The organism is Streptosporangium sp. CA-135522, assembly GCF_050949235.1.
In the GTDB taxonomy this organism is placed as follows: domain Bacteria; phylum Actinomycetota; class Actinomycetes; order Streptosporangiales; family Streptosporangiaceae; genus Streptosporangium.
Genome location: NZ_CP192026.1, coordinates 1,862,369 through 1,920,039, shown reverse-complemented (window position 1 = coordinate 1,920,039; position 57,671 = coordinate 1,862,369). Strand labels below are relative to the sequence as shown.

At 70.0% G+C, this 57,671-nt stretch carries 52 protein-coding genes (2 of these 52 running past the window's edge); 16 read left to right on the top strand and 36 right to left on the bottom strand.

Annotated features, from left to right (window positions below):
* From ACQPYK_RS09255 to rpmE, 14 genes are all read right to left on the bottom strand, one after another.
* On the bottom strand, nt 1-261 hold the 5' end (the start) of the coding sequence (locus ACQPYK_RS09255; RefSeq protein WP_433253151.1) for a F0F1 ATP synthase subunit delta. Its footprint begins 552 nt before the window's first position; 261 of the gene's 813 nt are visible here — the first part of the coding sequence; the start codon lies at nt 259-261; its stop codon lies off the left edge, out of view.
* Nucleotides 261-809 carry a F0F1 ATP synthase subunit B gene (locus tag ACQPYK_RS09250; protein ID WP_433253150.1) on the bottom strand — a complete coding sequence of 183 codons (549 nt, stop codon included), beginning with the start codon at nt 807-809 and terminating at the stop codon, nt 261-263. Before ACQPYK_RS09250 ends, ACQPYK_RS09255 begins: the two co-directional genes overlap by 1 nt.
* A gap of 32 nt (nt 810-841) precedes the next feature.
* On the bottom strand, nt 842-1,078 hold the full coding sequence (gene atpE / locus ACQPYK_RS09245; RefSeq protein ID WP_184756049.1) for an ATP synthase F0 subunit C: 237 nt from the start codon (nt 1,076-1,078) through the stop codon (nt 842-844).
* A gap of 63 nt (nt 1,079-1,141) precedes the next feature.
* Nucleotides 1,142-1,933, bottom strand: a complete 792-nt coding sequence (atpB, locus tag ACQPYK_RS09240) for a F0F1 ATP synthase subunit A (protein ID WP_433253149.1) — start codon at nt 1,931-1,933, stop codon at nt 1,142-1,144.
* Between the two features lie 67 nt (nt 1,934-2,000).
* Complete coding sequence (locus ACQPYK_RS09235) at nt 2,001-2,216, bottom strand: AtpZ/AtpI family protein (RefSeq protein WP_433253148.1); 216 nt, start codon at nt 2,214-2,216, stop codon at nt 2,001-2,003.
* A 78-nt stretch (nt 2,217-2,294) separates the two neighbouring features.
* Nucleotides 2,295-2,720, bottom strand: a complete 426-nt coding sequence (locus ACQPYK_RS09230; RefSeq protein ID WP_433253147.1) for a hypothetical protein — start codon at nt 2,718-2,720, stop codon at nt 2,295-2,297.
* Nucleotides 2,721-2,872: 152 nt separating this feature from the next.
* Complete coding sequence (locus ACQPYK_RS09225; RefSeq protein ID WP_433253146.1) at nt 2,873-4,201, bottom strand: MraY family glycosyltransferase; 1,329 nt, start codon at nt 4,199-4,201, stop codon at nt 2,873-2,875.
* Between the two features lie 63 nt (nt 4,202-4,264).
* Nucleotides 4,265-5,524 carry a serine hydroxymethyltransferase gene (gene glyA, locus ACQPYK_RS09220; protein ID WP_433253145.1) on the bottom strand — a complete coding sequence of 420 codons (1,260 nt, stop codon included), beginning with the start codon at nt 5,522-5,524 and terminating at the stop codon, nt 4,265-4,267.
* Nucleotides 5,525-5,619: 95 nt separating this feature from the next.
* Nucleotides 5,620-6,000 (bottom strand): hypothetical protein, encoded by a 381-nt coding sequence (locus tag ACQPYK_RS09215; RefSeq protein ID WP_433253144.1) that lies wholly within the window; start codon nt 5,998-6,000, stop codon nt 5,620-5,622.
* Nucleotides 6,001-6,016: 16 nt separating this feature from the next.
* The gene (locus ACQPYK_RS09210; RefSeq protein WP_433253143.1) at nt 6,017-7,585 is read right to left on the bottom strand and encodes a hypothetical protein; all 1,569 of its coding nucleotides are present in this window, start codon (nt 7,583-7,585) and stop codon (nt 6,017-6,019) included.
* Nucleotides 7,586-7,693: 108 nt separating this feature from the next.
* Complete coding sequence (locus ACQPYK_RS09205) at nt 7,694-8,359, bottom strand: L-threonylcarbamoyladenylate synthase (RefSeq protein WP_433253142.1); 666 nt, start codon at nt 8,357-8,359, stop codon at nt 7,694-7,696.
* Nucleotides 8,360-8,370: 11 nt separating this feature from the next.
* Nucleotides 8,371-9,225, bottom strand: coding sequence for a peptide chain release factor N(5)-glutamine methyltransferase (prmC, locus tag ACQPYK_RS09200; RefSeq protein ID WP_433253141.1), 855 nt, complete (start codon nt 9,223-9,225; stop codon nt 8,371-8,373).
* A 9-nt stretch (nt 9,226-9,234) separates the two neighbouring features.
* A complete protein-coding gene (gene prfA / locus ACQPYK_RS09195; RefSeq protein WP_433253140.1) occupies nt 9,235-10,287 on the bottom strand; it encodes a peptide chain release factor 1 in 1,053 nt (350 codons plus the stop codon).
* A 113-nt stretch (nt 10,288-10,400) separates the two neighbouring features.
* Complete coding sequence (gene rpmE, locus ACQPYK_RS09190) at nt 10,401-10,619, bottom strand: 50S ribosomal protein L31 (protein WP_366286816.1); 219 nt, start codon at nt 10,617-10,619, stop codon at nt 10,401-10,403.
* Nucleotides 10,620-10,892: 273 nt separating this feature from the next.
* Between rpmE and ACQPYK_RS09185 the strand changes: the two genes are divergently transcribed.
* Nucleotides 10,893-12,017: a hypothetical protein gene (locus tag ACQPYK_RS09185; protein WP_433253139.1), complete on the top strand. Its 1,125-nt coding sequence runs from the start codon at nt 10,893-10,895 to the stop codon at nt 12,015-12,017.
* Nucleotides 12,018-12,200: 183 nt separating this feature from the next.
* On the opposite strand, the gene ACQPYK_RS09180 is transcribed toward ACQPYK_RS09185, so the two are convergent.
* The 5 genes from ACQPYK_RS09180 to thrC all read right to left on the bottom strand — a co-directional run bounded on the left by ACQPYK_RS09180 (nt 12,201) and on the right by thrC (nt 19,222).
* Entirely contained in the window at nt 12,201-12,845 is a 645-nt protein-coding gene (locus tag ACQPYK_RS09180; protein WP_433253138.1) for a response regulator transcription factor, read from the bottom strand.
* 12 nt (nt 12,846-12,857) lie between these two features.
* Nucleotides 12,858-14,219, bottom strand: coding sequence for a sensor histidine kinase (locus tag ACQPYK_RS09175; protein ID WP_433253137.1), 1,362 nt, complete (start codon nt 14,217-14,219; stop codon nt 12,858-12,860).
* 203 nt (nt 14,220-14,422) lie between these two features.
* On the bottom strand, nt 14,423-16,540 hold the full coding sequence (rho, locus tag ACQPYK_RS09170; RefSeq protein WP_433253136.1) for a transcription termination factor Rho: 2,118 nt from the start codon (nt 16,538-16,540) through the stop codon (nt 14,423-14,425).
* 440 nt (nt 16,541-16,980) lie between these two features.
* Nucleotides 16,981-17,997 (bottom strand): homoserine kinase, encoded by a 1,017-nt coding sequence (locus ACQPYK_RS09165; protein WP_433253135.1) that lies wholly within the window; start codon nt 17,995-17,997, stop codon nt 16,981-16,983.
* Nucleotides 17,998-18,163: 166 nt separating this feature from the next.
* Nucleotides 18,164-19,222 (bottom strand): threonine synthase, encoded by a 1,059-nt coding sequence (gene thrC / locus ACQPYK_RS09160; protein ID WP_433253134.1) that lies wholly within the window; start codon nt 19,220-19,222, stop codon nt 18,164-18,166.
* A 213-nt stretch (nt 19,223-19,435) separates the two neighbouring features.
* On the opposite strand from thrC, the gene ACQPYK_RS09155 reads away from it, so the two are divergent.
* Nucleotides 19,436-21,052, top strand: coding sequence for a glycosyltransferase (locus tag ACQPYK_RS09155; RefSeq protein WP_433253133.1), 1,617 nt, complete (start codon nt 19,436-19,438; stop codon nt 21,050-21,052).
* 6 nt (nt 21,053-21,058) lie between these two features.
* Here ACQPYK_RS09155 and ACQPYK_RS09150 read toward each other — a convergent pair whose 3' ends face one another.
* A complete protein-coding gene (locus tag ACQPYK_RS09150; RefSeq protein ID WP_433253132.1) occupies nt 21,059-22,384 on the bottom strand; it encodes an MFS transporter in 1,326 nt (441 codons plus the stop codon).
* 94 nt (nt 22,385-22,478) lie between these two features.
* Here ACQPYK_RS09150 and ACQPYK_RS09145 point away from each other — a divergent pair, with 94 nt between their 5' ends.
* Nucleotides 22,479-23,288 carry an SAM-dependent methyltransferase gene (locus ACQPYK_RS09145; protein WP_433253131.1) on the top strand — a complete coding sequence of 270 codons (810 nt, stop codon included), beginning with the start codon at nt 22,479-22,481 and terminating at the stop codon, nt 23,286-23,288.
* 120 nt (nt 23,289-23,408) lie between these two features.
* On the opposite strand, the gene ACQPYK_RS09140 is transcribed toward ACQPYK_RS09145, so the two are convergent.
* From ACQPYK_RS09140 to ACQPYK_RS09110, 7 genes are all read right to left on the bottom strand, one after another.
* Complete coding sequence (locus ACQPYK_RS09140; protein WP_433253130.1) at nt 23,409-25,232, bottom strand: glycosyltransferase; 1,824 nt, start codon at nt 25,230-25,232, stop codon at nt 23,409-23,411.
* Nucleotides 25,229-26,368, bottom strand: coding sequence for a glycosyltransferase family 2 protein (locus tag ACQPYK_RS09135; protein WP_433253129.1), 1,140 nt, complete (start codon nt 26,366-26,368; stop codon nt 25,229-25,231). Before ACQPYK_RS09135 ends, ACQPYK_RS09140 begins: the two co-directional genes overlap by 4 nt.
* Before the next feature lie 343 nt (nt 26,369-26,711).
* Nucleotides 26,712-27,521: a polysaccharide deacetylase family protein gene (locus ACQPYK_RS09130; RefSeq protein ID WP_433253128.1), complete on the bottom strand. Its 810-nt coding sequence runs from the start codon at nt 27,519-27,521 to the stop codon at nt 26,712-26,714.
* Between the two features lie 297 nt (nt 27,522-27,818).
* Entirely contained in the window at nt 27,819-29,111 is a 1,293-nt protein-coding gene (locus ACQPYK_RS09125) for a homoserine dehydrogenase (protein ID WP_433253127.1), read from the bottom strand.
* A gap of 97 nt (nt 29,112-29,208) precedes the next feature.
* Entirely contained in the window at nt 29,209-30,591 is a 1,383-nt protein-coding gene (gene lysA, locus ACQPYK_RS09120; RefSeq protein ID WP_433253125.1) for a diaminopimelate decarboxylase, read from the bottom strand.
* Nucleotides 30,592-30,757: 166 nt separating this feature from the next.
* On the bottom strand, nt 30,758-31,414 hold the full coding sequence (locus ACQPYK_RS09115; protein WP_433253123.1) for an anticodon-binding protein: 657 nt from the start codon (nt 31,412-31,414) through the stop codon (nt 30,758-30,760).
* A gap of 32 nt (nt 31,415-31,446) precedes the next feature.
* The gene (locus ACQPYK_RS09110; protein WP_433253121.1) at nt 31,447-33,417 is read right to left on the bottom strand and encodes a glycosyltransferase; all 1,971 of its coding nucleotides are present in this window, start codon (nt 33,415-33,417) and stop codon (nt 31,447-31,449) included.
* 71 nt (nt 33,418-33,488) lie between these two features.
* Here ACQPYK_RS09110 and ACQPYK_RS09105 point away from each other — a divergent pair, with 71 nt between their 5' ends.
* The 4 genes from ACQPYK_RS09105 (at nt 33,489) to treS (ending at nt 38,300) form a co-directional block, all read left to right on the top strand.
* Entirely contained in the window at nt 33,489-35,147 is a 1,659-nt protein-coding gene (locus tag ACQPYK_RS09105; RefSeq protein ID WP_433253119.1) for an asparagine synthetase B family protein, read from the top strand.
* Between the two features lie 121 nt (nt 35,148-35,268).
* A complete protein-coding gene (locus ACQPYK_RS09100; RefSeq protein WP_433253117.1) occupies nt 35,269-35,520 on the top strand; it encodes a hypothetical protein in 252 nt (83 codons plus the stop codon).
* Nucleotides 35,521-35,545: 25 nt separating this feature from the next.
* Entirely contained in the window at nt 35,546-35,947 is a 402-nt protein-coding gene (locus ACQPYK_RS09095) for a hypothetical protein (RefSeq protein ID WP_433253115.1), read from the top strand.
* Nucleotides 35,948-36,611: 664 nt separating this feature from the next.
* Nucleotides 36,612-38,300 (top strand): maltose alpha-D-glucosyltransferase, encoded by a 1,689-nt coding sequence (treS, locus tag ACQPYK_RS09090; RefSeq protein WP_433258738.1) that lies wholly within the window; start codon nt 36,612-36,614, stop codon nt 38,298-38,300.
* A gap of 135 nt (nt 38,301-38,435) precedes the next feature.
* Here treS and ACQPYK_RS09085 read toward each other — a convergent pair whose 3' ends face one another.
* The 3 genes from ACQPYK_RS09085 to ACQPYK_RS09075 all read right to left on the bottom strand — a co-directional run bounded on the left by ACQPYK_RS09085 (nt 38,436) and on the right by ACQPYK_RS09075 (nt 42,123).
* On the bottom strand, nt 38,436-40,715 hold the full coding sequence (locus ACQPYK_RS09085) for an FtsX-like permease family protein (protein WP_433253113.1): 2,280 nt from the start codon (nt 40,713-40,715) through the stop codon (nt 38,436-38,438).
* Between the two features lie 152 nt (nt 40,716-40,867).
* Nucleotides 40,868-41,587, bottom strand: coding sequence for an ABC transporter ATP-binding protein (locus tag ACQPYK_RS09080; RefSeq protein ID WP_433253111.1), 720 nt, complete (start codon nt 41,585-41,587; stop codon nt 40,868-40,870).
* 29 nt (nt 41,588-41,616) lie between these two features.
* A complete protein-coding gene (locus tag ACQPYK_RS09075; protein WP_433253109.1) occupies nt 41,617-42,123 on the bottom strand; it encodes a PadR family transcriptional regulator in 507 nt (168 codons plus the stop codon).
* A gap of 132 nt (nt 42,124-42,255) precedes the next feature.
* On the opposite strand from ACQPYK_RS09075, the gene ACQPYK_RS09070 reads away from it, so the two are divergent.
* The 6 genes from ACQPYK_RS09070 (at nt 42,256) to ACQPYK_RS09045 (ending at nt 48,640) form a co-directional block, all read left to right on the top strand.
* A complete protein-coding gene (locus tag ACQPYK_RS09070) occupies nt 42,256-43,512 on the top strand; it encodes an ABC transporter substrate-binding protein (protein ID WP_433253108.1) in 1,257 nt (418 codons plus the stop codon).
* Between the two features lie 175 nt (nt 43,513-43,687).
* Complete coding sequence (locus tag ACQPYK_RS09065; RefSeq protein ID WP_433253106.1) at nt 43,688-45,019, top strand: ABC transporter substrate-binding protein; 1,332 nt, start codon at nt 43,688-43,690, stop codon at nt 45,017-45,019.
* Between the two features lie 12 nt (nt 45,020-45,031).
* Nucleotides 45,032-46,603, top strand: a complete 1,572-nt coding sequence (locus ACQPYK_RS09060; RefSeq protein ID WP_433253104.1) for an ABC transporter permease subunit — start codon at nt 45,032-45,034, stop codon at nt 46,601-46,603.
* Nucleotides 46,600-47,475, top strand: a complete 876-nt coding sequence (locus tag ACQPYK_RS09055; protein ID WP_433253102.1) for a carbohydrate ABC transporter permease — start codon at nt 46,600-46,602, stop codon at nt 47,473-47,475. The genes ACQPYK_RS09060 and ACQPYK_RS09055 overlap by 4 nt, the downstream gene beginning before the upstream one ends.
* A 78-nt stretch (nt 47,476-47,553) precedes the next feature.
* Nucleotides 47,554-48,231, top strand: coding sequence for a uracil-DNA glycosylase (locus ACQPYK_RS09050; RefSeq protein ID WP_433253100.1), 678 nt, complete (start codon nt 47,554-47,556; stop codon nt 48,229-48,231).
* 37 nt (nt 48,232-48,268) lie between these two features.
* Nucleotides 48,269-48,640, top strand: a complete 372-nt coding sequence (locus ACQPYK_RS09045) for a hypothetical protein (protein WP_433253098.1) — start codon at nt 48,269-48,271, stop codon at nt 48,638-48,640.
* Nucleotides 48,641-48,642: 2 nt separating this feature from the next.
* Here the strand turns inward: ACQPYK_RS09045 and ACQPYK_RS09040 are convergent, their stop codons facing one another.
* From ACQPYK_RS09040 to ACQPYK_RS09025, 4 genes are all read right to left on the bottom strand, one after another.
* Nucleotides 48,643-49,044 carry a VOC family protein gene (locus ACQPYK_RS09040; RefSeq protein WP_433253096.1) on the bottom strand — a complete coding sequence of 134 codons (402 nt, stop codon included), beginning with the start codon at nt 49,042-49,044 and terminating at the stop codon, nt 48,643-48,645.
* 89 nt (nt 49,045-49,133) lie between these two features.
* Nucleotides 49,134-50,075 carry a hypothetical protein gene (locus tag ACQPYK_RS09035; protein WP_433253094.1) on the bottom strand — a complete coding sequence of 314 codons (942 nt, stop codon included), beginning with the start codon at nt 50,073-50,075 and terminating at the stop codon, nt 49,134-49,136.
* 66 nt (nt 50,076-50,141) lie between these two features.
* Nucleotides 50,142-50,768 carry a TetR/AcrR family transcriptional regulator gene (locus tag ACQPYK_RS09030; RefSeq protein WP_433253092.1) on the bottom strand — a complete coding sequence of 209 codons (627 nt, stop codon included), beginning with the start codon at nt 50,766-50,768 and terminating at the stop codon, nt 50,142-50,144.
* Between the two features lie 204 nt (nt 50,769-50,972).
* Entirely contained in the window at nt 50,973-52,250 is a 1,278-nt protein-coding gene (locus ACQPYK_RS09025; RefSeq protein WP_433253090.1) for a cryptochrome/photolyase family protein, read from the bottom strand.
* A gap of 222 nt (nt 52,251-52,472) precedes the next feature.
* Here ACQPYK_RS09025 and ACQPYK_RS09020 point away from each other — a divergent pair, with 222 nt between their 5' ends.
* The 3 genes from ACQPYK_RS09020 to ACQPYK_RS09010 all read left to right on the top strand — a co-directional run bounded on the left by ACQPYK_RS09020 (nt 52,473) and on the right by ACQPYK_RS09010 (nt 55,300).
* Complete coding sequence (locus ACQPYK_RS09020) at nt 52,473-53,492, top strand: MerR family transcriptional regulator (RefSeq protein ID WP_433253088.1); 1,020 nt, start codon at nt 52,473-52,475, stop codon at nt 53,490-53,492.
* Between the two features lie 333 nt (nt 53,493-53,825).
* Nucleotides 53,826-54,350: an RNA polymerase sigma factor gene (locus ACQPYK_RS09015; protein WP_433253086.1), complete on the top strand. Its 525-nt coding sequence runs from the start codon at nt 53,826-53,828 to the stop codon at nt 54,348-54,350.
* Entirely contained in the window at nt 54,347-55,300 is a 954-nt protein-coding gene (locus tag ACQPYK_RS09010; RefSeq protein WP_433253084.1) for a YbgA family protein, read from the top strand. Before ACQPYK_RS09015 ends, ACQPYK_RS09010 begins: the two co-directional genes overlap by 4 nt.
* 94 nt (nt 55,301-55,394) lie before the next feature.
* On the opposite strand, the gene treZ is transcribed toward ACQPYK_RS09010, so the two are convergent.
* Nucleotides 55,395-57,239, bottom strand: a complete 1,845-nt coding sequence (gene treZ, locus ACQPYK_RS09005; protein ID WP_433253082.1) for a malto-oligosyltrehalose trehalohydrolase — start codon at nt 57,237-57,239, stop codon at nt 55,395-55,397.
* Nucleotides 57,240-57,242: 3 nt separating this feature from the next.
* A protein-coding gene (gene treY, locus ACQPYK_RS09000; protein WP_433253080.1) for a malto-oligosyltrehalose synthase crosses the window boundary here: on the bottom strand, nt 57,243-57,671 show its 3' portion. Its footprint extends 1,827 nt past the window's final position; the window shows 429 of its 2,256 coding nt (coding positions 1,828-2,256); the start codon falls outside the window, past its right edge; it ends in the stop codon at nt 57,243-57,245.

The following is a 57,671-nucleotide window of genomic DNA, read 5'->3' as shown; positions in this document are numbered from 1 at the left end:
CTTCACGGACACGGCCGCGACGACCGTCTCCAGCGCGGCGTCGCTGACCTTGCCCTCCAGCAGGACCCGCGTGGTCTGCGCCTTCTGGGCCGCCGGACGGGCGGGGTCGGACAGGTTGCGGCGGAGCCCGTGCTCACGGTCGAACAGGTCGGCGACCGCGAAGAGCTCGTCGGCCAGCGAGCCGAGGTCCGCGCTTCCCGCAACGGCGTTGAAGCGCTCTTCGACCTCGGCCAGCGAAGCCCTGCTCAGACCTCTCAGCATCAGCGGACCGCCGCGCTGCTCGACTCGAGCTCCTCCAGGAACCGGTCGACGGTGCGGCGCTGACGCGCCTCGTCCTCAAGGGACTCACCGACGATGCGGCTGGCGAGGTCGGTCGACAGGCGGCCGATCTCGGTACGGAGCTGGGCGAACGCCTGCTGGCGGTCGGCCTCGATCTGGACGTGCGCGGCCTCGATGAGACGGCGGGCCTCGGCCTGCGCCTCCTCGCGGAGCTCGGCCTTGATCTGCGCGCCCTGCTCGCGAGCCTCTTCACGCAGGCGGGAAGCCTCGTGACGAGCCTCGGAGAGCTGGTCCTTGTACTGCTTGAGCAGCGCCTGGGCCTCGGCCTGCGCGTCCTGCGCCTTCTGGATCCCGCCTTCGATGGCCTCGGTCCGCTCGACCAGAGTCTTCTGGATGCGCGGGGTGAGGATCTTACCGACGACGACGAGGACGACGAGGAACGCGAAGACGCCGACGACCAGCTCGTAGGTGTGTGGGATGAGGGGGTTGCCCCCCTCCTCCGCTGCCAGGAGCGAAGCTGCCTGAATCATGTGTGCAGCCTTCCGTCAGGTTTTGATGCGTCTTAGCCGCGGAACATGAACGGCGCGACAAGGCCGATCAGGGCCAGCGCCTCGGTCAGAACGAAGCCGAGCAGCATGTTCTGGCGGATCAGGCCGTAGGCCTCCGGCTGACGGGCGATGGCCTGCACACCCTGACCGAAGATGATGCCGACGCCGATGCCGGGGCCGATCGCGGCGAGGCCGTAACCGATCGAGCCGAGGTTGGAGAGGGAGCCGGTGACCTCAGCGAGGACGCTCATTGTGTGTTCCTTTACGGATCGGCCGGTGGGTCGTCCACCGGTCTGGACTATTCGAGGTTGGTCTTAGTGCTCGGCGTGGAGCGAGTTGCCGATGTACATCGCGGCGAGCATTGCGAAGAGGAACGCCTGCAGGAACTGGATGAACATCTCGAAGCCGGTCATGGCGATCGTCATGATGACGCCGACCACGCCGAGCGGGGCGCCCAGCGGTGTGAGCTTCTCGAAGAGGAACCAGAAGCCGACCAGGCTGAAGAACGCGAGGATGATGTGACCGGCGAACATGTTGGCGAACAGTCGCACCGCGTGCGTGAAGGGCGCGATGATCATGTTCGAGAGGAACTCGATCGGGGCCAGCAGCACGTAGATCGGCTTGGGCAGACCCGGCGGGAACATCATGTTCTTGAAGTAGCCGATCGCGCCCTGGTGCTTGATGCCCAGGTAGACCTTGAGGAAGTAAATGCTGAGCGCCAGCACGACGGGGAAGGCGATGTGCGAGGCGACCGGGAACTGCAGGATGGGGACCACGCCCATCAGGTTCCAGATCCAGACCATGAAGAAGATGCTGAGCAGCAGGCCCATCCACCGGTCGGCGTCCTTGCCGAGGAACGGCCGGGCGACCTGGTCGCGGACGAACATGTAGCCCATCTCGGCGACGTTCTGGACGCCCCGGGGCACGATCTTCGGGTTGGCGAAGGCGGACCAGCAGAAGACCACGACGATGAGCGTGCTCAGGAGCGCCAGCAGCACCGGCTTCGTGAACCAGTCGACGCCGGCAATGATCGGGGGGGAGTCGAAGAGTTCGAGGCCCGGGGCCGTGAACTCGTCCCCGGAAGCGAGGAGCGTCAGCGTGCTCACGCGGCGTTCCCTTCAGCGTGGTAGTGGATCGAAATGGCTTCGTCAGCGAAGCGACCGCCGCCGAAGGCTAGCGACCGTACTTCCGGTAGACCAGGTAGATGGCGAGAGCGACTCCGAGGATCAATCCGATCGGGGTGAAGGCAACCACGCCAGTCCATTTGGACAGCAACCAGCCGCCGCCGCCGTACAGGATCATCCCGGAGAGGAGATAGCTGGGGATCGACCAAGCGGCGCTGGCGAAGTCGCGGCCGTCGTCCTCGGGCCTGATTTTCTTCTCGCTCATCGCGGGCATGACGATAGCAGCCGCGGTGAGGACTAGTCATATCGGGCCCGGTCACACCCGCGAGCGAGATCCTACGCCTCATCGGGAATCACCTCGACCCGGGGCCTTGCCGTCGGGGTCGACGTAGAGCATCTTGAGCTTCATGAAGCCCCGCATCTCGCCGATCGTCCAGGCGACGGTGCACACGACGGCACCCCAGCCGAACGCCTTGGGCTCGAACGCGGTGGCGTTCTCGAACGCCTTGAGCAGCGCCATGACTATGAGAATTTTCACCGCGTATCCCACGACCGCGGCCGTCATCATCGCCATGGGCGACACACGGCTGGCGTAGGAGATCGCGACGATGCCGAGGGTGAAGAAGACGCAGACGACCAGGGCCCCGATCGCCGCGCCCAGCGCCCCCTTGCCTCCGGCCACGAGGGCGGCGACGGCGACCACGACAAGGCCCACCAGCAGCGTGGGTATCGCGGCCCCTTTCAGGAGGCGCACGTCGTTGGCCTGCATCGGCACTCCAAGTAACGGTTATCAAGCGAGCGATTGCTACCTTGCAGGGCTCATTCTGTTGAGCCGTTGCTAGTGAAAGCTATCACAAGCTCACAGAAGAGCGCCTTTACCTGCCGTTTCAAGTAAACGATCAAGAGGTTGCCGGAAGGTGTTCAACGCAGCGTCTCAGGAGTTGAGAAACCCGGGCCGGGAGCGGTGAGTGACAGGTCAGGCAGCACGGACGGGATCGCGCCGTCGTCGTCGGCCGCGGCCGAGCGCGGGCCCGGCGTCTGCGGGGAGAGCGGGCGGGGCTGCTCCTGGATCGGCCAGACCTGGAGGCCGGGCTCGGTGGTGGGCCCCGTGTCGGGGGGCGTCTGCCCTGCGGCCACATGGGTCCCGCCGCCGCCACCGCCCCGGCGCGCGCGCCAGCGCGGCAGCGCCATCATCACCAGCGCGCCGACGGCCAGCAGCACGACGAGCGCGAACAGCAGGAGCGGGACACCCTCGACCGCCATCGCCACGACCGCGAAGGCGAAGGCGAAGGTCCACGCGTACATGATCAGCACGCTGCTCCGGTGCGAGTGGCCGATGTCCAGCAGCCGGTGGTGCAGATGCCCCCGGTCGGGAGCGAACGGCGACAGGCCGTTGGATGTGCGCCGGACCACCGCCATGATCAGGTCGAGCAGCGGCAGCACCAGGATGGCGACCGGCACCAGCATCGGCAGGATCACCGGGAAGCGGTTGATGCTGGTCGAGTCGAGCGGGGTGATGGTGATCATCGTGGACGCGAGGACCAGGCCGATCAGCATCGCCCCGGTGTCGCCCATGAAGATCTTGGCCGGGTGGAAGTTGTGCGGCAGGAAGCCCAGGCACATGCCGATGAGCACCGAGGCGATCGCCGCCGTGGCGTTGATGCTGGTATTGCCGTAGTCATTGGACAGGGCGATGGAGTAGGTCCACGTCGCCATGGCGGCGATGCCGACGATCCCGGCCGCCAACCCGTCCAGCCCGTCGACGAAGTTGACCGCGTTTATCATGACGACCACGATCATGATCGTGATCAGCGGGCTCAGCGTGGAGTCAAGGCTGGTCTGCCCGCCCAGCGCGGTGGGCAGCGGCAGCCACGGCAGGCTGACGTCGAAGGCGACGAGCACACCCGCCGCGCCGATCTGCCCGGCGAGCTTGATGAGGGCGTCCATCCCCCACCAGTCGTCCAGGAAGCCGGTCAGGGTGATCAGGCCGCCCGCCGCGATCAACGCGATCACGGTCTTGCCCTCGGCCAGCCTGACCCCGGCGTACGGCAGATGGCTCGCGATCAGCAGGCCCGCGACGAGCCCGCCGTACATGGCCAGACCACCGAGCCGGGGCGTCGGGATGGTGTGCACGTCACGGTCACGGACCTCTGGCATCGCACCGATGCGGATGGCGAACACGCGGACCAGCGGGACCAGGAGATAGGTCGCCGCCGCCGCCACCAGCGCCATGAGTAGATATTCGCGCACGGACCTAGTTTCGCGGATAGTCCGGCCAGCTGTGACCGGAAAACAACACAGAACAGCTCATAGTTAGCTGGGATATATTTGATGGATCTTGGACAGTGCCGCCGCCCGCTCCCTGATTTCTCCCGCCGCGTCCGGGTTACGGATGACCTGCGCGATCATCGAGGCCACCTCCTTCATCTGTTCCGGCCCCATCCCCTGCGTCGTGACGCAGGGGGTGCCCACCCGGATGCCGGAGGTCACCGTGGGCGGCTCTGGATCGTAGGGGATCGCGTTGCGGTTCAGGGTGATCCCGGCCGCGGTGCACCGCTGCTCGGCCACCGCGCCGGAGACACCGGCCTCGCGCAGGTCGATCAGGGCCAGATGGCTGTCGGTGCCGCCGGAGACCGGCCGCACGCCCTCGGCGGCCAGCGCGTCGGCCAGCACCCGGGCGTTGGCCACCACCTGGCGGGCGTAACCGGCGAACTCCGGCCGGAGCGCCTCGCCGAACGCCACCGCCTTGGCCGCCACCGCGTGCATGAGCGGACCACCCTGGATGAACGGGAAGACCGCCCGGTCGATCTTGGCGGCCAGTTCCCCCGTGCACATGACGCCCCCGCCTCTCGGACCGCGCAGCGCCTTGTGCGTGGTGAAGGTGACCACGTCGGCGTACGGCACGGCGGAGGGCAGGGCTCCCCCGGCCATCAGGCCGATGGTATGGGCGACGTCGGCGAGCAGCCAGGCGCCGACCTCGTCGGCGATCCCCCGGAAGACCGCGAAGTCGATCTCGCGGGGATAGGCCGTGGCGCCACAGATGATCATCTTGGGCTGGTGCCGCAGCGCCAGCTCCCTGACCTCGTCGTAGTCGATCAGCTCGGTGTCCCTGCGCACGCCGTAGGCGACGACGTCGAACCAGCGGCCGGAGAAGTTGACCCGGGAGCCGTGGGTGAGATGGCCGCCGTGTGACAGCTCCATGGCCAGCACCGTGTCGCCCGGCTGCAGCAGTGCCGCGTAGGCGGCCAGATTGGCCGAGGCGCCCGAGTGGGGCTGGACGTTGACGTGGTCGGCGCCGAACAGCCGCTTGGCCCGGTCGATCGCGAGCTGCTCGGCCCGGTCGACGACCTCGCAGCCGGCGTAGTAACGCCTGCCGGGATATCCCTCGGCGTACTTGTTGGTGAGCGTCGATCCGAGCGCGGCGAGCACCGCCGGCGAGGCGAAGTTCTCGCTGGCGATGAGCTGGATGCCGCCGCGGAGCCGGTCGAGCTCGTCGAGGAGCACGCGTGCGAGCTCTGGGTCCTGCCGGTGCAGGAGCCCGAAGTCCGGCCCGTAGTACGGCTCAGCGCCCATGGTGCACACCCCAGGGATGACGACTCACCCCACTGTAAGCCCGGCCGCCTCACTGTAAGCCCGGCCGCCCCGCTTTTCCGAAGTCAGGGACGCTGTCACGAGAACGCGTGTGGAGCGCCCGCGTTGGCGGGCACCCATCTGGGGGTGTCGGCCGCCTGGTCGCTGATCGACGTCAGGATCGCCTGCCGGTAGAGGCCGAGACGGGTGCGCCATTCGGCCATCTCCTCCACGTAGCGCCCCGAGACCGGGGCGTCCCAGACGTCCTTGCTTCGGGCGAGCTGGTAGGCCTTGTCCAGGCTGGCGGTCAGGGTGTCGAGCGTGGGGAGCACCTGCCGCCACATCGTGACCAGTCGCTGGTAGTCGGGATTGAACTCCCACGCCGTGGCCCGGTCCGGGGACGGCAGTGCGGGGCTCCCCGAGGCCGGCGGGGTCTCCCCCGGCTGCAGCGGCTGCGGTGCGGGCGGATCCACGAACATCACAGGCTCCTCACGCTCACTGCCCGCCCGACCGGCCGCCGGGAGGCGGGATCGGCCGCGACGGATCTCCCGGATCCACATCGCCCGCCGGACCGTCGGGCCCGACGTCCATGGGCGTCCACGCGCCCTCGCCCCACCTCTCCCCGTCGGGCACCCGCACGCTCGGCATGTCCATCGGCTCGATGTCGCGCACGTTGTCGGTGAGCGTCCTGAGCGCGTCCGCGCTCGGCCGGTCCACCTGGACCGAGACCACATCGGTGCCGTCGTGCGCCCACGGCGCGGCCGACTTCCCGGCGGCGACCTCCGCGGACGGCGTCTGGCCGCCCCCGGGCGGCGCCCCGGCGGAGTGGGCGCCCGCCTCCCCGCCCGTGCCCGGCGGCTGGATCGTCTGCCCCTCGGCGGGCTCGATCGTGTCGGGGATGGAGACGTCGGAGTAGTCGTTCCCCAGGGGCACCGGGATCGGGTCGACCTGGCCGGACGAAGCGCCGATCGTGTCGGAGACACCGTCGGTCGCGGGCATCTCCAGCGGCGGGATGTCCTCGATGTGCTTGAGCAGCTCGGAGACCTCCGCCGCCGTGGGCGAGTCGAGCGGGACCTGCAGCACCTGCACCCCGTCCACCGCCACGACCCTCGGCCTCATGTCGCCGGTCTGGTCGATGTCGTCGGGGTGGTCCTTGCGCGCGGTGTCCAGGATCTCGGCGCCGCCGTCCCTGGGCGAGCGCTCGTCACCCTTGGAGCCGGAGTCGTCCTTGACGTCGGGGTTACCGGTGGAATCGGCGTTCTGCCCGGGCTCGACGGTGTTGACGGAGATCTTCTCACCACGAGAACCGTCCCCGCCCGCGTCAGAGGAACCCCCCTCACGCGGAGAGGTCTCATCACCCTTGGACCCGGAGTCGTCCTTGGCGTCGGGGTCGCCGGTGGAATCGGCGTTCTGTCCGGGCTCGACGGTGTTGACGGAGATCTTCTCACCACGGGAACCGTCCCCGCCCGCGTCAGAGGAACCCCCCTCACGCGGAGAGGTCTCATCACCCTTGGACCCGGGACCGTCCTTGACGTCGGAGCCGGTGTCGTTCTTCACGTCCTGCCGGGAGTCGGAGCCGGTGTCGTCCCGGGGGTTGGAGTCCGTCTTGGAGTCGTGTGCGGAGTCCGGCTTCGGGTCGCTCTTGGCATGACCGTCCGACGGCTGGTCATGGGACGGTGGCCCCCCTTCGCCCTTGGGCACGGCGGGCTTCAGATCCTCGACCTTCGGCGTATGCTGCTTCGACTCCTGCTCGGAACCGGGTTTCGAGTCTTCGGCCTTCGGCTCGCCGAGCCTCGCCTCCCCGGCCTTCGGCTCGGCCGGAGACCCCGCGTCATGCTTGATCTTCTTTTCCAGCAGCGCCACGCGAGCGGAGACGTCGCGGACCATCACCTCGCACGCGTCGGCGATCTGAGACGGGCGATGAGTGGACTGCGAGGACAGGCCCGCCCCGCTCATCAGCTGGGTGACCCGGCCTTCGACGGCCCGCATCTGCTTGGCCGCCTGCCCGACCTCGGACAGCAGATCACGGACCAGCTCGGGGTCCATTCCGTCGAACTTGCCCATGGGCGTCTCCCGGAAGTGTCGGCGCACCTCACGGTACCGGGGAGACAGCCCCGAGTCACGATGATAATCAGACGGTATGGATCACAGCACAGAGCGTGGATCGGCTGGTCAGTCGTCGGACTCCGGGCCGGCGTCCGTCGCCACGTAGCCGATCACGCCGCGCAGTTTCTCCACCGAGACCGCCCCGCGGCGCAGCAATCTGGGCACCGCCGTGGTCAGGTCGAGGATCGTGGACGGGGTGTTGTCGGCGCACGGGCCGCCGTCGAGGTAGACCGCGACCGAGTCGCCCAGCTGCTCCTCGGCTTCGGCGGCCGTGGTGGCGGGCAGGGCGCCTGAGCGGTTGGCGCTGGACACGGCCATCGGGCCGGTCTCCTTGAGCAGTTCCAGAGTGACCGCGTGCAGGGGCATCCGGACGGCGACGGTGCCCTTGGTGTCGCCCAGGTCCCAGGAAAGCGACCGGTTCGCACGGCAGATCAGCGTGAGCGGGCCGGGCCAGAAGGAGTCGACGAGGTCCTGGCCGTACGGGCCGAGGTTCTCCACGAGGGCGTTGGCGGCGCGCACGGTGCCGACCAGCACGGGCACCGGCATGTCCCGGCCGCGCCCCTTGGCCTCCAGCAGCGAGGCGACCGCGGCCGGGGTGAAGGCGTCGGCGCCGATGCCGTAGACGGTGTCGGTCGGCAGCACCACGAGCTCGCCTCGCCGTACGGAGGACGCGGCGTCGGTCAGTCCCGCGGCTCGCTGGTCGGCGTCTGTGCAGTCATAACGTCGGCTCACGGCGTGCCATCCTATTCCTGGCCGAAACGGGCGGTGACGAAACGATCCCTGCGAGCGAGGTCCTGGCGGCTACGGACGTCGCGCCAGCCGTTGTCCTCGGAGAAGATCAGGTATACCGGGGTGCCCTGTTCGTCGGCGTGCTCCACGGCGACGAATCCGCCCGGGCGCAGCAGTCGCCTGGCGGTCCGTTCCACGGCCCTGACCTCGTCGAGACCGTCGCTGCCGGAGCCGTACAGCGCCCGGTGCGGGTCGTAGTCACGCACCTCGGGGTCGCGGGGGATCGCGCCCGGCGGGATGTAGGGCGGGTTGGAGATGACCAGGTCGACCTGGCCGTCGAGCTCGGGAAGAGCGTCGGCCAGGTCTTCCGGGTGCAGGTGGACCCTGCCCTGGCCGTGCTCCAGGATGTTGCGTTTGGCCCAGCGGTAGGCGTCCGGATCGACCTCGACCGCGTGCACCGTGGCCAGTGCGATCTCCTGGGCGATGGACAGTGCGATGGCGCCCGAGCCGGTGCCGAGATCCACGACCACCGGCGAGGCGACGTCCATCTCCCGCAGCCGCTCGATGGCCCAGCCCGCCACCACCTCGGTCTCCGGGCGGGGGACGAACACCCCGGGCCCGACCTCAAGCGACAGGTAGCGGAAGTAGGCGCGTCCGGTGATGTGCTGAAGCGGCTCGCGGGCCTCGCGCCGGGCGACGCCCTCCCAGAACAGCGCGTCGAAGTCCGCGTCCGTCACGTTGTGCAGCTCGCTGCGCCGTACGCCGTGGACAAACGCGGCGATCTCCTCGGCGTCGGTGCGCGGCGACGGCACACCTGCCTCGGCGAGCCGGGCGGTGGCGAGGGCGATCTCGTCCAGCAGAAAGGTCATGGGCGCGTTCTATGAGTGAGCGGCGAGCTTCTCCGCCATCTCGGCGTCGAGCAGGGACTGGATGACGGCCGTGAGGTCCCCGTCCAGCACCTGGTCGAGGTTGTAGGCCTTGAAGCCGACACGGTGGTCGGAGATGCGGTTCTCCGGGAAGTTGTACGTGCGGATGCGCTCGGAGCGGTCGACCGTCCGGATCTGGGACTTGCGCTCGGCCATCGCGGCGGCGTTGGCCTCCTCCTCGGCGATGGCCTGCAGGCGGGCCCGCAGGATGCGCATGGCCGACTCCTTGTTCTGGAGCTGGCTCTTCTCGTTCTGGCAGGAGGCGACCACACCGGTCGGGACATGCGTGATGCGCACGGCCGAGTCGGTGGTGTTGACGCTCTGACCACCGGGACCGCTGGAGCGGTAGACGTCGATGCGCAGGTCGTTCGGGTCGATCTGAACGTCGACCTCCTCGGCCTCCGGATAGACCAGGACGCCCGCCGCGCTGGTGTGAATGCGGCCCTGCGACTCGGTGACCGGCACCCGCTGGACGCGGTGCACGCCGCCCTCGAACTTCAGCCTCGACCAGACCCCGTCGTCGCCCCGGGCCTTCAGGGCGACCGTGACGTCCTTGTAGCCGCCCAGATCGGAATGGGTGGCGTCGATGAGCTCGGTCTTCCAGCCGACCCGCTCGGCGTAGCGCAGATACATCCGCAGGAGGTCGCCGGCGAACAGCGCCGACTCCTCGCCGCCCTCGCCCGCCTTGATCTCCATGATGATGTCCTTGTCATCGTTGGGATCACGCGGGATGAGCAGGTGCCTGAGCCGGTCTTCCAGCTCGGGGACGCGCCCCTCGAGCTCCCGGGCCTCCTCGGCGAAGGTCTCGTCCTCGGCCGCCAGCTCCTTGGCCGTGGCCAGGTCGTCCTGGACGCCTTCGAGCTCCCGGTAGGTGGTGATGATCGGGGTCAGCTCGGCGTAGCGCCGGCCGAAGTTGCGCGCCTGCGTCGGGTTGGCGTGCACGGTGGGATCGGCGAGCTTGAGTTCCAGCTCGGCATACTCACTGAGCAACTCGTCGAGATTCACCGTGCGTCCTTCCTGAAAAACCTTCGGAACCTGCCTCATCACCACGAACGCCGACCCGGGCTCCCCCCGTCCGAAAACGCGGGAGGTGGTTCCGGGCCGGCGTCGGGTGTGGGCTACTGGCCCGTGGTCTTCTTGCCGAAGCGCTTCTCGAAGCGCGCCACCCGGCCGCCGGTGTCCAGGATCTTCTGCTTGCCCGTGTAGAACGGGTGGCAGGCGGAGCACACGTCGGCGTGGATCACGCCGTTCTTGGCGGTGCTGCGGGTGGTGAAGGTGTTACCACAGGTGCAGGTCACCTCGGTGGTGACGTACTCCGGGTGGATGTCGGGCTTCATGGCTTCAGTTCCTCTCCAAAGCGCGGTCGCCGGGTCGCCACTGTCTCTCGCCTGTCAGGCTTGCGCGCGGTGTGCACACTGAGGGTGCGCGCGGGCGGGAACCGGAACCGCTGCGGTTCGGCTACCAGTGTGCCAGATGCTCCAACCATCCCAGGCCACAAGACATTCCCGCCGGGCATGACCTGCACATGTAGACGAGTCACACCAGCCCCACTAGGCTCCGGTGGCCAAACCGTAACATTACCTATTTTTTACCTCAGACAAGGGGACCAGATGAGGAAGGGAATGCGGTTGCTCCTGGCGACCGCAACGGGGGCTGCCGTCTTCGCCACTGGTACGGCGACCGCTTTCGCCACCCAGACCAAGGCCGCCGCAGTGGCCTGCGACCTGACCGCCGCCGACGTCACCGCGATCACCGTGAGTGACGCCTACATCCCGCCGAAGGATGACGCCACCATCGGCTTCGAGGCGACCCTCAAGGACGCCTGGAAGCTGTCGGCGGACAAGAAGGCCGTCGAGCGGAACATCACCGCCGTCACGGCCGAGTTCCAGCGCGTCGGCGAGACCACCTGGAACAGCGCCACGATCGAGGCCCTGCCCGCCATCCCGGCTCCGCCCTCCAGCGGTGACGCGACGCTGCCCACCGGCGACGTCAAGCTCAAGGGCAGCTTCAAGGTCACCAAGGACAACAAGGAAGGCAAGTGGCAGGTCCGGCTGCACGTCAGCCGCGGTGCCGCGGCCAACGACAGCTGCAAGGAATTCCAGGTCGGCTCGCAGATCAAGTTCGTCAGCGCCTCGGTGACGGACCCGATCGTCCTGAACTCCGGCGATGACACCCAGGTGTCCGTCCGCGCCAACATCCTCGGCGCCACCTCGGTCACCGCCCGTCTCTTCAGCAACGACCAGAACGACTCCGTCGACCTCGAGCTCTCCGAGAGCGGCACCGCCAACCAGTGGTACAAGGAGACCTGGTTCGACGACGACTTCGCCACGGGGTCCTGGACCCTGGAGCTGACCGCCACGCGTGGCGGCCAGAGCGTCAAGTTCGAGAAGGCCGACAACTTCTGGGTCCAGACCGGCAGCTCCAAGGCCAAGAAGGCCAAGTCGAAGATCGCCTTCGACGTGAGCGCCAACAAGGTCAAGAAGGGCAAGAAGGTCCGGCTGTACGGCACGGCCTACCGGGGCAGCTCCGGCTATTCCGGCAAGATGGTCGAGCTCCACTACAAGAAGAAGGGCTCTTCCAGCTGGAAGTTCGCCTACTTCGTGAAGGCGAACGGCAGCGGCAAGTTCAGCAAGACCGTCAAGCCGAAGTTCGACGCCTACTGGCGCGCCGAGGTCTCCGGCACCAGCAAGACCTACGGGGCCAAGTCGGGCTCGGAGTTCGTGGACGTCCGCTAGCCCTCGGCCTCCCGGCGCCGCGCTGTACGACTCGCGTCCCCAACCCCGGGCGCAAGCCGTGCAGACGGCCGGCCGAGATCCGGCCCAGGTCCCGGTGAGGACCTGGCGTTCAGAGCCCGGTCAGGAGCCGCGTAAGACAAGAATCGACAGAACGCCCGGCGGTGGACACCGCCGGGCGTTCCGTCATCTGCCCAGGTAGGTGAGCACCGCGAGAACCCTGCGATGGTCGTCGGAGGCGGGTTCGAGGCCCAGCTTGGCGAAGATGCTGGAGATGTGCTTTTCGACCGCGCCGTCGGTGACGGCCATGCGCGCGGCGACCGCCGTGTTGGAGCGGCCCTCGGCCATCAGGGCCAGGACCTTGCGCTCCTTCACGGTCAGGGACTCCAGCGGATCGTCACGGCGGTGGCGGCTCAGCAGCTGCATGATCACCTCGGGGTCGATGACCGTCCCGCCGGACGCCACCCGCCGCACCGCGTCGAGAAACTCCGCCACGTCGGCGATCCGCTCCTTGAGCAGGTAGCCGACCGCGGACGCTCCCCCGCCGATCAGCTCGGTGGCGTACTGCTGCTCGACGTACTGCGACAGCACCAGAACGGGCAGGCCCGGCCGCCGCGACCTGGCCTCCAGGGCCGCACGCAGCCCCTCGTCGGTGTGGCTCGGCGGCATCCGCACATCCACGATCGCCAGATCGGGATCGTGATCGGCCACCGCCGCGACCAGCCCCGGACCGTCTCCCGCCACCCCGGCGGTCTCGATCCCTCCGTCGGCCAGCAGCCTGGCCAGCCCCTCACGCAACAGCACCGAGTCTTCGGCGATCACCACGCGCATGGATTCAAGCTTTCACCATTCGCAGGGCAGTTCGGCGCGGATCAGGGTGGGACCGCCCAGCGGGCTGTCCACGCTCAGCACGCCGTCGATGGTCGCGGCCCGGTCGGCCAGGCCTGCCAGGCCCCCTCCGGGACGTGGCACCGCGGCGCCGATCCCGTTGTCGTAGACCTCGACGACCACCTGCTGGCCCCGGCGGCTGACCCTGATGGCCGCCTCGGTCGCCTCGGAGTGCCTGGCCGCGTTGGTCAGGCACTCGGCCACGATGAAGTACGCGATGCTCTCCACCGCCGCCGGAGGGCGGTGGGAGACCTCCACCGAAAGGTCCACCCGCACCGGCGCCCGGGCCGCGAGCGAGGAGAGCGCCGCGTCCAGCCCCCGGTCGGTGAGGATCGCCGGATGGATTCCCCTCGCGAGGTCGCGCAATTCGGCGATGGCCGCCTTGGTGCCGGCGTGGGCCTGGGCGAGGAGCTCCCGGGCGCCCTGGAGGTCGGAGTCCAGCTTGGCCTGGGCCCGTCCCAGGTCGATGGCCACCGACAGCAGCCGCTGCTGAGCGCCGTCGTGCAGGTCGCGCTCGATCCTGCGCCGCTCGGCCTCGGCCGCGTCGACCCCGCGGGCCCGGCTGGCCCGTAGGGAGGCCGCCCGGGCCGCCAGCAGGCTCTTCTCCCCCGTGCCGAGCAGCGCGACCGCGAGCAGCACGTGCAGCCAGGCCATTCCGCGCGTCGCGTAGAGCGCGACGAGGAAGATCCCCACCCCGACGGGCAGGCACAGCAGCGCCTCCGGCACGGTGTCGACCAGCAGCCCATCGGTGATCTTCAGTGGGTCTCCGCCGAGCAGCAGGGACGTGGGTGCGGCGATCAGGCCGAACGCCAGACACCACAGGATCACCGAGACGGTGAACTCCACGATCCCGATCAACGGCAGCAGCAGGAGGTAGAGGAGGTCCTTCCAGGTGGCCGGATCGACGAGCGCGTCCTTCCACCGCGGGAAGAGGCCTTCCCCCTGGGCAGGCCGGTAGGGATCACGGATCCCGACACCGAAGGCCAGCCGGATCAGCCTGCGCTCCAGCATCGCCGCACGGCGCCAGGCGAGCATGGTCAGCGCGAGCAGCGGCGCCCCCACCCACAAGATGACCAGGGTGAACGAGATCGGGATCGCAGAGGCCAGGAAGGCGAAGCAGGCGACCCCGTAGAACATGCTCATCAGCATGTACGGCACGGCACGCCAGGTCATCGGGTCGACGAGCAGCCCCAGCGGTCCGTTGGGCCCCAGTGGCACACGCCGATGCAACGGCGTGCGCGTCGCCGATCGGCCCGCTGATCGGCCCGCCGCCGTCTCGGCCGTCATGCGCCCCTCCGGCTCATGCGCTGCGGTCACGGTCCGTACCGGAGCCCGTCCCGGACGGTTGCGGCCCCGACCGGCCCCGGAGCGCGGCGAGGGGGCACGGCGAAGGGCGCGGTGAGACGGAGCGGACGGGCGTCCTCCCCGTATGGATATCTCGAAGAGCGTGCTCGCACAAGACCCGGAGACGACGAACGCCCCGGCCATGAGACCGGGGCGCAAGCCGTACGACCAGGTGATCAGTCGCGGTCGGAGCTGACCGTCGTCTTCTGGACCTGGAGGAGGAACTCCGCGTTGGACTTGGTCTCCCTCATCTTCTCCAGGAGGAGCTCCAGGGCCTGCTGCATGTCCAGGGCGTGCAGCACACGCCGGAGCTTCCAGGTGATCTGCAGCTCGTCCTTCGACATGAGGATCTCTTCCTTACGGGTGCCGGACGCGTCGACGTCCACCGCGGGGAAGATTCGCTTGTCGGCGAGCTGGCGGTTGAGCTTGAGCTCCAGGTTTCCGGTGCCCTTGAACTCCTCGAAGATGACCTCGTCCATCTTGGAGCCGGTCTCGACCAGCGCCGTGGCGAGAATCGTCAGCGAGCCGCCGTTCTCGATGTTGCGGGCGGCGCCGAAGAAGCGCTTGGGCGGGTAGAGCGCGGTGGAGTCGACACCACCGGACAGGATCCGGCCGGAGGCCGGAGCGGCCAGGTTGTAGGCCCTGCCCAGACGGGTGATCGAGTCGAGCAGCACGACGACGTCGTGGCCCAGCTCCACCAGACGCTTGGCCCGCTCGATGGCGAGCTCGGCGACCGTGGTGTGGTCCTCGGCGGGACGGTCGAAGGTCGAGTGGATGACCTCGCCCTTCACCGACCGCTGCATGTCGGTGACCTCTTCCGGACGCTCGTCGACCAGGACGACCATCAGGTGGCACTCGGGGTTGTTGCGGGTGATCGCGTTGGCGATCGACTGGAGCACCATCGTCTTACCGGCCTTGGGCGGGGAGACGATGAGACCGCGCTGGCCCTTGCCGATCGGTGCCACCAGGTCGATGATCCGGGTGGTCAGGATGTTCGGCTCGGTCTCCAGGCGCAGCCGCTCCTGCGGGTAGAGCGGGACGAGCTTGTTGAAGTCGGGTCGCTGCCGCGCCTGCTCCGGGTCCATGCCGTTGACCGTGTCGAGGCGGACGAGCGCGTTGAACTTCTCGCGGCGCTCGCCGTCACGGGGCTGGCGCACGGCGCCGGTGACGACGTCGCCCTTGCGCAGGCCGTTGCGGCGGATCTGGGCCAGGGAGACGTAGACGTCGTTGGAGCCCGGCAGGTAGCCGCTGGTCCGTACGAACGCGTAGTTGTCGAGGATGTCCAGGATGCCGGCGATCGGAATCAGGACGTCGTCGTCGCCGACCACGGGCTCGTTGCTGTCGAAGCGGTCACGGCCGCGACGGTTGCGCTCCCGGAACCGGCCACGGCGGCCACGGCGGTCGTCGTCGTCGCCGACGCCGTGCTGGTCGCCCCGGTCCTGCGGGCCGCGGTTCTGCGGACCACGGTCACCGCGGTCGCTGACGCGCTCGCCACGGTCACCGCGGTCGCTGACGCGCTCGCCACGGTCACCGCGGTCGCTGACGCGCTCGCCACGGTCACCGCGGTCGCTGACGCGCTCGCCACGGTCGCCGCGGTCGTTGACGCGCTCGCCACGGTCACCGATCCGCTCACCGCGGTCACTGCGCTCGCCACGGTCGCCGGTCCGCTCGCCACGGTTCTGGCCCGCGTCGGCGGCGCGCTGGTCGGCACGGCCCTCGCCGCGCTCACCGCGCTCACGACGGTCGTTGACGCGCTCGCCACGGTCGCTGTTGCGGCCACGGCGGTCGCCACGCTCGCGACGGCTCTCGCCACGCTCGGCGCGGCTGTCGGTCTGGGCGGCGTCGGCCTGCTGCTGCTCCACCACGGGAGCGGCGGCGGCCACGGGCTCAGGCACGGAGGGCGCCTGCTCGGCCACGGGCTCGGCCACGGCGGCGGGGCGGGAACGTTCCCTGCGGCTGCGGGCCGGACGCTCGGCGACCGGCTCGGCCGCCGGAGCCGGGGCGGCCTGGGCCACCGGGGCTGCCGGGGTTTCCTTGACGGCGGCGGGAGCAGGGGCGCTCTCAGGTGATACGCCCTGCTTCTCCTGGATGGCCGCGATGAGCTGGCTCTTGCGCATCCGCCCCGTCCCGCTGATGCCAAGTCCGGAGGCCATGGCCTGCAGCTCGGGCAGCACCATGGCAGACAGGCCGGTGCCGGAGCGACGGCGCGGCCTGGCCGCGGCGCGGGTGGGGGTGTCGCCGGCCGCCGGCGGTGCGCCGGCGGCGTCGGAGAGGAGTTCGGTGGTGTCGCTCACTAATGGGTCCTTCCCAGGGGTCGGGCGTGGCCACGATCAGCCAATCGTCCCGGTGGTGCGATCGACCCGGTGGGACAGACCGGGTCGGGTTGCACGTTGCGATCCTCGACGGCCCATGAGGACCGTCGCCACTGTCGGAGAAGGGCACATCCATGCCGTCACCATCGAGATTCGCCGACGGTGGGGCTTGGAGGACACCCCCCGGATTGCTACCGGCAACCAGGTGTCGAGGTAATTCGAACGCGCGTGTCCCCTCAAACGCCGCCTCTCGTTGCCCCAACCGAATGTGGAGCATTCGGAGGGGACGGATTCGGGGAGGCCACTGCGGCGCTCACGCCTCACGGAATGAGGCATGATGCAGCGATGTGTGGCTGACAAGCACGCACCCAACAAGGGGGCACCTGGTGCGGCTACCAGCCTAACATCACCAGCGCACACAGCTATTCCCTGAAGGTCGAAGAGGCATCAGCGTGTCTCGGAGAGACAACGCAAGCACCGCGGGTTTCGACATCCAGTGGCTGGATGTGCCAATCAGTACCCACTTCCGGTGCGATCAAATCCTGCGTATCCACTGTCGAAAACGCAAGAATCGTGGGGCCCGCTCCCGAGACAACAGTAGGGATGCCGATCCCGCGCAGACGTTGTACCAGATCCGCACTCTGCGGCATCGCAGGCGCGCGGTAGTTCTGGTGCAGCCGATCTTCGGTGGCGGCCAGCAGCAGCTCCCGCTCCGGCCGTTCGGTCAGCGCCGCGATGAGCAGCGCGGCCCGTCCGGCGTTCGCAGACGCGTCGGCGTGCGGCACGTTTTCGGGGAGCAGCCCCCGGGCGACCTCCGTGGACAGCCGGTGCCGGGGAATGATGGCCACGGGCCGAATATCGGCATGTGGGACTAGTTTCACCATATGCGGAATGTTTGACTGATCTGTCCATGCGATGGTCAGGCCGCCCGCGAGGCAGGGAGCCACGTTGTCGGGATGTCCCTCGATCTCGGTGGCCAGCGCGAAGACATCGTCGTCGGTGAAGACGTCAGGCGCCTGCGAACGGCCGGAGCCGGCCCCGTCCCGATCCGACGTGGCCGGCCCGGACACTCCGGCCAGCGCGCGGGCGGCGAGGATCCCGGCGCAGATCGCCGCCGAGGAGGACCCGAGACCCCGCGCGTGCGGGATGCGGTTGAGACAGCGCAGCCGGATGCCGCGCGGCTGTGGAACCCCCATCCGGTCGAAGGTCGTTCGCATCGTCTTGACGATGAGGTGGCCCTCGTCCAGATCGAGCTCGCCCGCGCCCTCGCCCTCGACCTCGATGGCGACGCTCCGGGCGCCGGGGCCCCCGGAGGGCTCCACCAGGCTGACCTCGACCTCGTCGTAGAGGCCGAGGGCCAGCCCCAGCGTGTCGAATCCGGGGCCGAGGTTGGCCGACGTCGCCGGGACCCGGACGACGACCTTGTTGCTGTCGGTCATCGAGATTCTGGGGCGAAGGCCCCTGGCGTAGCCATAGGGAGGGAGCCCCTCCTCCTATCTGCCTCGTTCGATGTGGTGCGCTGTCGCGCGAGAAGTGCCGGTGGGGTGCGGGAGGTCAGGTTACGACGCCCCGCCACGCCGGTCTCTTCAGGGCCCCACTGGGGCACTAGGCGAGGCCGAGTGCCGTGGCCGCCGCGTGGGCGTCGATGGGAACCGTCACCGGGGTCGGTGCGCCGGAGATGGCCCAGTCGGGGTCCTTGAGGCCGTTTCCGGTCACCGTACAGACGATGCGCCGGCCGGGCTCGACGAGGCCCTGCTCATGAGCCTGGAGGAGACCGGCCACGCTGGCGGCCGAGGCGAGCTCGACGAACACGCCCTCCTCCTGGGCCAGCAGCTTGTAGGCGGCGGCGATCTGGCGGTCGGTGACGGCCTGGATGACACCGCCGGACTCGTCGCGGGCGGCCTCGGCCAGCTGCCAGGAGGCGGGGTTGCCGATGCGGATCGCGGTGGCGATCGTGTGCGGGTGGGTCACCGGCGCGCCGTTGACGATCGGCGCGGCACCGCTGGCCTGGAAGCCGAACATGCGGGGCTTCCTGGTGGCGACGCCGTCGCGGGCGTACTCGGTGTAGCCCATCCAGTAGGCCGAGATGTTGCCCGCGTTGCCGACCGGGATGCAATGAATGTCGGGCGCGTCGCCGAGCGCGTCCACGATCTCGAAGGCGGCGGTCTTCTGCCCCTGGAGGCGGAACGGGTTCACCGAGTTGACCAACGCGATCGGATAGTTCTCCGACAGCTTCCTGGTCATCTCCAAGCAGTCGTCGAAGGAGCCCTCGACCTGCAGCAGCGTCGCCCCGTGGACCAGCGCCTGGGCGAGCTTGCCCATCGCGATCTTGCCGCGGGGCACGAGCACCGCGCAGGTCAGGCCCGCGCGGACCGCGTAGGCGGCGGCGGAGGCGCTGGTGTTGCCGGTGGAGGCGCAGATGACGGCCTTCGCGCCGTCTTCGACGGCCTTGCTGATGGCCATGGTCATGCCACGGTCCTTGAAGCTGCCGGTCGGGTTGGCGCCCTCGACCTTGAGATAGACGTCGCAGCCGGTCAGCGCCGAGACCCGGTGCGCCGGGACGAGCGGCGTGCCGCCCTCCAGAAGCGTGACGACGGGCGTCGCCGTGGTCACCGGAAGTCGGTCACGGTACTCCTCGATGAGGCCACGCCACGCCCTGGTCATGATTGCTCCTCCCGCGCACGGCTCACCATGCGCGTCCTACCTGCGGTGTTAGGCAACGAGTCTACGGGTAATGGCCTGCGAAACGGGATGCGCCGTCCACTCAGTGGGACACCCTCGGCCGCTCTCCCATTTTCCCACAGGAAACGCTAAGCAAGCCGAGTTAGGGTTTGACAGGACTTGACAAGCGGTGACGCAGACAAGGGGAAAGACATCATGACGGATGGAGCGGGGACCGGCCTGCCCCCGATCCGGCACAACGACTACTCTCCCCTGGATCCGCCCGCGCTCGGCGAATGGCGTCCGACGCTCCCGGTGAGCGTGGTCATTCCGGCGTACGGCGGCCAGCACAGACTCGACCTGACCCTCGCCGCGCTGGCGGCGCAGAGTTATCCCGATCATCTCATGGAAGTGATCGTGGTCGACGACGGCAGCGACCCGCCCCTGCGGCTGCCGGAGATCGCCCCCGCCGGCACCCGGATCGTGACCGCCGGCCCCGGAGGTTGGGGCATCGCGCACGCGGTCAACTCCGGGGCCGCCCTCGCCGAGGGCGAGATCGTCCATCGCCTCGACTCGGACATGGTCGTCTGCCACGAGCACATCGAGGCGATGGCCCGCTGGCACCACCTGGCCGGCGGTCTGGTCGTCATCGGCGCGAAGAGGTTCGTCGAGGAGCCGGAGCTGTCCCCCGCCCTGCTGCACGAGGCGGTGCGCGCGGGTTCGCTGGAGAGCGTCTTCGACCTGTCGAACGCGCTGCCCAGCTCCACCGAGCAGACGATCTCCCGCACCGACGGCCTGCGGTCCAGCCGCAACCCGTACCACGTGTGCACCGGGCCGACGGTGTCGATGCGACGGGAGATCTTCCACGCCGTCGGCGGGGTCGATCCCGACGTGCTCAGGGGCGAGGACACCGAGTTCGCCTACCGGCTGGCCCAGCACGGCGTGGTCTTCATTCCCGAGATGGCGGCGCAGGCCGTCCATCTCGGGCTCCCGGCGCAGCGCCGCGACCACGACCGCGACCGGGCGGTCCGCGCGGTCGGCCCCTACCTCGCCCACCGCGTGCCGCTCCGCCGCGACCTGCGAAAGGACCGGGGTCGGCGGTGGCTGGTGCCGTACGTGGAGGTGGTGCTCCACGTGGAAGACGACGGCGGTCAGGTGCGCGAGGCGGTGAGCGCGGCGCTGGAGGGCTCGGTGCGCGACGTACGGGTCGCCCTGGTCGCCCCCTGGTCCCGGCTGCCCGCGGAGCGTCGCCCGGTGTTCAGCGACCGCTCCTTCGAGCTGCGGCTGCTGCGCGAGCACTTCGCCCATGACGATCGGGTACGGCTGATCGACGAGGTCCGCCCGACTCCCGCGCCGATTCCCTTCCGCTACACGGGCCCGGTCTCGGTTCCCCTGGGACGCGAGTCGCTGGAGCGGATGATCGCCACGATCCAGGACGACCGGTCCGGCATGCTCGTCGTCGATCTCGGCGACGACGGCACCGCGACGCTGGAGCGGACCGAGGCGCTGGGCCGGGCTCTGCTGCTGGGCACCGACGACGTCCCCGCCTCGATCAAGGCGACCCACGGTGTACGGCACGGCGACCGGGCTGAGTTCTGGCCGCGGTGGCGGCCCGATCGGGCCGCCACCGCGGCTCACGCCCCGGCTCCCGCTCCCGCCAAGGAGCCCGCCCGCGCTCCGGCGGCCGAGCAGGTACGAACTCCCGCGGGCGAGGCCGTACAGGCTCGGGCGGGCGAGCCCGCACCGGCTCCGGCCGCCGCGAAGAAATCGTCGCCCGTGCGGAAGTCCAAATCCCGGCTCGCCAAGCTCCGCGCCGCGATCAGGAAGGGCTGAGCCGGGTCAGCCGGCCGCGACCATGCTCTCGCGGTCCTCGGGCAGCGGCGTGACGCGCCGCCGTACCACCAGCCCGAAGACCGCGACGAGCAGACCGAACACGCCCGAGAGCACGAACGGGGCGGCGGGCCGCCAGGCATCGTAGAGAAGGCCGCCGAGGGCGGAGACCACCAGGATGCCGACGGCTCCGCACAACGTCTGCACGCCGTAGGCCGAGCCGCGCACGGCTGCCGGAGCCTGCTGGGCCAGCAGCGGGCCGGCGGTGGTGATCGCGGCGATCTCCCCCAGCCCGACGAACACGGCCGCCAGCATCATGCCGGAGCCCAGCGGGTCGTCGATCAGCAGCATGGACAGGTAGGACAGCGCCGCGACGACCTGGGCGAGGATGAGCACGTCCTGGCGCCGCATCCGGTCCCCCAGCCAGCCGAACAGCGGGGCGGCGACCACGGCCACGGTCTGCGCGACGCCGACCACGGCCCCGCCGCGGGCCAGCGCCTCCGCCGCCGGCATGCCGCGCTCGCCGGTGGCGTAGTCGATCACCCACAGGGACAGGAAGCCCGCGACGACGGCGAGGTCGGCGCGGGCGACGAACGCCGCCGCGTAGGACAGCGCCACGCCGGGGTCGCGGGCGAGCGCGACGCCCTCCCGCACCAGCCGGATCAGCGGGACCTGCTCGGCGGTCGCGCCGACCCCGGTCCCAGACAGGGTGAACCACATCAGCGCGGCGACGGCGAGCACGACCGCGGCGATGATCAGGAAGGAGATCCGGGCGGCGGTGACGGGGGCCGTCCCCCCGTCCTCCAGGATCTTGGGCAGGCGAACCAGGCCGAGCACCGCGACCATCGCGCCAAGGCCGCTGAACAGGCCGACCAGGCCGTAGGACTTGCCCCGCGAGCCGTCCCGGACGTAGTCGATCGCCACCGTGGACATCATTCCGCTGAGGGCGGCCACGCCCAGGGCGAAGACCACGCGCAGCGCGACGAGCACGGTCGTGTCACCGGCGAACGGGAACAGCGCGGCGCCCAGCGCGCACAGCACGAACCCGGCCACCACGATGGGCCGGCGGCCGAACCGGTCGGCCAGCGCGCCGTACCACGCCAGGCTGGCGATCATCGCGATCTCGGCGGCGACGCCGAGCAGGCCGACGACCTTGCCCTGGTCGGTCTTGGCGACGCCGAGGACGCCGCCCAGGATGTACGGCTGCGCCGCCGGGAGGAACGAGATGACCATGGTCGCCACGAACGACATGGACAGGCAGGCCCACATGTTGCCGCGGCCGATGCCGTCGGCGAGGTGGAGCCCCAGGACACGGCGCGAGGAGGAGGCGGCCATGGGGTGATCTTGTCAGTTTCGTGATCGGTTCTCTAGCTGCTCTTCTAGATATGATCACGATAATTCTGGAAATATCTCCACCGGGGAGCGGCACGTGACCGACCAGATACCCATCGGCATTCAAACCCATATTCCGAATGTCGCACGCATGTACGACTACTACCTCGAGGGCAAGGACAACTTCCCGGCCGATCGGGAAGCCGCGGAAAAGGCTCTCACGGTCGTTCCCGAGATCCGCCACAGCGCCCGCTCCAACCGCGCATTCCTGCGCCGCGCCGTCGATTTCGTCGCGCAGTCGGGCATCCGCCAGTTCCTCGATCTCGGCGCCGGCCTGCCCACCCAGAACAACGTGCACCAGGTCGCCACGGGGGCCCGGGTCGTCTACGTCGACAACGATCCGACCGTCCTGGTCCACGGCAGGGCGATCCTCGGCAAGAACGAGAACGTGACCATCGTCCAAGGAGACGTGCGGCGACCCGCCGAGATCCTGGAGCACCCGGACGTCCGCGCGGCGATCGACTTCGACCAGCCGGTCGCGGTCCTCATGCTGGCGATCATGCATTTCGTCCCCGACGAGGACGACCCCGAGGGCATCATCGCCACCTTCCGCCGCGCCATGGCGCCCGGCAGCCACCTGGTCCTGTCCCACGTCGCGATCGACGCCAAGCCGGAGGCGGCCGAGGGGGTCACCCAGGTGTACGACCGGGCGTCCTCGCCGTTCGTCCCCCGGACGGGCAAGGAGATCACCCGCATGTTCGACGGCCTGGACGTGGTCGAACCCGGCATCGTCAACCTCCCCGAGTGGCGCCCGGACCCCGGTGCCGTGGTGCCCTACAAGGGCATCGGGTCCTACTTCCTGGGCGGGGTGGGAGTGGTCACCGAGGACGACGGCGACAGGTGGTAGCCCGCCCGGCGCGGGCGGACCGGGTCCCTGACACGCCGGGGCCGCCACCCGCGGCGGATGACCGCCCGTCCGGCGGGCGGGAGGGAGCCGCGCCGGAGCCCGCGGCCCCGCCCGAGGCCGTCACTTGCGGCGGGTGATCGCTCTCTTGACGGACGAGAGCAGGCCGTACTGGACGATCTTCCTGGCGGCGGCCAGCTCCTTGCGCAGACCGCCGACCTCGCGCCGCAGTTCGACGGCGCTCTTACGCCAGCGGCCGGCCTCGTCGCGCCACCTGGTCACCTGGGCGCGCAGCCGTTCGGTCTCCTTGGTGAGGCGGGCGATCTCGGCCTGCGCCTCCGTCCTGGCCCGGTACGCACCGCGACGACCGCCCAGCGGCCGGGCCTCGGGCAGGAATCCGTAGGTTTCGCCGTCCACCCAGAGCACCCCGAAGGTGTCCTCCACGGCGTCGTCGAGATCCTCCTCTTCCCGCAGCACGATCGCGGCTCGGGCGAACGCGGCGGTGCGCTCCAACCTGGCCGCGACGATCCCCTCCCCGGAGTCCTCCGACAGCAGCACCGAAACCAGGCCGCACTCCTCGTCCCGGGCCAGGTCGAGCAGGCGCGCGAGGCTGTCCTCCCCGGGCACCCACCCGGCGGGCAGCCTCAGCCGGTACGGCGGAGCCACCCCGGTCTCCGGCGGCCCGTCCTCCCCCGCCGGATACGGCACGGCCGCCCGCGCCGGCCGGGGGGCGTCGAGGGCGAACCGCACCCGACCCTCATGGGCATAGTGGCCACGGATCAGCACCGGCTCCAGGTCCGGGTTCTTCAGCGGCGCCCGGCCCTCGGCCCGGATGCGGTCCCAGGGTCCGGGGATGACGACCGCGACGTCGGGCACGGTGCCCGCGAGGACGGCGTCCACGGTGGCGCGAACCTCGTCGTAGCCGTGGCGCCCCTGCTCCTGGCCCTGCTCCTGGCCCTGTCTCCGGCCCTGTCTCCGGCCCTGCTCCTGCCCCTGCCCCTGCCCCTGCCCCTGGCTATCCTCCTGCCCCCGCTGTCCTGGTCGAGCCTGCCGGCCGGGCCGGCCGGCGGGCTCGACGACGACCTCAAGGTAGGGCACCTTCCACTGCCGGGCCGGATGGGCGCGGAGCCAGCGGTAGGACGGGATCCGGTCGGCGACGAACGCGTGGCTGACCCGGTCGATCGGCGCCTTGTCGCGCATCCGCATGGTGGGGCCCAGATGGAAGGCACGGGCCAGCGGCTCGGGCACGAAGACCGCGCCCGCCTGGGCGAGCCGGTAGCCCATCTCCGTGTCCTGGCCGAGGATGAGCTCGGCGTCCATCGGCCCGGCCTGCGCCAGCAGCGCGGCGTTGACCGAGGTGGCGCCGCCCACGTGCAGGCTGAACGCGCGGTGCGGGTTGTCGGTGAGGCCGCCGGTGCGCTCGACCAGGTCCACCAGCCAGGCGTGCGGTTCGGCCGGCTCGAAAAGCTCGGCCAGGTCGTCGGTGGCGGCCACCACCTCGGGATCGGGCAGCTCCGCCGAGGTGAAGCGCAGATAGCCGGTCACCGCGAGGTAGGGCGCCGCGTGGTGCCAGCGCATGTGCGCCTCGATCGACCGGCGGTCCAGGACCACGTCGGAGTCGAGCCAGTGGACCACGTCACCGGTGGCGGCCCCGAGTCCGGCGTTGCGGGCGTGGGCCCGGCCGGGGGTGGGGCACAGGACGATGCGGGTGCCGGCGGGCCGGATCTCGGGCAGGCGCAAGGGCGGCTCGCTGCCGTTGTCCACCACGATGACCTCGGTCAGGGCGCCGGGATAGGTCTGCGCGGCCAGCCCGGCGAGCACCAGGTCGAGCTTGTCCTGACCGCCGTAGGCGGGCACGACCACGCTGACCCGCAGTGACGGCGTCCAGGCGCCGAGTTCGGGCGGGGTGAGGCCGCGATAGTCGTTGCCGGTGATCCGTGCTGTCATGACATTTCCAGAATCATGCTCGGGCGGAAGCCGCGCCACTGATTCGTCGCGACGCGCAGGAAGTGGGCGAGCGGAAGCCGCCAGGTGTGTTCGGCGCTCATCGCGCGACGCAGCACGTAGCCCAGGCCATGGGTGCGGTAGATGCGCGCCCCGGCGGTGTGGGCGGCCTTGAGGAATCCGGCGTCCACCCCGCGGGGCAGGGAGGGGAACCCGCCGAGCTCGGTGAACCGGGCCCTGTCGAGCAGGATCGTGCCACCGGCCACGTGCTCGGACCAGATCTCGCCGGTGTAGTCGGTGCGGCGGATCGTGGCGTGCAGGGGCTCCAGGTAGAAGAACTCGGCCGCCGTGCCCACGATGTCCGCGCCGGCGTAGGACCTGGCGAGGAGGAGGTCGGCCAGGTGTTCGGGGCCGTACCAGTCGTCGTCGTCCCACTTGGCGATATGGTCGCCGCTCGCCCTGGACGCGGCCAGGTTGAGCACGTCCCCGAACGGGACCGCCGCGTCCGCCTCGACGACCGTGACGGGCAGGCCGCATTCCCGCACCGCCCGCCGTACCGCCTCGTGCCCGGCGGGAACGCCGTGCAGGGCGAGCAGGACCTCGGTCTCGACCCGCCGCTGCCGGGCGATCTGGGCGAGTGCCGAGCCCAGCAGGTGCGGGCGCATGCTGGACATCACGACGCTGACCTTGGGCGTGACCGGCTCCTGCGACCGGCTCCGTAGGCCGTGGCGGCGCAGCCGCACGCTGTGCTCCTCCCGTCGCAGGGCGGTCACCGACCGGGGACCGCCGCCGTCCTCCTCGGGCGTCCAGGCCGCGAGCAGACGGGCCAGTTCGGGATCCACCCAGCCCGGCGAGGCGGCGGCGTGCAGCGGCACGCCGGCCGCGGCCAGGGCGGTGACCGCGCCGACCGGAACCGGGGAGGAGGGCCACCGGACGGTCAAGCCGCGTAGCGGTCTGAGGCGGGTGGCCTCGGCGGCGTCCGGCCGCTCGCCGAGCGGCTCACCGGCCGCCAGCCACTCCCGACCGGTCCATGACAGCTCAGCCGTCCCCTCGGCCGCCGACCGCAGGAAGCCGGTGGGAGTCGCGGAAAGAGAGGGAGGGGTCGCGGGGAGGGAGGGGGAAGTCGACTGCGCGGGCACCAGCGAAGGATAGCGAGGCCGAATGATCGGCTCTTCCCCCGCTTCCGGATCGACCCGGATGTTCACTGCCGATCACTCACAGCGGTCACACAGGTCACGAGAGGCTCCGGGGTTTCCTGTTCGCCGCCGCATTCACATGTGAGCAGCGGATAGCCGCGATTACCTTCTCTCGGCAACAGATCGCAATAAATGGGCAGGAAAGGTACGCACAGCTGCCCGCGCCCCGAAAACCGACGGGCTCCCGGTAGGCGCGGCCGGCGGCCGTTCCCGAAGCGGGCTGTCCTCGGAACGGCCCGTTCCCGAGACGACCTCTCCCGGAGATCGGCTCGTTCCCCGGGACGGCCTACTCCTGCGGGGGCAGGGGCCGGTAGCGGGCGCCGACCGCGTCCTGGAAGGTCTTGACGACCGTTCCGCGGCTCTCGCGCGTCGCCAGCCAGTCGAGGAAGTCCTCCAGGGTGCGGGGAGCCACCGAGTAGAGGCCGCAGTTGCCGCAGACCCGGTGGAACACCAGGGGAAGGAACCCGCCACCGCTCTTCTCGGTGTTGAGGACCTGCTGCTTCAACTGCCGCAGCAGCGTGTCCCCGTGGACCGAGCCCGGCGTGCGGATCTCGTAGCGGTCCTTCGGACGCGGGTCCTCCGCGGCCGGGCAGCCGCGGCATGCCCCGTCTTTGAGGCCGCCCACCCTGCGGGCCGCGTCGTAGCCGCACTGCCGCGCCACGGACTTGGCGTCGTCGTCCACCGAACCGAACGGGTAGGCCAGGGTGGCGGGCCGGTAGCCCCACGCCGCCAGCGCCCTGCGGTCGTCGCAGATCTGCACGCGCTGCTCGCTTTCGGGCAGCTCGGTGAGGCGTGCGTGGGTCAGCGTGTGGCCGCCGATCTCGTGCCCCGCCTTGGCGATGGCGGCGAGCTGACGGCGATCGAGCTTGCGTTCCCGCCCGATGGTGTCGCTGTTGACGTAGAAGGTCCCGAGCATGCCGCGCTTCTCCAGGATGCGGGCCGCGGCCACGTGGGTCTTGTCACCGTCGTCGAAGGTGAGCGAGACGACCGTCCTGGCCTTCGGAGATTCGGCGCTCTCCGCGTGGGAGGCCGGCTGCAGGATCGCCAGGACGACCGGCGTCGCCGACAGCACCGCCATCCAACGAACGACCTTCACGGCGAGATGTCCTTTCGGCGACAGAGCAGAAGCAGGCGACAGAGCAGAAGAACTGGAAAGCACCATATAAGCCGACTCGGCACCTCGCGCGCCCTTTACCGGAAGGGCCGGTGGCCGCACCCCGCCCGGGATCCCTTCGGGGCCGGTCCCGGGGCGCCTCATGCCGGAAGGCGCCCGGACCGGTCAGCGGACCCCACGAGAGGTCCTCGCGTGCCGGAAGGACCGCGGGACGCCCCGAGGCCGGTGAACGGACCGACGAGGCGTCCTCGCGCACGAGAACGGGACCGTGGACGGACCCTACGAGGCGTCCTCGCCCTCGACCCGCATGACGCTCACCACGTCGCGGACGATGTCCATCTCACGCAGGCCTTCGATGGTGGCCGACAGCGCCGCGTCCGTGGCGCGGTGCGTGACCAGGACGAGCTGGGCTTCGTCGCCGTGGCCCTCCTGGCGGACGGTCTGGATGGACACGTCCTGCTTGGCGAACATGTCGGCCACCCGGGCCAGCACACCAGGCTTGTCGGCGACGTCCAGGGAGACGTGGTAACGCGTGACGGTCTCGCCCATGGGGTGTACGGCCAGGTCGGCGTAGGTGGACTCCTCTGGGCCCCGGGTGCCGGCCAGGAGGTTGCGGGCCACGGCCACGATGTCGCCCAGCACCGCGCTCGCCGTGGGGGCGCCGCCCGCGCCGGCGCCGTAGAACATCAGCTGACCGGCCGACTGCGCCTCGACGAAGACCGCGTTGTAGGCCTCGCGGACCCCGGCCAGCGGGTGTGTCCTGGGGATCATCGCGGGATGCACCCGGACCCCGAAGGAGCGGCCGTCCTCGGAACGGGCGCAGATCGCCAGCAGCTTGATGACGTAACCCATCGCCTTGGCGCTGGCCACGTCGGTGGCGGTGATCTCCGTGATGCCTTCGCGGTGCACGTCGGCGGCCGTCACGCGGCTGTGGAAGGCGATCCCGGCGAGGATCGCGGCCTTGGCGGCGGCGTCGAAGCCCTCCACGTCGGCCGTGGGGTCGGCCTCGGCGTAGCCCAGGGCCTGGGCCTCCTCCAGCGCGTCGGAGAACGACGCGCCGCTGGAGTCCATCTTGTCGAGGATGTAGTTGGTGGTGCCGTTGACGATGCCGAGCACGCGGTGCACGTGGTCACCGGCCAGGGACTCGCGCAGCGGCCGGATGAGCGGGATCGCGCCCGCGACGGCCGCCTCGAAGTAGAGGTCGGCGTTGTTGCCCTTGGCCGCGCCGTGGATGGTCGCGCCGTCCTCGGCGAGCAGCGCCTTGTTGGCCGTGACGACCGACTTGCCGCTGTTCATCGCGGCCAGGATGAGCGATCTGGCGGGCTCGATGCCGCCGATCACCTCCACGACGATGTCGATGTCGTCGCGGGTGACCAGGGCCTCGGCATCGGTGGTGAGCAGGGCCGGATCCACGCCGGCGTCCCGTTTACGGCCCAGCCGGCGCACGGCGACACCGGCGAGCTCCAGCGGGGCTCCGATGCGGGCGGCGAGGTCGTCGGCCTGCTCGTGCAGCAGCCGGATCACCTGTGAGCCGACGACACCGCACCCGAGGAGAGCGACTTTCAGTGCCATCTGTCCGAACTCTCCTTCTTGTTCCGGTTTTTGGACCGGAGGGGAACGGCGGTCATCGCCATCGGCCGGCTTCTTTCGCCACTGTGGGCTCGAGATGTCACAGCTGGCCTCTCAGCAGGTCGTCCTCGGTCTCCCGGCGGACGATCACACGGGACACTCCGTCCTTGACCGCGACCACGGCGGGCTTGGGAAGGTAGTTGTAGTTGTTGGCGAGCGAGCGGCAGTAGGCGCCGGTGCCGGCGACGGCGATCAGGTCACCGGTGGCCAGGTCCCGTGGCAGCCACAGGTCGCGGACGACTATGTCGCCGCTCTCGCAGTGCTTGCCCACCAGGCGCGAGAGCATCGGCCCCGAGGCGCTCTCGCGCGAGGCCAGGCGCGCGGTGTACTCGGCGCCGTAGAGGGCGGTGCGGATGTTGTCGCTCATGCCGCCGTCGACGCTGACATAGGTCCGCAGCCCCTCGACGTCCTTGATCGTGCCGACCTCGTAGAGCGTCACGCCCGCGAGCCCGGCGATCGCCCGGCCCGGCTCGACGGTGAGCTTGGGCACCGGCAGGCCCGCGGACTCGGCCACCTTCGCGACGATCTCCCGCAGGCTGTCGGCGATCTCCTTCACGTCGGGCGCGGTGTCGCCCTCGACGTAGGGGATGCCGTAGCCGCCGCCGAGGTCGAGCTCCGGCAGCACGACACCGTGCTCCTCCTTGATCTGCACCATCAGCGTGGCCAGGCGGCGCGCGGCCACCTCGAAACCGGCGGTGTCGGTGATCTGGGAGCCGATGTGGGAGTGCAGGCCGACGAGGTGGAGCTGGGGCAGTGCGAGGATGCGCCGGGCCGCCTCGGCCGCGGCGCCGCCGCTCAGCGAGAAGCCGAACTTCTGGTCGTCGTGGGCGGTGGCGATGAACTCGTGGGTGTGCGCCTCCACGCCCACGGTCACCCGGATCATGACCTGGGGGCGCCTGCCGTGCTTGTCGGCGAGGAAACCCAGCCGGGCGATCTCCTCGAAGGAGTCGGCCACGATGTGGCCGACTCCGACCTCGACGGCCTTCTCCAGCTCGGCGAGCGACTTGTTGTTGCCGTGCAGCGTGATCCGCTCGGGCGGGAACCCGACGCTCAGCGCGACGGCGAGCTCGCCCGCGCTGCACACGTCGAGGCCGAGGCCTTCCTGCATGATCCAGCGAGCGACCTCGCGGCACAGGAACGCCTTCCCGGCGTAGTGGACCTCACCGCCGGCGAACGCCTCGCGGTAGTCGCGGCACCGGGAGCGGAAGTCTTCCTCATCCACCACGTAGAGCGGGGTGCCGTGCTCTTTGACCAGGTCCCTGACGTCCGCGCCGCCGATCGTGATCGAGCCGTCGACGCGGTTCGACGTTCGCGGCCAGATCGTCGGGTCGAGCGTGTTCAGGTCGGCAGGTGCGTGCGGAGGGCGCTCCTCGGGCAGCACTTCGGCGTGCCGGTCACCGGCGGGGTGGGCGAATCGACTCACCCGATCGAGGCTATCGGACCCGGTGATCCCCGTGGGACGAGTGCCCACGTGGCGAGACACGATCAACCGGAAATACGCGAATTTTTCATGGCATTAATAACTTCGGCCACATAATTTTACGTTTTATGACGATCTGACCCTCAGGACGCCCGGCCCCTCCTGCCCGTCACAGCCTGTCGGGCGCCGTCTCGCCCAGCGCCCCGAGCCCCTCGGACAGCACGTCCCGCACGGCCCGGGCCTGCCGTACCCGGGCGGCGTGCAGGGCCGACGGCCGCTCGTCTCCCTTCGGCAGCGCGGGGGCCAGCTCGAACGCGTCGTGGTAGGCCAGGGCGAGCCGCTCGACGTAGGCCGCCCAACCGGGCTCCCGGCTGACCCGCCTGCCGTGCACCTCGGCCAGCGACCGCAGGACCGCCCGGTCCCACCGGCCCGCGAGCAGCTCCGGCCGAAACCGCCCGCCGACGCCCAGCACCGCCGCCCAGCGCTGTACGGCGACCGCCCGCACGTGCGCGTATCTCACCACGAATCCGGGGTTGTCCCACGTCCTGGGGAAGTCGGTCCACGGTGACGCCCCCGCGACCGGCGCGGCGGCCGGGCCGATCTCCGAGACGAGCTCCCCCGGCACGGCCACCACGATCTCCAGAAACCCGTCGCCCCGCACCCGGACGTCCGCTATCCCCGGCAGCGCGCGCAGCCGCGCCGCCATCTCCTCGGGGGCCTCCCGCCGGCGCAGCGCGGCCGGCGAGACGTAGCGGGCCTCCTCGGCCCACGTCCCCGTCGGAACCGGCGGCAGGCCCAGAACCTCGCCGAGCTGACCTGGCGTCACGCCCGGCAGCCTAGACCAGCCTCGGACCGGCTTCAGACCAGGACGTGCGGGGCGGGCGGGCCGTAGTCGACGAGCCGTGCCGAGCCGAGGAGCCCGGCGTCGTGGTCACGCAGACAGATGTAACCGAACCGGTCGGCGGAGAAGACCTTGACCCCGTCCGTACGGCACTGGCGCATCAGCACCTCGCCCCATCCCTCGGAGACGTCGGCGAAGCCGATGCCGCGCAGAACGGCCCGGCGGGCCAGCAGGGTGGCGCCGGCGACCTCGGGAAGGTAGGAGTATTCGGCCGCCGGCTGGCGCAACACCGTGGCGGCGGCGTCGCGCAGGTGGGCGTAGAAGGCCGCCTTGCCGACGATGTCGGCCGTGGTGAACAGGAACGCGCGGGCGAGGTCGGTCAGGTAGTGCTCGCCGTACACGTCCCGGGCGTCCATGACCGCCACCAGGTCGCCCTGGCACAGGTCGAGGGCGCGGTCGAGCATGCCGCCGGTGGTGAGCCCGGGATCGGCGGGACGGACCACGACGTCCACCCGGTCGGGCATCGCGGCGCGGGCCCGCGCCGCGGCGTCCGGGGCGTCCGACAGCAACACCAGCTGGACGACGCCCTTCTGCGGGGCGACCTGGGCCAGGGTGTGGTCGAGGTCACCCCGATCGATCATGATCACCGAGATGTTCAGGGTGGCTCGGGCGCTGGGCAGGCCGACCGTCTCCAGCAGCTCGTCCACCTTCTCGCTCATCGTGCCGGAGGCGTAGGCCTGGCGGAGCGCCGCGTGCGCCCGGCGAGCGTCGTCCTCGGCGTCGGCCGGACCCGAGGACGAGACTCCCCCGGGAGCCGCCGCGGGGCCGGAGGGGCGCGCCGGCGAGATCGGCGTGCCGCAGGCGGCCAGCTCGGCCAGCCGCCAGGCCTCCGTGCCCGGCGGGCAGTGGACGGCCCGGGGCCAGCGGTAGGAGGTGAGCACGTCCGGATACGACAGGTGCGCCGGGAGCAGCTCCTCCAGGGTGAGCACCCGGTCGAACCGGTCCCCGGCCAGCGGCAACGGATTGTGCACGCGCGGCTGGACGGCGAAGGGCAGCAGGCCCAGCGAGGGCGACCGGCGGCCGGGGCTCGGCTCCCGCGACGCCAGGGCGGCGCCCCAGGCGGCCACGGATCCGGGCAGCGCGGTGACGATGTGCTCGAACGCCCCGGCGGCGGCCGCGAAGCGGTCGACATCGCCGCGGGTGTGCCAGAAGACCGTACGGATGCCCCGCTCCGCGCACCAGGACAGCAGCGCCTCCAGCCCCTCGCCCGGCTCGCGCAGCTCCTGGGCCCACGGCCCCTCGGTGACCGACTCGACCAGCAGCAGGTGCGGGATCTCGGCGGCCAGGACCCGGGCGAAGTCCCTGGGCGTGAAGCCGGTGCTCTGCCGCCACTCGTAGCGCAGCAGCGCCTCGGCGTGCGGCTCGGCGACGACGGCCACGGTCAGGTGCGGGCGGGTGTTCGGGCCGGTCGGGACGCGGAAGGGCTTCAACCTGACCGACGTGCCGCCGATGGTCCTGGTGGACGTGGTGGCCTGGAAGGACGCGGCGGGGGCCGGCGACCTGTCGGCGCCGCGACGCGCGACGGGCTGGCGCTTGGGGGCGGCCGGCCGCTTGGCGGGCCTGGCGGCTCCGCGCAGGCCGCGCGCCAGCCGCACCGGGTTGCTCTTGCCCGTCTTGATCGCGTCACCGATCCGGGCCCAGCGCGCCACCTGCACCGACGACAGCTTCCACTTGGCGACCTCGGCCTGGTAACGCTGCTCGGCCAGATCACCGCGGAGTTTCTCCTCGGCCGCCTGCGCCTCCTCAAGCCGTTCCTCGGCCTCGCTCAGGCGTTCCTGGACCCCGCGGAGTTCGGCCGTGGCACGCTCCGCCTCGGCGATCCTCGCCTGCGCCGCGTCGAGCAATCGGGCCAGTTCGGCGGCCCGTTCCGCTTGGGCCACGGCCTCCCGCAACGCCAACCGTGTGCTTTCGAGTTGCTCGCCCGCCACGTCGTCCTCCGATTCCTGAGCCGGGCGAAAGGATACCCTTTGGTCAATCGCGACACAGAGGAGTCAGCACGGTGCAGTGGCCGACGTTCAATGTGAGGCCGTACGTCTGCGGCGGCGTCGGCCACCTCGACGAGGCCGTCCTGGAGACGCTGCGGGAGGCCGGGCCGCGGGTGAGGCCCGCGCTGCGGACGCCCGAGGCGGCGCTGTTCAGCTCCTCGCCCCTGCCCCCCTACCAGCGGGACGAGCGGACCTGGGCGTTCGCCTGGGGGGAGCGCCGGCCGGCCGGGAGAGCACCGTGGATCAATGTGGCGGAGGAGTTCGAGACCCCCGGCCTGATCGACGACGGGGACCGGATCGTGCTGCACACCGGTGGGCTCGGCCTGGTGGACGTCTATTACCTGTTCCAGGACGGGGCGGTCTACTTCTCCTCGCTGCTGGAGCCGCTGCTGGCCCTCGCGCGCACGCCGTACGAGATCAACTGGGACGCCTGGGCCTCGATCATCCAGCTGACCTTCCCGCTGCGTGACGACACTCCTTACGTCCAGGTCAAGCGGCTGGCCGGAGCCGGCGCGCTGGTCTTCGACCGGGCGTCGGGACGGATCTCGACCGAGCGCAGGATGCCCCGGTGGCTGCGTGAGGAGCCGTTCGAGGCGGGGCGGACGGCCGGGGAGATCCTGGAGATCCTGCACGAGGTCTACAAGGAGTTCGACGGACGTCCGCTGCTCGTGCCGGTCAGCGGCGGCTACGACTCGCGGCTGCTGTGCTCGGTCGCGGTCGCGCGGGGCGCCGACGTGGAGTCGTGGACGACGAGCCCGGACGACGGCACCGACACCGACATCGCCTTCGCCCGCGCGATCACCAGCGAGCTCGGCGTACGGCACCGCGTGATCACCCAGGACGCCTCCGCCTATCCCGGCGACGCGCTGGCCGTCGCCCGCCGGCTGGAGTTCCTCACCCCGCACCACGCCTGGTACACCCCCTTCGCCCGCGAGGTGCACAAGGCCGGCCGGACCCTGGTCGACGGCCTGGCCGGAGGCCCGCTGCTGAAGAACTTCATGGTCAGCGGGGCCGCGCTGGAGGCCTCCTCGCAGGCGGAGCGCAAGGCGGCGCTGCTCGGCTCGCTGGCCCTGAGCACCCCGTCGGTGCCGTTCCTGTCAGAGGAGGCGTCCGCCTGGATCACCTCCTCGGTCGAGACGGCCTTCGCCCAGTCGACCTCGATGCTCAACGGGCACCGGGCCGAGTTGCCGCTGTCGGTCCTGCACACCCGGACCGCCCGGGGCATCGCCCGTTCCCCGGTCAACCTGGTCGGGCCCGAGGTGTCGTTCGCGGCGCCGTTCATGCACCCGGACTTCTTCGACGCCGCGCTGTCGGTGGGCGTGGCCCGCAAGGACAAGGGCCGGTTCTACCGGGAGGTCCTGCACACGGCCAACCCGCGCGTCGCCGCGCTGCCCTCCACCAACGTGGTCAAGCAGCCGCTCCAGCGGGTACCGCTGCGCTCGGCCGCCGCCCCCGCGCGGGAGTACGGCCACCGGATGCTGACCCGGGTCGCGGGCGCCGTCCCCTCGCTGCTGTCGGAGCCTCTTCACGACGTGGTCGCCGAGGGGCCGGACGCCCTGGCGCGGTTCAACGGGTGGAACGACCGGTTCTGGGTGCGGAGCCTGGTGCTGTTCGGAGCCTGGCTGGGCGACTACGAGGACCGCCTGCCCACCCTCACCCCGCCCTGGGCTTGACCCGCCTGCTCGGCCCCGGGCTCCACGTGAGCGTCCGCGGGCCGGGTTCGACTTTTTCCCTGACAAACACGAGAGCGTGACGCTACTGTTGCGAAGCGTGACCATAACATATGATGCTCATATGAGCACCAAGCCGGTTACCGCGACACTGGAAGAAGATCTTCTCGCCTACGTGCAGGAGCAGGTCAGTCGAGGACGCGCCAAATCGGTCTCGGCCTATCTGAACGCAGCGCTGGAGCGGCAGATCGCCATCGACCGTCGTGCCGACGCCGCGTGGAAGGCCGCAGTGGAGAAGGCCCAGCAGAACCCCGAAGAGGTCGAGAAGGCCAAGCGCCGCGCCCAGCGACTGATCGAGATCCTCAATGGAGGATGACGTCAAGCAGGCCCTCGTCCTGGATGTGTCCGTGCTCACCGAGTGCGCTCGCGGCGATGTCGGGATCATCAACTTGATCCAGCGATTCGACGCGGACGGCAAGCCACTGATCATTCCTGCCATGACCGTCACCGGCGCGACGGTCGAGTTGGGCGGAAACCAGGATCAACTGGCTGTCATCAGCGGCCTGTGCCGCCTGGACTCGGCCAGCGTGCCAGCCGTGAACGACTTCAAGGATGGCGTCGAGATCGGGCAGGTTCTGGTCGAGGTAGAGGCCTGCGTCACCTCGTGGGACGCCCATGCCGTGACGGAGGCCCTGCTTCACCGTTGCCCCATCCTGACAGCCGACTACGCGCGATGGAAGGACGTCATCCAGGACCTGCCCGGAGGACCCACCGTCGTCGAGATCGCCGACCTGGGAGATTGACGGCGGTTCGAATCCATACACCGTCCCCCGGCCTGGCGGCCGTCTTCTATGACGACGACCGGCCGGGGAAATCCACGTCACCTCACAGGCTCGTCACATGGACCACCGGAAGCTCACCCGCACCTCCCCCTGGAACCCATGACATGAGCCCGTGACCGCGCGCTCGGGATCGGACGGTCCAGCAGGAAGCGGGCAGGTCCATACCGTATGGGCAGGTAGGGCCGTTGGGCGGGTCCGTGGTTCAGGGGAGACGACCCGGCCGCCCCCGCCGCGAACGCCGGGCCGCCGGCGGTGACCGAATTCGGGCGGTCGGCCGTGGCGTTGCGTCCACCGGGTATATGCCGAGGTCAGCGCAACCGCGTGTGACGTGCCTCACGAAATAGACGTTGAGCGACAACACGATTACGGGTGCGCGGCGCGATGCTCACGGGGATTCCGTGGCGCACGAACGTTACGGGTCGTTCGGGGGCTCCGGCTCGCCCGAACGGCTGGTAGTCTTCGGCCCAGAAAGCGCCACAACGGACAGCCCCGAATCACAAATTCGGTCTGCCGAGGGCATGGAGCACGTGGGGATGACGGCTCCCGCCAGCGCGGTCACCAAACATCATCAGCCGGACTATCCGGTGACTTCGTCCTGCCCTTTCTCACCGTGAGCGAGAACACGATGACCCCATCCCCCTTCCTGGAGCCTGTCGCCGAAGACTTCGTCTCGGCGGATCCACAGTGGTACAAGCGGGCGGTTTTCTATGAGGTGCTGGTCCGGGGGTTCAAGGACTCCAACGGGGACGGCACGGGAGACCTGCGCGGCCTGATCGACAAGCTGGACTACGTCAAGTGGCTCGGCGTGGACTGCCTGTGGCTGCTTCCGCTGTACGAGTCGCCACTGCGTGACGGCGGCTACGACATCTCCGACTACATGAAGATCCTGCCGGACTTCGGTGACCTCAGCGACTTCATCCAGCTCATCGAGTCGGCTCACGAGCGAGGCCTGCGCATCATCACCGACCTGGTGATGAACCACACCAGCGACAAGCATCCGTGGTTCCAGGCCTCGCGGCACGACCCCGAGGGCCCCTACGGCGACTTCTACGTCTGGTCCGACGACCCCACCGGATACCCCGACGCGCCGATCATCTTCATCGGCGCGGAAGAGTCGAACTGGACCTACGACCCGGTCCGCAAGCAGTACTACTGGCACCGCTTCTTCCACCACCAGCCGGACCTGAACTACGACAACCCGGCGGTCCAGGAGGCCATGCTGGAGGTCCTGCGCTTCTGGCTGGACCTGGGCATCGACGGCTTCCGCCTGGACGCCGTGCCCTACCTCTTCGAGCGCGAGGGCACCGACTGCTCCGGCCTGCCCGAGACCCACGCGTACCTGAAGAAGGTCCGCGCCGAGGTGGACCGCCTCTACCCGGACCGGGTGCTGCTGGCCGAGGCCAACGGCTGGCCCGAGGACGTGGTGGAGTACTTCGGTGACCCGGCGGTGGGCGGCGACGAGTGCCACATGGCCTTCCACTTCCCGCTCATGCCGCGCATCTTCATGGCCGTACGGCGGGGCAGCCGCGAGCCGATCTCCGAGATCATGTCGCGGACGCCGAAGCTCCCGGACAGCGCACAGTGGGGCATCTTCCTGCGCAACCACGACGAGCTGACCCTGGAGACGGTCACCGAAGAGGAGCGCGACTACATGCACGCCGAGTATGCCAAGGACCCGCGCATGCGGGCCTACCTGGGCATCCGGCGCCGCCTGGCCCCGCTGCTGGAGAACGACCGGGACCAGATCGAGCTGTTCACCGCGCTGCTGCTGTCCCTTCCCGGCTCGCCGGTCATGTACTACGGCGACGAGATCGGCATGGGCGACAACATCTGGCTGGAGGACCGTGACGCGGTCCGCACCCCGATGCAGTGGAGCCCGGACCGCAACGCCGGCTTCTCCACGGCCGACCCGGGCCGCCTCTACCTCCCGGCCGTCATGGACCCGATCTACGGCTTCCAGGCGGTCAACGTGGAGGCCCAGCAGAAGAACCCGGCGTCCCTGCTGCACTTCACCAGGAAGATGCTGGAGATCCGCCGCAGCCACCCGGTCTTCGGCACCGGCATCTACAGCGAGCTGTGGTCCGGCAACCCGGCGGTGCTGTCCTTCATCCGCGAGGACGGCGACGACGTGATGCTGTGCGTCAACAACCTGTCGAAGTATCCGCAGCCGGTCGAGCTGGACCTGCGCCGCTTCGAGGGCATGACGCCGGTCGAGGCCCGGGGCGGCGTGCCGTTCCCGCAGATCGGCACCCTGCCGTACCTGCTGACCCTGCCGGGTCACGGCTTCTACTGGTTCTCCATCAACACCCACTGATCGCCCACGACGGTGCGGCACGGCTCTGCCGTGCCGCACCGTCGTGCGTCGGCGGCCCGGCGGTGCCCGCGCGTGAGGCCCACTCCTCTACCTCGCGGCCGTCGAGACCTGAGCCCACCCTGCGGTCGCCGGGACCTATCTTGCGGTGACCGGGACCTGGGCTCGCACGGCCCGGCGGGCCGGTATCAACGTCACCAGCAGGGCCGCCCCCACCGCGATCAGCACCGCGAAGATCAGCGTCAGGGCCGAGGGGGTGCGGCCGATGCCCGCGCCGACGCCGCTGGTGTGGCCCTGCAGGTCGATCAGCCCGCCGACCAGCGAGGCGCCTGCCGCGGTGCCCGCGACCACGCCCAGCACGACGAGCAGTCCGGTGCCGGTGACCAGGGTGGCGGCCACCTGCCGGGGAGTGAGGCCCATGGCCTTGAGCACCGCCAGGTCCAGCGCGTGATCGCGTAGGCCGAGAGCACTGGCGGTCAGCAGGTTGGCCAGGCCGAGCAGCGAGAGCACCACGATCAGTCCCACGATCACCAAACGGATGATCGAGAGCCGCTCCGCCGGGTTGACCACCCGGTGCACCTCCAGCTCCTCGTTCGAGGCGGCCAGCAGGCGGGCCCGGACCGTGCCCGGGTCGGCTCCCGGCCTCAGCACGAGGCGGTAGAACTGCGGCGGCACCGCGTCCTTGGCGGCCAGGCTGTCCAGCCCGAGGGAGAGCACCTCGCCGTCCTGGTCGGGCTCGACCACCCGGCCCACGATGTGCACGATGAGGGGCGTGCCACCCACCGTCATCCGGACCCGGTCGCCGATCTTCACTCCCAGCAGGTCGAGCAGCCCCTGTCCGGCGACGGCCTCGCCGCGGCCGGTGAACATCCGCCCTTCCACCACCGAGAAGGGGTACGGCTGGGCGGAGGTGCCCACGGCCCGGGCCAGCACGCTCCTGGTCTGCTCCGGCTCCAGCGCGGACACCTCGCTGCCCGGGTAGACGGCCAGCACGTCAGGATCGGCCTTGGCGATGCGTGCGGCGTCCTCGGCGGGGAGCTTGTCGGGCAGGACGGTGAGCGCCGCCGCCTGGCCGACCTGCTCGGGGTGGCGCAGGAAGTCGTCCAGGGTGGCCCAGCAGCCGAGACCGATCGTGATCATCATCATCGGGACGGCGACGCCGAAAATGCTCAGGAACGCGGGGACACGCCGGGTGAAGGCGTCGCGGGTGCCCAGCACCAGGGCGGGCGGCAGCCGTACGAGGAGAGCGAGCCGGGCCAGCCGCGACAGATGGCCCTTCGGTGGCGCGGCGGGCGCGGCGGGAATCGGCGGCGTGCGTCCGCCACGCCAGGCGGGCAGGGCCACCGCGATGAGGACCACCGCGGCGGTGCCGCCGGCGATCGACAGCAGCGGGATCGGCGAGAGCGGCAGGATCGGCATGCCGTCCAGCGCGAACGAGGCGGCGATCTGACCGCAGACCAGCCCGATGGCGATGCCGAGCAGGCCGAGCGCGCCGTGCTCGGCCATGAGCAGGCCGAAGACCTGACTCCGGGTGTAGCCGAGGGATTTCAGGGTGGCGATGTCGCGGGTCTGGGTGAGCACACGGCCGCCCACCACGTTGGCGATGGCCAGCGCGGCGGCGACCAGGCCGGTGATGCCGAACAGCGCCAGCAGCAGGCCCAGGAGCCGGTTGTCCAGCTCCATGGAGGCACGGACCTCACGCCAGGTGGACATGCGCTGGATCTGTCCGGCCAGCATGGTGACCGCGCCGTGCACGACCGGCAGCGTGTCCTCCCCGTCGGCCAGCCGCAGACCGGTGACCGACTCGCTGCGGCCGAGCGCGGGCTCCACCCTGGCCAGGGTGGGGGTCAGGGTCCAGGCCAGGCCGGGCGTCCACTCGGGGTAGAAGCCCTGGTCGGCGGTGTCGGCCAGGCCGACCACGATCAGAGGGTGGGAGGCGCCGCTGAGCGCGGTGACGGTGAAGGGATCGCCCACCCGCAGGTCGAGCGCCTTGGCGAAGGAGCGCTCGACGACCACGCCGTCGACGTCGCCGGAGCGCAGCCACCGCCCTTCGCGGACCAGCGGCGCGGCCACGGAGGGCGGTTCGGCCTGCATGCCCCGCAGCGCCACCGGCGACTTCTTGCCGTCCATCGTGAGCATCACGGGTGCCGTCCGGTACGGCCCGGCCACCTGGACCACGCCGTGCAGCCGCGACAGCGCGGTGACGTCGGGGGCGTCCTTGGTGTGGATCCACACGTGCGCGCCCCTGGACTCGGTGAACAACCCCCGCCACGGGTTGGTCCCGTCCTCCAGCAGCGTCGCGGAGGTGATGAGCGCGGTGACGATCCCCGCCACCGCGAGCACCGTCAGCAACGCCTGCCCGCGTCGAGCCTTCAGGTCGGCCCGGATCCATCTGGCCGAGGCCCTGGCGGTGCTCACGTCCGCGATCCCGGCCTCTGCCGCCGTCCCGCCGTCGCGCGCGGGCGGAGAACGCGGGAAGTCCGGCCGCGGAAAGCGGTGGGGGAAACGGCGGGGCGGACGGTGAAGGAAACGGTGGGGAAGGCAGTGGGGAAGGCAAGGGCGCGCATCGGCTATCCCCTCAGTTCGACGACGTCGCCCGCGGTGGCCCTGGGCCGGCGGCGGCCCGCTCCGACGGCGCCGTCATCGACGATCTCGCCGTCCAGCAGGGAGACCACGCGGTCGGCCAGGCTGGCCACCCGGGCGTCGTGGGTGACCAGGATGACGGTCTGGCCGTCGCGGTGAACCTCGCCGAGCAGGCGCAGCACGTCGCGGGTGTTACGGCTGTCGAGGTTGCCGGTGGGTTCGTCGGCCAGCAGCAGGCTCGGCTTGTTGGCCAGCGCGCGGGCCAGCGCGACCCGCTGCTGCTCGCCGCCGGCGAGCTGGGCGGGGGCGGCGTCGGCGCGGTCGGTCAGGCCGAGCTCCCCGAGGAGGTACTCCCGGCGCTCACGGGCCTCGCGCGGGGAGGCGCCGGCCAGCAGCGCGGGCAGCTCGACGTTGTCGGCCACGGTCATGTTGGCCACCAGGTTGAAGAACTGGAAGACGAAGCCGATCTTCTGTCGGCGCAGCAGCGCCCAGGCGCTCTCGCTCAGGGTGTCGGCCCGCTTGCCGTCCAGCCAGATCTCACCGCTGGTGCGGGTGTCCAGGCCGCCGATCATGTGCACCAGGGTGGACTTGCCCGACCCTGACGGCCCCATGACCGCGACGAACTGTCCCGCCTCGACCTTGAGGTCCACCCCTCGTACGGCGGGCACCGGCACGCCGCCGTTCTGGTAGATCTTCACGAGATTCACCGTGTTGACGATGGGGGGCGGGGATGGGCTCACGACAGGTCCTCCTGACAGCGTTCGAGCCAGTCGAGGTCGGCCTGCAGGTGCAGCATGGCTCCCTCTATCAGCAGGAGCGCGACGCGATCCCCCCGGTCGGTCCGCTCGGCCAGTTCGTTGAGGTCGCGCATGAGCGCGAGGTAGTGACGGCGCTGACGGTTGATCAGTACCATCCGGTCCGCGATGCCGGTCATGGGAGCCAGCACGAGTTTCATGAAGAACTCGTCCCGGACCCTCGGCCCCTCGGTGGGCTCGTCGACCCACACGTCAAGGAGATCCCGGCCCTTGGCGGTCAGATAGTACACCTTCTTGTTCGGCCGGTTGGACTGCTCCACATCCACGGCCCGCACGAGTCCGTCCTTCTCCAGACGGCTGAGCGTGACGTAGATCTGCCCTATGTTCGGCGACGGGTAGGCACTGCCGAAGATCTGCTCCAGCGCCTGTTTCAGCTCGTATCCGTGGGCAGGTTCTTTCGCGAGGAGCGCTAACAGCGACAGCCTCACGCCCCACCTCCTCGGAGTGCTCGTTACGTGAGCGTTATGTGTCTATCCGTTGACGTCCACATTAGCGCTGTGCATAACATGCATGCATCTACCTAACACGTATGTAACCGCTCCGAAACCTGGAGGCAACCGATGCGCCGTCTGCTCCCCGTCGCGCTCGCCGTGCTGGTCACGGCGGGATGCTCGGCGGCGGTCGCGCAGAAGGCGGAGCGGTTCGGCGGGACCGGTCCCTTCACTCTCGTGACGGGACGCGACACGACCGGTTACCTGCAACCGCTGCTCGACCGGTGGAACCAGGCCCACCCCGGGGAGCGGGCCACCCTGCTCGAACTCCCCGAGGCGGCCGACGAGCAGCGCGCGCAGATGGTGGCCAACCTGCAGGCCAAGAGCGACCGCTATGACGTGCTCGGCCTCGACGTGGTCTGGACGGCGGAGTTCGCCGACGCCGGCTGGATCCTGCCACTCGAGCGTGGCATGTTCCCGCTGGACCGGTTCCTGCCGCCGGTGGTGGACACCGCCATCTACAAGGACAAGCTCTGGGCGGTGCCCTACACCAGCAACGCCGGGCTGCTCTACTATCGCAAGGACCTGCTCGCCAAGCAGGGCTTCAAGCCACCCAAAACCTGGGCGGAGCTGCGCGAGCAGGCACGCGCGCTGCACGACAAGTACGGCATCGGCGGTTACGCGGGCCAGTTCCTCGCCTACGAGGGGCTGACCGTCAACTTCGCCGAAGCGGTGCAGTCGGCGGGCGGCCAGATTCTCAACCGGGACGGCACGCAGGTCACCATGGACGTGGCCAAGGCGAAGACCGGCCTCGACTTTCTCGTCGGTGGATTCCGCGAGGGATGGATCCCGCAGGAGTCCCTCTCCTACAAGGAGGAGGAGTCGCGGCTGGCCTTCCAGGAGGGCCGGCTGGCCTTCGCCCGCAACTGGCCGCACGCCTACGGCCCGGCCACCACCTCGGCGGTCGCCAAGAAATTCGGTGTCACCCGGCTTCCCGGACTGAACGGTCCGGGTTCCAGCTCGCTGGGCGGGGTCAACCTCGCGCTCAGCGCCTACTCCAAGCGGCAGAAGTCGGCGGTGGAGTTCATCCGCTACTTCACCGGCCTGGAGAACCAGCGGCGGGTGCTCGTCAACGGCTCGTTCCCACCCGTGTGGGCCGAGCTGTACGACGAACCCGGCCTGATCAAGCGTTTCCCCTACCTGCCGGTTCTCAAGCAGAGCATCCTCTCCGCTCGGCCGAGGCCGACCAGTGCCAACTACAACCAGGTGAGCCTGGTGATCGCCAGTGCGGTCTCCAACGCGCTCACACCGCCTTTCAAGGAGACCGGCGAGGATGTCGTCGCCTCCATGAAGGGTCAACTCAACGAGATCATCCGGGCTCAGTGAACCGGGGGCGATCCCCTCGGCGAGGCCGTCATCCCCACTCCCGGTCCGAATCGGGGGTCATCCCCACCCCCGGTCCGAACCGAGCGTCATCCCCATCCTCAAGTCCGCATTGAGCTGTCAGCCCCGTCCCCAGTCGAATCCCGGGAGCTCTGACAGCACAGGAGGTTTGTTCAGCATGCGTAAATCCCTCGCGACAGTGACGACGGCCGGTCTGGCGCTCGCGCTCGCCGCATGCGGCGGTCAGTCGTCCGACACGGCCGCCTCCCCCGCCGCGACCGACGGCTCCTCCGCCTCCGCTCCCGCCGCCAAGACCCTCGAAGGCGTGACCATCGAGGTCGCCGCCAAGTGGACCGGCCCCGAGCAGACCAACTTCCAGGAAGTGCTCAAGGCCTTCGAGGCCAAGACCGGCGCCAAGGTCACCTACGCCTCCACCGGTGAGGACACCGGCGCCTACCTCGGCCCGCGCATCCAGGGCGGCAACCCGCCCGACATCGCGGTCCTGCCCCAGCCGGGCCTGGTCAAGCAGTACGCCGACCAGAAGGCGCTCAAGCCCCTCTCCCCCGAGGTGCTCAAGCAGGTCGACGACAACTACACCCCGTACTGGAAGGAGCTCGGCTCCGCCGACGGGCAGGCCTACGGCGTGCTGGTGAAGGCGGCCCACAAGTCGCTCATCTGGTACCGCGACAAGGCCTTCCAGGACGCCGGGGCGCAGCAGCCGGCCACCTGGGACGACCTGGTCAAGACCGCCCAGGCGGTCGCCGACTCCGGCACCTCGCCCTTCTCCCTGTGCGGTGCGTCCGGCTGGACCCTGACCGACCTGTTCGAGAACGTCTACCTGTCCAGCGCCGGTCCGGAGAACTACACCAAGCTCTCCAAGCACGAGATCCCGTGGACCGACCCCAGCGTGACCACCGCCCTGGAGAAGATCGGCCAGCTCGTCGGCAAGAAGGAGTTCCTGCTCGGCGGCCCCGCCGGCGCCCTGCAGACCGACTTCCCGACCTGCGTAACCCAGGTCTACGGCCAGGACAAGTCGGCGATGGTCATCGAGGCGGACTTCGTGGGCACCACCGCCGAGGAGTCCGGCGCGAAGCTCGGCGAGGAGGCCAAGTACTTCCCGTTCCCGAAGGCCGGTGACACCGAGCCGGTCGTGCTGGGCGGCGACATCGCGGTGGCGCTGAAGGACTCCAAGGGCGCGATGGCGCTGCTGGAGTTCCTCGCCTCCAAGGAAGGCGGCGAGGTCTGGGCCAAGCTCCCCGGTTACCTGTCGCCCAACCGCAACGTCTCGCCCGACAACTACCCGAGCGAGCTGACCAAGAAGCTCGCCCAGACGATCATCTCCGCCGGCGACGCCGTCCGCTACGACATGTCCGACCTCGCGCCCAGCGCCTTCGGCGGCACCGACGGCAAGGGTGAGTGGAAGCTCCTGCAGGACTTCGTGCGCGACCCCTCCAGCATCAAGGACATCCAGTCCAAGCTCGAGGCCGAGGCCAAGAAGGCCTGGAAGTAAAGGAGAGCGGCCGTGACCGACCGGTTAGACGGCCCGCAGGGTCCGCGCGGCGGCGGCGACGCCGCCCGCGGTTCCTCCTCCGGACCGAATGACGCTTCCGGGGCCTCCCTCGACCTGAGTGACAAGCCCCCTCCCCCCTCCCCGGCTTCGGTCGCGGAGACCACCGCCTCCCCGGCTCCGGTCGCGGAGACCACCGCCTCCCCGGCTCCGGTCGCGGAGACCACCGCCGAAACGGACGGCTCCCCCACCCGGGAGAGCGCCGGACCCGCCGCTCCGGCAGCGGCGACGGGTGCCGCCTCCCGGCTCGGACCGCCGCCGACGCTGGCGATCTGGTTCCTGCTGCCGGGCGCGATCCTGCTCGGCTCGATGGTGATCTACCCGATCGTCTACTCGCTCTTCCGGAGCCTCTACGACGCCACCGGCGACACCTTCGTCGGGGTCGACAACTACGGGACGATCTTCAGCGACTCCTCCACCCTCACCACGATCAGGAACAACCTGATCTGGGTCGTGGTGGCGCCCGCCCTGGTCACCGTGGTCGGCCTGATCTTCGCCGTGCTGACCGAACGGATCCGCTGGGCGACCGCCTTCAAGCTGATCGTGTTCATGCCGATGGCGGTCTCGTTGATGGCCTCCGGCGTCATCTTCCGCCTGGTGTACGAGCAGGACCCGGACCGGGGCGTGGCCAACGCCGTGATCACCTCGGTGAGCGACTTCTTCGGCTCCAACCCCGGCTACCCGGACGCCCGTCCCAGGGAGAACGACCAGGCGCCGGTCGCCGCCCAGCAGGGCGCGGTGGTGACCAAGCAGGCCGCCAAGCCCGGACAGGCCGTGCTCATCCCGCTGGTGGGCGTCAAGCCCGACGCCCTCGCCTCGGCCTCGACGGCGAAGGCCGTCCAGCCCGGCCCCGGCGAGCTGGCCGGAACCGTGTGGGTGGACTTCACCCAGGGCGGCGGCGGTGCGCTCAACCAGGTGGACGGCACCGAGAAGGGCCTGACCGGGGTGACGGTCGAGGCGGTGCAGAACGGCGCCGTCAAGGCGACCGCCACCACCGAGGACGACGGCACCTTCCGCTTCACGGGGCTCGCCCCGGGCGACTACCAGGTACGGCTGCCGCAGTCGAACTTCGAGGCGTCCTTCAACGGGATCGCCTGGCTGGGCCCGACACTGATCACCCCGGCGATCATCGGCGCGTTCATCTGGGTATGGGCGGGGTTCTCCATGGTGTTGATCGCGGCCGGCCTGTCGGCCATCCCGCGCGACGCGCTGGAGGCGGCCCGCATCGACGGCGCCACCGAATGGCAGGTGTTCCGTAAGATCACCGTTCCCCTGCTCTCCCCGGTGCTGCTCGTCGTGTTCGTCACGATGATCATCAATACCCTGAAGGTCTTCGACCTCGTCTTCGTCATCGCACCGGGATCGGTGCAGCCGCAGGCCAATGTGATCGCGCTGGAGATGTGGCGGGTCTCCTTCGGCGGCGGTGGCAACCAGGGGCTGGGCAGCGCGCTGGCCATCTTCCTGCTGATCCTCGTCCTGCCCTTCATGATCATCAACATCCGCCGGTTCAGGAGGGACAACCAGTGACGACCTCCACCCTCGGCGCACCGCCCCGCGGTGCCGTCGGCCGGGTCATCGATCGGATCGGCGGCGGCCTGGTCCAGGCCGTGCTGGTGCTGATCGGCGTGTTCTGGCTGGTGCCCACCCTCGGGTTGTTCGTGGTCTCGATCCGCGAGGAGACGGCCAACAACTCCACCGGCTGGTGGACCGCGCTCACCAAGCCGGCCGAGCTGACCCTCAAGAGCTACTCCGACCTGCTGGCCACCGGGTTCACCGCGTCGTTCTGGAACACCGTGTTCATCACGGTGCCCACGACCCTCCTGGTGATCGGCATCGCGGCCATGGCGGCCTACGCCTTCGCCTGGATGGAGTTCCCCGGCAGGGACACGCTGTTCCTGGTGGTGATCGGCCTGCTGGTGGTGCCGATCCAGATCGCACTGATCCCGATCGCGAAGCTCTATGGCACGATCGGCATCTTCGGCTCCATCGCCGGCGTGGTGCTCTTCCACGTCGCCTTCGGACTCCCCTTCGCCATCTTCCTGCTCCGCAACTTCTTCGCGGGCATCCCCAGCTCGCTGCTCGAAGCGGCGCGGATGGACGGCGCGGGCGAGTGGAAGATCTTCTCGACCGTGGTGTTCCCGCTGGCCAAGCCCGCGGTCGCCTCACTCGGCATCTTCCAGTTCCTCTGGGTCTGGAACGACCTGCTGGTCGCACTGGTCTTCGCCAACACCGAGAACCAGCCGATGACCAAAGCCCTGCAGTCCCAGATGCGGCAGTTCGGAACCAACGTCGACATCCTGGCACCGGGTGCCTTTCTGTCCCTAATCATCCCGTTGGTGCTCTTCTTCGCCTTCCAGCGGTATTTCGTCCAGGGCATGATGGCCGGCTCGGTGAAATAAAGGGGCAGGTCCGGTACGGCTTGCACAGATTTCGGGTGCGAGCCGTACCGGACCTAAAAGCTCGATAGGGTTTTCTCCATGTCCGCACGCCCTTTGAACGAAGTCGTGGAAGCCGGGTGGGCCACGGCCCTGGAGCCCGTCGCCGATAGGGTCGCCGCCATGGGCGACTTCCTCCGGAAGGAGGTCGCGGAGGGCAGGCAGTACCTCCCCTCCGGCCCCCATGTGCTCCGCGCCTTTCAGCAGCCTTTCGACCAGGTGAAGGTGCTGATCGTCGGCCAGGACCCCTACCCCACGCCGGGTCACCCGATCGGCCTGAGCTTCTCGGTCGCCGCCGACGTGCGGCCCATCCCGGGAAGTCTGCGCAACATCTACAAGGAGCTCACCGAAGACCTCGGGCTGCCCATGCCGAGCAACGGCGATCTGACCCCGTGGGCCGAGCACGGCGTGCTGCTGCTCAACAGGGTGCTCACCGTCATGCCGGGCAAGCCCGCCTCGCATCGCGGCAAGGGCTGGGAAGAGGTCACCGAGCAGGCCATCAAGGCGCTCGCCGCGCGCGACAAGCCGATGGTCGCGATACTGTGGGGCCGCGACGCCCGCAACCTGCGTCCGATGCTCGGCGACGTCCCGGCCATCGAGTCGGCCCACCCGAGCCCCCTGTCGGCCCGCAGCGGCTTCTTCGGCTCGCGCCCGTTCAGCCGCGCCAACGAGCTCCTCGTGCAGCAGGGCGCAACTCCGGTGGAGTGGAAGCTTCCCTAGGCCGGACTCACCCCGCGAGGGCACTAGGATTTCCACCATGAGTGATGAATCGGGCACTGAACGCTATCTGCGTCTGACGGTTGAGCTGACCGTGGAGGTGCAGGACATCGGCGGGCTCCAGGCCGCCGCACTGAAGGAGATCAACCACCCGGACGCCGATCTGGACGACGACGAGCGCCGGGAGCAGGCGGAGATGGTCTCCGCCGACGACACCGGCGCCACGGCGCTGCAGTGGCTCATCGAGCCGGACCACGTCCTGGGCCTGATCGAGCACGTCGATCAGATCGAACCCCGTGAGGCCGTGCTGGGCGTGGAGCCCTCCGAGGGCCCCTCGGACGAGGAAGACGAGCACGACCACGACCACAACGGCCACGACCACGACCACAACGGCCACGACCACAAGCACTGAGGTCAGTCGTTGACCGCGAAGCCGTCCCCGAAGGCCCAGAGCTGACCTTCCAGGTCGAAGGCCAGATAGACCCTGGCGCCCTCGGGGGTGGCCTCGATCTCCACCACGATCTCCGCGCCCCTCGCCACGGCCTGCTCGTAGTGGGCGTCGAGGTCCTCCACCACGACGAACACCCCCTGGCTGACCGCCGGCAGGTCCAGCGCGCTGCGCAGGTACGGCTCGCTGTCACGGACCGAGGACAGCATGATCATCGCGTCTCCGAGCACGAGCCGGGCGTGTCCGATGCCACCTTTCGGCCCGGGAGCCGTGAGCTCCGCCCGGAAGCCGAAGACCTTGCCCAGCCATTCGATGGCGGCCGGGGCATCCTGGTAACGAAGGAACGGGACCACAGGGGACGTCGACATGCTGCCCTCCATCGAGACGATGCGATGTCTTCAGCCCCGAGCTTGCCACCGTTGGCCGGTCCCGTCAGCCCACCGGGCGGATCTTCTTCTCAGCCGGTGAGGACCTCCTCGCGACGGGCGATGAGGGCGTCACGGCGCTGTGCGAGCTCACCGCAGCGGACGACCAGGTGATCGACCGTGCCGCTCGCCCACTGGGCGACGTCGGCGACGGCCTGGCCGGTCCGGGCGATCCGCTGGTGCTTGATCGCGTCGGTGATGATGTTGTCGAAGAACATGTCGGCGAACCAGCGGGTGTCCACCTTGGGCAGCTGCGGGTTGGCCTGGACGCCGACGTCGGCGAGCTCGCGGGAGAAGGCGTCCAGGGCACGCTGGGCGTGCCAGGCGGCCTCGTCCGCGCTGCGCAGGTGGCCGTGCTCCAGCATGTCCGCGAAGCCGCCGCCGCTCAGCATGTCCCAGGTGGAGGCGCCTTTGGCGTTGCCGAGGCAGCGCATGACCTGACCGACCGCGTGGACGGCGGCGATCCCGGCCTGGCGGGCCTCCTCGTGCTCGCGGAGGTCGGCGAGGGTGTCGGCGAGCCGCTGGCCGATCTCGGTCAGCTCGCGTCCCCTGGCGTCGGCCGACTCGACCAGCAGACGCTCTTTGCGTTCGAGCAGCGCGGCGAACTCCTCGGCGGCGGAGCCGATCTCGGCCAGCCCGCTCTCCACGGTGAACCGGTCGGTCTGCAGCCATTGGAGTCGGGTCCGCTGCCCGTCCAGGCGCTGCCGTACGGCCTGCGCCTCGGCCCGCTCCCTGGCGAGCTTCTCCTCTTTGGACCCGGCCAGCCCGGACAGGAAGGCCGCGAAGCCGCCGCCCTCCAGCCTGGAGACGTCACGCTCTTCCTTGGCGAGCTGGGCCTCCAACTCGCCGGTGAGCCGCCCGACCTCGTCGAGCTGCGCGACCACTGCCTGGTGCTGCCGGGTCAGTTGTTCCAGCCGCCGCACCCGGTCGCGGGCGGCGCGCAGCTCGTTATCGATGTCATCGAAGGAGGTCACGTATTTGCGACGTCTGAAGGGGGCGAATCGTTCCGCCCGATATCTCTTTTTCTCCGGCGGGAGGGGTCAGGGAGGGCTCCCGGGCAGACCAAGGGTGCGGTGAAGCATCTGATGCATGTGGGCGCGGAAGCGCCGCAGAGCACGCGGGTCGTCGGGGCCGTGACGCTTGCCCACCTTGTCGAGCACTCCACTCTGGACGAAGCCGTGAATGCACCAGATCACCGTGTTGATCATGTAGTCCAGGTCTACGTCCTCGGCGATCGCCACCGGGGCTATGGCGTCGATGACGAGCTGGGCCAGCGGCTGGACGTACTGCGACTCCAACTCGGTGATGTCGCTGGCGTCGGAGAGCCAGCGGTGCATCCACAGCGCGGGAACCTCGGGATTCTCCGCGCAGAAGTCGATGTAGCGATCGATGAGCCGGTGCATGGCGACGATCTTCTGTTCCGGCGGAGCGGTCATCAGATCCTTCACCGCCGTCTCCAGGACGGCCGCGTGAGTCCGGTGGGCGCGCTCCATGACCGCGAGGTACAGATCCCGTTTACCGCCGACGTGGTGGCCCAGGGTGGCCGCGTCCAGCCCGGCGGCCTCGGCGATCTGGCCGCTCGAGGTGCCGTCATAGCCGAGGGCGGCGAACAACCTGGTCGCGACCTGCAGAATCAGCTCCTGCCGGTCGCTTTCGTCGGAGACCATGCAGCCGACCGTAAATCCGGCATGCGACTCAGTCAATCGCTCTATCCATAAAGCTTAGAATAAATCAAATAAAGAAGTGGAATTAGAATAGATATTCACGGTGGAGTTTTTCTGGGCGATGAACGGAATTCTCCGAGTCTTTTTCAGCGGTCAGCGCGGGAGGCGCAGGGCGCTTCCCGCGTCCGGGTGGATCACCCGGCCCGGTCAGTCCATCGAGACCAGCGGCGCGGGATAGCCCCTGACCCTCGTGGGAAGCCGCCACGGCTCGTAGATCATTTTCATCGGCACGGCGTCCAGCTCGGGCAGGTAGCGCCGGATGTACTCGCCGTCGGGGTCGAAGCGCTTGGCCTGCCGTATGGGATTGACGACCCGGTTGGGCCGGGTGTCGTTGCCGGTCCCGGCCACCCACTGCCAGTTGCCGTAGTTGTTGGAGACGTCGGCGTCGAGCAACAGGTCGAAGAAGTGCTCGGCTCCCACCCGCCAGTCCACCCGCAGCCGCCTGACCAGGAAGGACGCGGTCACCATGCGGGCCCGGTTGTGCATCCACCCCTCGGCGAGCAGCTGCCGCATGCCCGCGTCCACGATCGGCACCCCGGTCCGGCCCTCCTTCCAGGCCTGCGCCGCGTCCGCGTCGTCGTGCCATTCCTGACCCCGCGGGCGGTAGTCGTCGCGGTTGATGCGGGGGAAGGCCCGCGTCACCTGGTGGAAGAAGTCACGCCAGCACAGCTGCCTGACGAAGTCGTCGCCGTTCTCCGACAGCGACTCCAGCTCCAGCGGAGACAGGCAGCCGAAGCGCAGGTAGGGGCTGAGCTTGGAGGTGCGGTTGCCGGCCAGGTCGTCATGACCGTCGGCGTAGTCCTCCACACAGTATTTCAGCCACTGCCTCATGCGCTCGCGCGCCACCGTCTCGCCCCCTATGAACAGCCCGTGCGGCTCGTGCTCGGTCACCGGCAGCGGACCGCCCTCCAGGCCTTCGGGCAGGAGCACCTTCTCGGGGGCCTTCACCACCTCCCGGCGCGGCTGTCCGCTCCAGGCCCGCCAGTAGGGCGTGAAGACCCGGTAGTGGTCGCCGCCTCCGGAGGGCCGAAGCGCGTCCGGTGGCACGATCGTCACGCCGGGGAAGGTGCGCAGGTCCATCCGGTGCCGCTCGCACTCCCCGGCGAGCAGGCGTTGCCTGCGCTGCGCGAGCGCGCTGACGTCGGCGCTGACATAGACGGCCTGAGCCGGGAGCTCGCGGGCGAGCCGGAGCGTCTCCGCCACCGGATCACCCCTGCGGACCACGAGGTCGCCGCCTCGCCACCGAAGTGACCGGCGCAGATCGGCGAGGGATTCCGAGAGGAAGCCCGCCCGCCGGCCGGTGGGAACATAGGAGTCGACCACGAACAGAGGCACCACGCGGCAGGCGTCCGCGCACGCGGCGGCCAGCGCCGGATGGTCGTGCACCCGGAGATCGCGGTTGAACAGCACAATGACGGTGTCCATCACAGGGTGTTTCGGTGTCCGCGCGATCCCGGTTGCATCCACCCGCCCGGGTCCGTTCGCCGCGTCCGCCGGCCCGCCTCCACCGACTCCGTAGCCGCTCGTCCCGCGCTCCGACCGCCTGCATCCACCGGCGCCCGGTGCACGAAAGAAGCTTCGGGGGACGGACCACCCGCGCTGCCTGGCAGGCTGGTAAGGCGATCGTGGGCATGGGGTGAGGCGAGGATGGACGAGCAGGCGACCACCGAGGAGGAGCCGGGCTACGGCATAGGCGCCGTGGCCCGGCGCCTCGGCGTGCCCGCCCCCACGCTGCGCACCTGGAACCTGCGCTACGGGGTCGGGCCGAGCCGCCGCAGCCCGGGCGGGCACCGCCGCTACGACACCGGTGACCTGCGGCGGCTCGAAGAGATGAACCGCCTGATCAGGGAGGGTGTTCCGGCCGCCGACGCGGCCCGGCAGGTCCTGCGGACCGTCGCCGCGCCGCCCGGGGACCAGATCGTCTTCCCACCGCAGGAGCGCGCCCAGGACGGGCCGGCGCCCGCCCCGCCCGCGGGCTCCGTCCAGACGACGCCTGCGCCCCCGGCGGCGCGTCCCGTCCAGGAGACGTTCTCGGCCGCCCCGTCGTGGACGAGACCGGTGATCCCGACCGCGGCGATGCTGGCGCGAGCGGCGATCATGCTGGACAGCCGGACCGTGTCCGAGTGGATCGTCGCGGCGCTGGACAGGCACGGGGTCATATGGACCTGGGAGAATCTGGTGCTCCCGGTTTTCGGGACGATCTGCAGGCGCCAGGCCGAGACCGGCGCGAGCGTCGAGATCGAGCACCTGTTCTCCGACCGGGTGCTGGCCGCGCTGACCCGGCTCGTCGAGCGCCCGGCCCGGCCGGTCAACGAGCGGCCGGTGCTGCTGGCCTGCGCCGCGGACGAGCAGCACAGTCTGCCGATATACGCCCTGGCCGCCGCGCTGACCACCGACCGTCACGTGGAGACCCGGGTGCTCGGCGCGCGGACCCCCTACCCGGCGCTGGCCGACGCGATGCGCCGCCTCGGCCCGGCGGCAGTCTTCGTCTGGTCCCAGCTGCCCACGACAGGCGACCTCACGCCGCTGGCCTCGCTTCCCCTGCTGCGTCCGGCGAGCCGCGTCATCGCCGGCGGCCCGGGCTGGTGGGGAGAGCTCCCGCCGTCCGTTTCACGCGTCATGTCGTTCCGTGACGCCCTCGCCCAGATCGGCGTCGCGCTGCGCTGAGCCTTCCGGCGAAGCCGGGATCTCCCCGGGACGCCGAGCGCTTGCGGGCACCGCCGGTTCAGGCACCGCTGGTTCAGGCGCCACCGTTCAGGCGCCACCGTTCAGGCACCGTCGATTCAGGCACCGTCGATTCGAGCGCCGCCGTTCAAGCACCGTCGATTCGAGCGCCGCCGTTCAAGCACCGTCGATTCGAGCACCGTCGATTCGAGCGCCGTCGATTCAGGCGCCACCGGTTCGAGCAGGGCGCGCCGGTCCCTCACCCAGAGTTGCGATCTCGAAGGCGGGCGAGTATGAATAAGTTTTGAATAGGTTTTCTCGACAAGGGGAGCCGCCATGGCAGACAACCTGAACGTCCGGCTCGCCGAAGGCGATGACGCCGCGCTGGCCGAGTGCTTCCGTACGCATGGCTCGCTGATCCGCTCCTACCTGCGGCGGTTCGTTCCTCCGCAGGAGGTCGAAGACCTGCAGCAGATCGTCTTCGCCGAGGTGTGGCGATGCCGGCACCGCTTCGACCCGGCTCGCAGCCTCCCGGCATGGCTGATCGGCATCACGCACAACCGGGCGGTCGACCACCTGCGGATGCGCACGCTGCAGACGGTGCCGCTGGACGTGGTGGCCGACCCGGCCGGCGCGGACGGGCGCACCCACGGAGAGGGCCTGGCCGAGCGCGACGAGGTTCAGCGGGCCCTGGCCGAGCTCCCCGCGCCGCAGCGCCAGGCGATCGAGCTCGCCTACTACGGAGAGCTGACCCAGCGGGAGATCGCCGAGCAGCTGCGCGTGCCTCTGGGCACCGTCAAGGCCCGTACGGCACGCGGCCTGCGCCGCCTGTCGGACATCCTCGCCCCGGTAGCGGCATGAACGGCCGGGTAAGGCCCCGGGTCGCCGTGTCGAGCTGCCTGATGGGCGAGCCGGTGCGCTTCAACGGCGGCCACAGCCGCGACCGGTTCCTCAGCGGGGAGCTGGACCCCTATGTCGACTGGGTGCGCATCTGCCCGGAGATGGAGATCGGCCTCGGCACCCCACGCGAGACCCTCCGCCTCGAACGCTCCCCGGACGGGCCGCGTCTGGTCACCAGGAAGACCGGCGTGGACCTCACCGACGCGATGACGTCCCTGGCCATCGCACGGGGCCGCGGCCTCGACGTGGACGGCTACGTCTTCAAGTCCAGAAGCCCCAGTTGCGGGGTGCACGGAGTCGCGGTCCACGCCGGTGACGTGGCCGTGGAGCGCAGGGGCAGAGGGGTCTTCGCGGCCCGGATCCTCGACGCCCATCCGCTGCTGCCGGTGGAGGACGAGGGGCGGCTGAACGATGCGCTGCTCCGCGAGACCTTCGTGGAGCGGATCTTCGCGCACGCCCGGCTCCGCGCGTTGCTGGAGAGCGACTGGCGCGCGCGTGACCTGGTCGCCTTCCACTCCCGGCACAAGATGCAGATGCTGGCCCACGACCCCGCCGTCTACCGCGAGGCGGGCAGGGTGGTGGCCCAGGCCGGCCTGCGCTCCCGTGGGGAGCTGGCCGCCGACTACGGCCGTGTGTTCGGCACGGCCTTCGCCAGGAAGGCCGGCATCGGCCGCCACGTCAACGTGCTCCAGCACTGCATGGGCATGTTGAGCGACTCGCTGGACCCGATCCGGCGGGCCGACCTGGCGGAGGTCATCGCCGCCTACCAGGCCGGCCAGGTGGCGCTCAGCGTGCCGGCCACCCTGCTGCGCCACCACGCGCGGGGAGAGGCCGCGGAGTATCTCCGGGACCAGACCTACTTCTCGCCCTACCCGCAGGAGCTCCGCCTGCGCAACCACGTCCCGGTGTGACGGGTCCGTTCGTCACCCGCGCGACGCTCCCGCGAAGGCCTCTGCGGGATCGCCGGCGACCCGGCCGGCCCCGCAGAGGGCGTCCGAAGCAGGCTCAGGGCGTCTTCTCCTGGAGCCGGATCACCGCCAGGGAGTGAGCGGGCAGGATCAGCCCCTCCCCGAAGTCGGCCGCGGTCGAGTCGTCTCCCGCTGCGAGGCCGGACGCGGCGCCCTTCCCCGGGCCGGTGGGGCCCCCTCCCCGACCGGAGACGGACCCGTCCGCCCCCTCTCCCAGGCCGGACGGGTCGTGGCCGAAGTGGACGCCGGGATGCGAGGCCAGCAGGATGTGGCCGGGTGCGAGCCGTACCTTCAGCGGGATCGGGCTGAGGTTGGCGGCGACGCGGAGCGCTCCCCGGTGGACGACCAGCCAGGTCTCGCCGTGCTCGACGCGGACCCGGTCGAGCCGCGGATCCGACAGCTCCGGATGCGCGCGGCGCAGCGCGATCAGGGCCCGGTACCAGTCGAGATGGGCCCGGTGGGCGTCGTCGTCGAGCTCGCTCCAGTCGAGCTTGGAGCGCAGGAACGTCATCTCCTCCCCGGGATCCGGCGCCTTCTCGGCCCAGTCGTCGTAGCCGAAGCCGACGAACTCCCGCCGTCGCCGGTCCGCCTCGCCCTCGCGGAGCTGCGGCTCGACATGATCGGTGAAGAACAGGAACGGCGTGCGCGCTCCCCACTCCTCACCCATGAACAGCATGGGGGTGAACGGCGAGGTCAGCAGCAACCCGGCGGCCAGCCGCAGCGCCTCCGGGGGCATCCGGTCGCCCTCGGCGCGGTTGCCGATCTGGTCGTGGTTCTGCGCGGAGCAGACGAACCGGTAACCGGGCACGTGGCGGGCCGGACGGCCGTGGGAGCGTCCCCGGAAGGACGAGTAGGCGCCGTCGTGGAAGTAGGCGCAGGACAGCACCTTGGGCAGCGCTCCGGCGAAGTCGTCGTAGTAGCCGTGCCGTTCCCCGGTCACCGCCACGTGCAGGGCGTGGTGGACGTCGTCGTTCCAGGCCGCGGCCAGGCCGTACCCGCCGGCCTCGCGCGGGGTCATCAGCCGGGGGTCGTTGAGGTCGGACTCGGCGATGAGCGTCAGCGGCCTGCCCACCGCGGCCGACAGCGCGTCCACCTCGGCGGCCATCTCCTCCAGCAGGTGGACGGCCCGCTTGTCGTGCAGCGCGTGCACCGCGTCCAGCCGCAGGCCGTCGACGTGGTAGTCGCGCAGCCACTGCAGCGCGTTGCCGATGAAATAGCGGCGCACCTCGTCGGAGCCGGGGCCGTCCAGGTTGACCGCCTGCCCCCAGAAGGAGGAGGCGCTGGAGTGGAAATAGGGGCCGAAGGGAGCCAGGAAGTTCCCGGACGGGCCGAGATGGTTGTAGACGACGTCGAGGATCACGCCGATGCCCTGCCGGTGGCAGGCGTTCACGAAGCGTTTGAACCCGTCGGGGCCGCCGTAGTTGTCGGTGACGGCCCACAGGTCCACCCCGTCGTAGCCCCAGTTTCGCCCTCCCGGCACCGGTGGCACCGGCATGACCTCGACGAAGTCGACGCCGAGCGCGGCGAGGTGTTCGAGCTTCCCGATCGCCGCGCCGAAGGTCCCCTCCGGGGTGAAGGTGCCGACGTGCAGCTCGTAGATCACCGATCCGGGCAGGTCACGCCCGCGCCACAGGTCGTCGCTCCACACGAACCGGTCGTGGTCGTAGACCCGGCTCGGCCCGAAGATCCCCTCGGGCTGCCAGCGGGTCCGGGGATCCGGTAGCGGCTCCCCGCCGTCCAGCCGGAACCGGTAGTCGGCGCCGTGCCCGGCCCCCGGCACCTCCGCGAACCACCAGCCGCCCGCACCGGCGGACATCGGGTAGCGGACCTCGTCGATCTCCACGTCGACCGCCGTCGCCTGCGGCGCCCAGACCTCGAACATGGACTACTCCCTTTCCAAAAGCGCGACGGGATAGGCCGACAACAGGTGGGCCAGCGGGATCCGGCCGGTGTGCTCGGCGCCGGTCAGCAGGTCACGCCACACACCGGGCGGCAGTGTGATCGTCTCGCTTGCCCAGCCTCCGCGCCGTGCCAGCCCGACCGGCAGCCGGGTGGCCACCGCCACCGCCCGCTCTCCCCGCGCGAAGGCGATGACGTTCTCGCCCGCCTCCACCGGCACGTACGGCGCGGCCGGATCGAGCCGCCGTCGCAGGTTGAGCGCCTGGGCGGTGACCAGCAGTTTGGCCTCGTCCCATGGGGAGGCGCCCTGCCCGGCGAGCATCCGGCGGCGCAGCGGGAAGTCCACCGGACGACGGTTGTCCGGGTCCACCAGGGAGAAGTCGGTGATCTCGTTGCCCCAGTAGAGGTCGGGCAC

Coding starts and splice junctions, on each gene's coding strand:
- ACQPYK_RS09180 (WP_433253138.1), bottom strand. CDS start 12,845: ATGCGCGTGGTGATCGCCGAAGACTCGGTGCTGTTGCGTGAGGGGCTG.
- ACQPYK_RS09010 (WP_433253084.1), top strand. CDS start 54,347: ATGAACGGCCGGGTAAGGCCCCGGGTCGCCGTGTCGAGCTGCCTGATG.
- glyA (WP_433253145.1), bottom strand. CDS start 5,524: ATGGGCGCTGAGCCGTACTACGGGCCGGACTTCGGGCTCCTGCACCGG.
- ACQPYK_RS09040 (WP_433253096.1), bottom strand. CDS start 49,044: ATGTCGACGTCCCCTGTGGTCCCGTTCCTTCGTTACCAGGATGCCCCG.
- ACQPYK_RS09150 (WP_433253132.1), bottom strand. CDS start 22,384: ATGGCCGCCTCCTCCTCGCGCCGTGTCCTGGGGCTCCACCTCGCCGAC.
- atpE (WP_184756049.1), bottom strand. CDS start 1,078: ATGAGCGTCCTCGCTGAGGTCACCGGCTCCCTCTCCAACCTCGGCTCG.
- ACQPYK_RS09210 (WP_433253143.1), bottom strand. CDS start 7,585: ATGGGCAAGTTCGACGGAATGGACCCCGAGCTGGTCCGTGATCTGCTG.
- treZ (WP_433253082.1), bottom strand. CDS start 57,239: ATGTTCGAGGTCTGGGCGCCGCAGGCGACGGCGGTCGACGTGGAGATC.
- thrC (WP_433253134.1), bottom strand. CDS start 19,222: ATGACCAGGGCGTGGCGTGGCCTCATCGAGGAGTACCGTGACCGACTT.
- ACQPYK_RS09050 (WP_433253100.1), top strand. CDS start 47,554: ATGTCCGCACGCCCTTTGAACGAAGTCGTGGAAGCCGGGTGGGCCACG.
- ACQPYK_RS09020 (WP_433253088.1), top strand. CDS start 52,473: ATGGACGAGCAGGCGACCACCGAGGAGGAGCCGGGCTACGGCATAGGC.
- ACQPYK_RS09065 (WP_433253106.1), top strand. CDS start 43,688: ATGCGTAAATCCCTCGCGACAGTGACGACGGCCGGTCTGGCGCTCGCG.
- ACQPYK_RS09140 (WP_433253130.1), bottom strand. CDS start 25,232: ATGACAGCACGGATCACCGGCAACGACTATCGCGGCCTCACCCCGCCC.
- ACQPYK_RS09100 (WP_433253117.1), top strand. CDS start 35,269: ATGAGCACCAAGCCGGTTACCGCGACACTGGAAGAAGATCTTCTCGCC.
- ACQPYK_RS09030 (WP_433253092.1), bottom strand. CDS start 50,768: ATGGTCTCCGACGAAAGCGACCGGCAGGAGCTGATTCTGCAGGTCGCG.
- ACQPYK_RS09070 (WP_433253108.1), top strand. CDS start 42,256: ATGCGCCGTCTGCTCCCCGTCGCGCTCGCCGTGCTGGTCACGGCGGGA.
- ACQPYK_RS09185 (WP_433253139.1), top strand. CDS start 10,893: ATGAGGAAGGGAATGCGGTTGCTCCTGGCGACCGCAACGGGGGCTGCC.
- ACQPYK_RS09155 (WP_433253133.1), top strand. CDS start 19,436: ATGACGGATGGAGCGGGGACCGGCCTGCCCCCGATCCGGCACAACGAC.
- treS (WP_433258738.1), top strand. CDS start 36,612: ATGACCCCATCCCCCTTCCTGGAGCCTGTCGCCGAAGACTTCGTCTCG.
- ACQPYK_RS09235 (WP_433253148.1), bottom strand. CDS start 2,216: ATGAGCGAGAAGAAAATCAGGCCCGAGGACGACGGCCGCGACTTCGCC.
- ACQPYK_RS09025 (WP_433253090.1), bottom strand. CDS start 52,250: ATGGACACCGTCATTGTGCTGTTCAACCGCGATCTCCGGGTGCACGAC.
- rpmE (WP_366286816.1), bottom strand. CDS start 10,619: ATGAAGCCCGACATCCACCCGGAGTACGTCACCACCGAGGTGACCTGC.
- ACQPYK_RS09230 (WP_433253147.1), bottom strand. CDS start 2,720: ATGCAGGCCAACGACGTGCGCCTCCTGAAAGGGGCCGCGATACCCACG.
- ACQPYK_RS09045 (WP_433253098.1), top strand. CDS start 48,269: ATGAGTGATGAATCGGGCACTGAACGCTATCTGCGTCTGACGGTTGAG.
- ACQPYK_RS09125 (WP_433253127.1), bottom strand. CDS start 29,111: ATGGCACTGAAAGTCGCTCTCCTCGGGTGCGGTGTCGTCGGCTCACAG.
- ACQPYK_RS09250 (WP_433253150.1), bottom strand. CDS start 809: ATGATTCAGGCAGCTTCGCTCCTGGCAGCGGAGGAGGGGGGCAACCCC.
- ACQPYK_RS09215 (WP_433253144.1), bottom strand. CDS start 6,000: ATGTTCGTGGATCCGCCCGCACCGCAGCCGCTGCAGCCGGGGGAGACC.
- ACQPYK_RS09165 (WP_433253135.1), bottom strand. CDS start 17,997: ATGACCGACAGCAACAAGGTCGTCGTCCGGGTCCCGGCGACGTCGGCC.
- ACQPYK_RS09015 (WP_433253086.1), top strand. CDS start 53,826: ATGGCAGACAACCTGAACGTCCGGCTCGCCGAAGGCGATGACGCCGCG.
- prmC (WP_433253141.1), bottom strand. CDS start 9,225: ATGACCTTTCTGCTGGACGAGATCGCCCTCGCCACCGCCCGGCTCGCC.